Genomic DNA, 54,661 nt, shown 5'->3' on the forward strand with positions numbered 1-54,661 from the left:
CTGCCCCGACGGCCACCCAACGGTCGGGTGTTTCTCCGAAGAACACCATTCCGAATGTGGTGGCCCACAGGATCTGGGAATACTGGATGGGTGCGACCACAGCGGCGGGCGCGGCCCGATATGCCTGAATTATCAGGTGTTGCGCGCATACGGAAAGAAGCCCCACCAGTGCCATCATGGACAGGTGTGACAGCGACGGTGGGCGATAGACCAGCGGCTGCAAAGCCCCCATGATCAGGACGCCGACCAGCATCGGATAGAGGATCAGTACCGCGGAACGTTCGCTGTTACCGATCTTGCGCACAAGGATTGTGGCCAGGGCACTTGCCGTTGCTGCGGTGAGCGCCGCGAAATGCCCAAGCGACAAGGCGGTCATTCCCGGCCTCAATACGATCAGCACGCCCACCAGACCCACCGCAACAGCGGCCCAACGCTGCATGCGCACCTTCTCGCCCAACAGCGGCACCGACAGCGCCGTGACCAACAAGGGAAAGGTAAAGAGCAACGAGTAGACCTCGGTCAAAGGCAATGTCGCAAAGGCATAAAATGCGGTGGCCATCGAGGTCACCATCAGGGCAGAGCGAAACAGGACCAATCCGGGGTTATTGGGGCGGAATGTGTCGATCTTCCGATCCGTCAGGACCGTAACCGTCAGAGGTACAAAGGAAAACAGCGTCGCAAAGAAAATGATCTGGAAAACGGAGTAGCTCTCGCCGAGCGCCTTGATCAGGGCATCATGCGTGGCAAAGACTGCAAACCCGGCAAAAGCCAATCCCATGCCGGGTGTCGCAGAAGTGGGTCCGGTCACGATCTTTTTTCCCGATGCATCATGTGGTGTTGCATAGCGCCGGAGATGCTGGCTGAAAAGGCCAACGCCAGGATTGTTGGCGTCTGCATATCGGGTTTCGAATTCTGCATGGGATCGGGCCCGGCGCCGCTGCCTGTAAGTTCTCGATCAAGAACGGTCCATGATGAACCGATTCGGCATCAGGCCAAGCGCCCGCGTGGTCGCGGTCTGGATTGGCATCCTGCTTCTTCCTCTTGCGGAAAATATCCCGGGGGAGTCACCGAAGGTGACGGGGGCAGCGCCCCCTCTCGCCCTTACCCCAGCGCGGCAAATCCTGCGTCCATCGCCAACAGGATATCGGCGACATCCTGATCGCTCAATACCAGCGGCGGTGAGAGGATGATGTTCGGCCCTGAAACCCGCAGCATCACCCCGGCGTGATACGCGGTCTCATAGACGGTGTTCATCGTTGCCGCTCCGGCGGGGGCCTTGCTGGCGCGGTCGGCGACCACCTCGACCGCCGCCATCAGCCCGTGACCGCCGCGCACATCGCCGATCATCTCGTGCTTCGCCGCCAGCGTTTGGAGGCCGCTGAACAGTTCGGCGCCGCGTGCAGCCGCATTGCTGGCCACATTGGCCTTCACCGTTTCCTTGAGGCAGACCACTGCCGCCGCCGCCCCGACCGGGTGGCCGGAATAGGTATAGCCGTGGCTGATCGCGCCCTTGCCGCTGGCATCGCCTTCGAACACCTCGGTCATCCTCGCGCCGATCAGCACGGCGCCAAAAGGGAAATAGCCGTTGGTGATGGCCTTGGCGGTACACATCATGTCCGGCTGCACCCCCCACAACCGCGCGCCCGACCAGGCGCCGGTACGGCCAAAAGCAGTGATCACTTCGTCAGAGATCAGAAGGATACCGTTGCGATCACAGATCTCGCGCACCATCGGCATGAAGCTTTCATGCGGCGGGATCACCCCGCCCGCGCCCAGGATCGGCTCCATGATGAAGGCTGCGATGGTCTCGGCCCCCTGAAAGGCGATCTCGTCCTCCAGCGCCTGGGCGCAAAGCTGCGCCAACCGCGCAGGGTCGGTCTCGTTGAACGGGTTGCGATAGGTATAGGGCGCGGGAATGTGGAAGCAGCCGGGCAGCAGCGGTTCGTAATCGGTGCGGAATTTGTTGTTGCCATTGACCGAGGCGCCGCCGAAATGGGTGCCGTGATAGCCCTTCTTCAGCGACAGGAACTTGGTCCGCTGCGGCTGCCCGCGCAGCTTGTGATATTGTCGCGCCAGTCGCAGGGCAGTTTCCACGCTGTCCGATCCGCCCGACGTGTAGAAAACCCGCTGGATGCCTTCCTCGGCGAAAAATTCGCACAGGTCATAGGCCAGTTCGATGGCGGCGTCGTTGGTGGTGCCGCGGAAGGTCGAGTAATAGGGCAGGGTGTCGAGCTGCCCGGAAATGGCCTGCTTCACCGCGTCGTTGGAATAGCCTAGATTGACGTTCCACAGCCCGCCGACCGCGTCGATGGTCTCGTGCCCGTCGATATCGCGGATGCGGACACCGGATGCGCCGGTAATGATCTTGGGAGGATTCGCCTGGGCGTCGGCGGGATGTGTCATCGGCTGCCAGAACTGGCGGGCGTTCTGTTCCCTGATGAAGTTTGCGTTTTTCATCCACATCTCTCCTTCTTCGGCGAGCTACCCCTTGTCCCTCATGCTTGACACAGCGAACCTCCTGTGACAAGAATTTTTTGAAACGATGGTTTGAATAATGAACCGATAGGGGATGATCTTGGATCAATCAAGTATCAACATGCTGCGGAACCGGGCCATCCCTCGACGTGGTCACGTGATCGACGGTCGGATCGAGACCGGGGGTGAAACGCTCGACGTGATCTCACCCATCGACGGATGCGTACTGACCCAGATCGCCCGAGGTGGCGCCCGGGAAGTCGCGCAGGCAACTGCCGCTGCTCGGCGTGCCTTTGACACCCGCGTCTGGGCCGGACAGTCGCCCGCTGCCCGCAAGAAGGTTCTCACCCGTCTGGCCGCGTTGATCGAGGCGAAGGCGCTGGACCTTGCCGTGCAAGGGGTGCGCGACAATGGCACCGAGATTTCCATGGCCTTCAAGGCCGAAAGCGGCTCGGCCGCTAGCACCTTTCGCTATTACGCCGAGGCGCTGGACAAGGTCTATGGCGAGATCGCGCCGACCGCAGGCGATATCCTCGGCCTCGTGCACAAGGAACCGGTGGGCGTGGTGGGCGCCATCCTGCCCTGGAACTTCCCACTGATGATCGGCGCGTGGAAGATCGCACCGGCGCTAGCCATGGGCAATTCGATCGTGGTGAAACCCGCCGAGAGCGCCTCGCTCTCGATCCTGCGGTTGGCGGAACTGGCGCTGGAGGCGGGGCTGCCCGAGGGTGTGTTCAACGTGGTCACCGGCAAGGGATCCGAGGTTGGCGAGGCGATGGGCCTGTCGATGGAGATCGACATTCTGGTCTTTACCGGTTCCGGTCCAGTGGGGCGGAGATTGCTGGAATATTCCGCCCGGTCGAACCTGAAACGCTGTTACCTGGAACTCGGCGGCAAGTCGCCCAATGTGGTCTTTGGCGATGTGGCCGATCTGGACCACGCGGCCAAGGTTTCGGCGGCAGGCATCTTTCGGAACTCCGGGCAGGTCTGTGTCGCGGGCTCGCGGCTGATCGTCGAACGGTCGATCCACGATCAGTTCGTTGATGCGCTATGCCGCCATGCCAGCGCGCTGAAGGTGGGCGATCCGCTCGATCTGGGCTCGACCGTGGGGGCGGTGCATTCGGCGGCGCAGTTGGAGCAGAACCTGCGTTTTGTCGAAACCGCGCTGACCGAGGGCGCCGAATGTGCCTTGGGCGGCAAGCGCATTCTGGAGGAGACAGGCGGGTTTTACATGCAGCCCACGGTGATGACAGGTGTGGCGCGTGACGCGACCCTGAACCAGCAGGAGGTGTTCGGCCCGGTCCTGGCGGTCAGTACCTTTGATACCGAGGCTGAGGCTATCGATTTGGCAAATTCCACCGTCTATGGTCTGGCCTCGGGTCTGTGGACTTCGAACCTCAGCCGCGCCCATCGTATGGTGCGCGCCATCCGCGCTGGCGTGGTGCATGTGAACACCTATGGCGGCGCTGACGGCACTGTGCCTTTGGGCGGCGTCGGCCAGTCGGGCAACGGCCATGACAAGAGCCTTCATGCGCTCGACAAATATGTGGATCTGAAAACCGCCTGGATGCAGCTATGACGCCTGAGACCCAGGCCCTTCTCGACCGCCGTGCACGCCTGTTGGGGCCGAATGTGAGCCTGTTCTATGACGAGCCGGTGCATGTGGTTCGGGGACAGGGGGTCTGGCTGTGGGACAATGACGGCAACAGATATCTCGACTGTTACAACAACGTGCCGCATGTGGGGCACTGCCATCCCCGCGTGGTCGAGGCCATCGCCGCGCAGGCCGCGACGCTGAACACCCATACTCGCTATCTGCACGAGGGTATTCTCGATTATGTCGAGGCGCTGACGGCGACATTCGACGCGCCACTGGACACCGCGATCCTGACTTGCACCGGGTCCGAGGCGAACGATATAGCGCTGCGCATGGCGCAGGCGGTCACCGGCAACACCGGGGTGATTGCGACTGATCACACCTATCACGGCAACACAATGGCGGTGTCCCAACTCTCGCGCACCAACCCGCCGCCGGGCGGATACTGGGACAACATGGCCTTTGTGCCCGCGCCCGACAGCTACCGTCCTTTGGGTGGCGTTCCCGGTCAGGCGCATGCGCAGGCATTCGCCGCAGCGGTGCGGGCACAGATCGCGGCGCTGGCCGGACGCGGCCACCGGCTGGCTTGCCTTATCCTATGCCCCTATTTCGCGAACGAGGGCTTCCCATCGCTGGAAGCGGGTTGGCTTGCCCCCGTAGTCGAGGCTGTGCGTCGTGCAGGCGGCATCGTGATCGCGGACGAGGTGCAGCCCGGGTTCGGGCGCTTGGGCAGCCATTTCTGGGGGCATCAGAAGGTGGGTGTTCAACCCGATGTGGTGACCTTGGGCAAACCCATGGCCAATGGCCATCCTGTGGGCGGGGTCGTGACCAGCCCCGAGATCATGGCCGCGTTTCGCGAGCGCTTTCGCTATTTCAACACCTTTGGCGGCAACCCGGTTTCGGCGGCTGCCGCCTTGGCGACGCTAAAGGTGATGCGGGACGAAGGGTTGATGGAGAACGCGCGTGAAGTGGGCGATTATGCACGCCAAGGGTTGCGCGACCTGGCCACACGGCACGAATGTATCGGTGATGTGCGCGGATCGGGGCTGTTCTTCGGGGCCGAGATGGTGCTGGACCGGGCCGACAAGACCCCCGCCACCGCCTTTGCCAAGCGCGTCGCCAACGCGATGCGACAGCGGGGCGTGCTGCTGAACTTTCTGGGCATCCACTATAACACGCTGAAGATCCGACCGCCTATGCCGTTCAGCCGCGACAATGCCGATCAGTTGATCGAAACGCTGGACGGTGTCCTCTCTGAAACTCCGCTTCTCCCGTGAGCGCGACTGTCACCCGCGCCTTGCAGCTTTGGGGTCTGGAACAGGCCAGTTTCACGCTGGCTGCTCGGCGGGAAAACGAGGTTTGGAAGGTGTCGGATGGCGCGCGTCGTCTTGCGCTGAGGTTTCACCGGCGTGATTACCGGACTGTTACAGAGCTGCGCTCGGAACTGGTCTGGATGGAAATGCTGAGGCAGGCGGGACTGGTCGTGCCGCAACCGCTGCGTCTGCTGGACGGTTCTCTGCTGGGCCAGATCGAGGGGCGACATGTCAGCCTACTGACTTGGCTGGAAGGCCGCCCAATGGGCAAGATGGGGCGCCTATCCGCGGATCTGGACGCAGAGGATTTTGGCCGGAGGATTGGAGCGCAATTGGCACGGATGCACGAGCTGTCAGATGCCTGGACGCCGCCGGTGGGGTTTCATCGCCCCGATTGGCGTTGTGCAGGATTGCTGGGGCCCGATCCTCTATGGGGCCGGTTCTGGGAGCATCCGCACCTGGACGCAGAGCAACGGCAGCTGTTGATTGCTACCCGCGACCGGGCGCTGGACGGGTTCGAGTGTTTTGCACCCGATGCGGACGCAGGGTTGATCCATGCCGATCTGGTGGCTGAGAATGTATTGGTCGACCGGCACACGGTGGCGTTCATAGATTTCGACGATGGGGCATGGGGATACAGGGACTTCGATCTTGCCACGGTTCTGGTCAAGTTCATCGGGCAACCGCAGTACGGTCCGCTTCGCGCAGGTCTGTGCGATGGATATGCCCTACGGCGCAGGGTGGACCCAGGTACGCTTGATTTCATGCTGTTGTTGCGGGCGCTGACCTATCCGGGCTGGATCATGTCACGGCTTGACGAGCCGGGCGGGCGGGAAAGGTCGGTTCGAATGCTCGATACCGCCTTGCGGCTGGCTAGAGAATTCATGGAGGAGAAGCACTGATGAGCGACAAGACGATCCTGATTGCGGGCACCTATGACACCAAGGATGACGAGCTGAACTATCTGGCAGGTGTGATCAGGGGGCAGGGTGGCGGTGTTCTTTCGATGGATGTCAGCGTGCTGGGCGATCCGTCGCAGCCCACCGACATCTCCAAACATGAGGTGGCGGAGGCAGGCGGCAGTTCTATTCAGGCGGCAATCGACGGCGGTGACGAGAATGTCGCGATGCAGATCATGGCGCGCGGCGCTGCGGCCAAGGCGCTGGAGCTTTATCGCGGTGGCCGGATTCACGGGGTGATCGTGCTGGGTGGTTCGATGGGAACCGATCTTGCACTCGATCTTTGTTCGGCACTACCCCTAGGTGTTCCGAAATACATTGTCTCGACGGTCTCGTTTTCTCCGATGCTGCCACCCGACCGCATCCCGGCGGATGTGCAGATGATCCTCTGGGCCGGGGGGCTCTACGGCCTGAACTCGATTTGTCAGGCGTCGCTCAGCCAGGCGGCGGGTGCGGTGCTGGGGGCGGCCCGCGCTGTCGAGGCTCCGGTCCGCGACCGCCCGCTCATCGGCATGACCAGCTTTGGCAAAACCGTTCTGCGCTACATGGTCAGCCTGAAACCGGCGCTGGAAGCGCGCGGGTACGAAGTCGCCGTGTTCCATGCCACCGGCATGGGCGGTCGCGCGTTCGAGAGCCTGGCGGCGGAAGGGGCCTTTGCCGCCGTCTTCGATTTCGCACCGCAAGAGGTGGCCAACCACATCTTTGGCGGTTTGTCCGCTGGCGAAGACCGCATGACCAATGCCGGGCGACGTGGCATCCCGCAGCTGGTTGCGCCGGGATGCTATGACCTTGTCGATTTTGTCGGATGGCAACCGGCTCCGCCAGCGCTTGCCGACCGGCCCAGCCACGCGCATAACCGCCTGCTGACCTCGGCGGTTCTTGACGCGGGGGAGCGGCGGCAGGTTGCTCGGGCCATTTGTGCCAAGCTGGCTGGCGCCTCGGGTCCGGTGACGATCCTGCTGCCATCGGGCGGTTGCAACGAGTGGGACCGCCCGGGCGCACCGCTGCATGACGCCGACGGGCTAGCGGCATTCTGCGACGAAATGCGGTCTGCCTGTCCTGACAATGCAGAACTGATCGAGATGACGGCGCATATCAACGATGCCGAATTCTCTGACCGGGCGCTTGCTGTCTTCGACTCGTGGGTGGCGCAAGGTTTGGTTCCCAAAGGCGTGTCTAAACCTTCGTGATCCTCGGACGTGTATCGTGTACTTGATCGGACCCATTGCCCGCAGAACCGGCACCAAGGTGCAAACCATCTGTTGTTGCGCGCACATCAGGCTGATGCCTATGTTCTTAGCGGTTGTGCTGCAAATGCCGCGAATTGGGTAAATGGGCACAGTTCTGGCGTCAGCTAACCCTTGCGGATGTTGCACGACCATTTGGAATGCTTGACCGATCACAGTTCAGTCGTAGCGCCGCCGCGTCTTGGCCCCGTCGTCGGTGATCGAGCAGAGCGACAACGTGTGGTCCATGTTGCGCATCCGGTGGCGCAACATCTGCCGCGCCAGTCGTGCCAGATCCGGCGCATACTCGGGGTCGTCTGCCACATTGCGAAACTCGCCTTCGCCCTGATGATCGAACAGCATCGGCGGCAGATCGGCGGCAAACTCCACCAGGGTAAAGCGCTCGTCGCGCAGGATCGCCACGGCGCCCTCGCTGGGGCCAAAGCCGAATGCCTGCTGCCAGAGGGTCGGTTTCAACGGGTTCGAGATATCCAGTTCCGAGAAAGAATAGCGTCGCCAGTCGGTTGGGGCGCCGCCCGCCAGGAAAGGTCGCAGCGAGCGGCCATCGACCGAATTCGGAATCTCCTGCCCGACCCAGTCGAGAATGGTTGGCATCAGGTCGATCGACTCGGTCGGGGCATCGACCACATGGCCGGCCTTGCAGCCCGGTGCGCGGATGATCAGCGGCGTGTGATAGGCGGCGTCATAGACCGTCATCTTGCCCCAGCTGTGGCGGTCGCCCAGCATCTCGCCATGATCGGCGGTGACCACGATCAGGGTGTCGTCATACTGGCCTGTCTCTTTCAGATGCGCGATCACCCGACCGATATGAGTGTCGACCTCGGTCGCAAGGCCCAGATAGACCGCGCGCAGGGTCTGGATGGTCTCGTCGGTGGGTTCCAGATCGGGGAAGCCCAGCACGAAACTGGCCGGGCTGGAATAACGCGTGGCGGGACCGAAGAAGGGGTGTTCGCCGGTCTCGTCATCGCGCTCCGGCAGCCGCGCTGGCAGGGGCAGGCTGTCCGATGCGTACATCGTGTTATAGGGCGCGGGCGCCACCAGCGGCGGATGCGGCCGGATATAGGTGAGATGCGCGAACCAGCTCTGCCCGGCCCAGGCGGGCATGTTGGCCAGGAACTGATCGGTCAGAAAGGCGGTGTCACTATCCTCGGCCCAGTAGATTGCCGGACCGTTCAGGCGCGGGGTGCCGTCGGCATCCGGGCGGGGAACATAGACTTGCGCGTAGTCGTCAAAGGCGTAACCACGGTTCTTCAGATGCGATTGCCAGGGATAGGACATCTCCAGCCGCATCTCGGTTACCTCGTGAAACCCGATCATCGGGAATTCATAGGTCTTGAGCGCCGGGTCGTTGGCGTCATAGGCGCGCGGATCCTGCGAGGTATCGGTGTAGCCGAAGAGCAGCGGCATATAGCCCGCCTTGCGCATCTCGGTCGCGATATTGGGCGTGTCATGGCGCAGCGGAGTGCCGTTGCGGACCGAGCGGTGGTTCATCGCGTATTGCCCGGTCAGGATAGAGGCGCGCGAGGGGCCGCAGGGGTTGGTCACCGAATAGTGGCGGCGAAAGCTGACCGCATCTTCGGCCAGCGCCCGCAGATGCGGTAAATCGACATGACCCGCCAGCCCGCCCCATAGGCAATCGGCGCGCAACTGGTCGATGATGATAAAAAGAACGTTGCCTTGCCTGCTCATGTCCCGACCTGCCGCTTTTTCGAACGACCAATGGGTAGCCAGTTGGCTCCCCCCTGTCCAGCCGGGCCTTCCGGCGGCCCGGATCAGTCGATGACAGCGGTGGCCTCGATCTCGACCAGCGCATCGTCCTCGACAAGGCCCGCTACCACAACCATCGCCATGGCCGGGAAATGCCGCCCCATCACCTTGCGATAGCTGGCGCCGATCTCGGCCTGGCGGGCCAAGTATTCCTTCTTGTCGGTCACGTACCAGGTCAGCCGGGTGATATGCTCGGCCCGGCCGCCAGCGGCCTCGACCACATCCAGGATGTTGCGCAGCGCCTGTTCCATCTGGCCGATGAAATCGTGGCTTTCGAACTGCTGCTGCGCGTTCCAGCCGATCTGCCCGCCGACATAGAGATGCCCGTCGCGGGTCAGCATGCCGTTGGCATAGCCCTTGGCAGGGGCCCAGCCCTCGGGCTGGATGGTCTTGTGGGTCATTTCTGGCCTCCGTCTATTGGTCGTCCGTGCGCAAGCGGAAGCGCTGGATCTTGCCGGTCTGAGTTTTGGGCAGCGCGTCGATGAACCGGACGCTGCGCGGGTATTTATAGGGGGCGATGGTCGCCTTGACGTGGTCCTGCAAGGTCTTGACCATCAGCGCGTCGCCGGTATGGCCCGGCGCCAGCACCACATGGGCCTCGACGATATGGCCCCGCGCCTCGTCCGGGGCGCCGATGACGCCGCATTCGGCGACCGCCGGGTGTGACAGCAGCGCCGCCTCGACCTCGGGCCCGGCGATGTTGTAGCCCGAGCTGACGATCATGTCGTCGCTGCGCGCGGCGAAATGCAGATAGCCATCGACATCCATCACGAAACTGTCGCCGGTCACGTTCCAGCCGTTCTGGACATAGCCCGCCTGCCGGTCATCGGCCAGATAGCGGCAGCCGGTCGGGCCGCGCACCGCCAGCCGCCCGACTTCACCACGCGGCGCCTCATTGCCGTTCTCGTCGAGAATACGCACCTCATACCCCGTCACCGGCTTGCCGGTGCAGGCAGGGCGGTGGTCGTCGAACCGGTTCGAGATGAAGATATGTAGCATCTCGGTGGCGCCGATCCCGTCCAGCATCGGCTTGCCGGTCTTGGCGATCCACTCGTCATAGACAGGGGCGGGCAGGGTCTCGCCCGCCGAAACCGCCGCCCGAAGCGAGCTGAGATCGGCGCCTTCCTCCATCGCCTTGAGCATGAAGCGATAGGCGGTCGGCGCGGTGAAGCAGACGGTGGCGCCGTATTGCTGGATGATCTCGACCATGTTGGGCGGGCTTGCCTGTTCCAGCAGGGTCGCGGCGGCGCCAAAGCGCAGCGGGAACACCGCCAGACCGCCCAGCCCAAAGGTAAAGGCCAGCGGCGGCGAGCCGATGAACACGTCATCCGGCGTAACGCCCAGTACCTCGCGCGCGTAACCGTCGGCGATGATCAGCAGGTCGCGATGGAAGTGCATCGTCGCCTTGGGGTCGCCCGTGGTGCCAGAAGTGAACCCCAACAGCGCCACATCGTCCCGCCCGGTCGCGACTGCCTGAAACCGCACCGGTTTTTGCAGCGCCAGCCGGTCCAGCTCGGCATCGTGGTTCGAGGTGCCGTCAAAGCCCACCACCGTGCGCAGGTGTTTCGAGGTCTTGGCGCAGGTGACCAGCTCCTCCATCAGCCGCGTGTCGCACAGCGCATGGGTGATCTCGGCCTTGTCGATGATCTTGGCCAATTCACCCGCGCGTAGCATCGGCATGGTGTTGACCACCACCGCGCCCGCCTTGGTCGCGGCCAGCCAGCAGGCCACCATGGCCGGGTTGTTGGCCGAGCGGATCAGCACCCGGTTGCCCGGTTTCACGCCCAAATCCTCGACCAGCACATGGGCCAGCCGGTTGGTCCAGTCGCTGAGTTCCTTGTAGGTGCGCCGCCGGCCATTGCCGATCAGCGCGGTATGGTCGCCAAACCCCTTGTCGACCATGGCATCGGTCAGTTCGACCCCGACATTCAGGTGCTCGGGATAATCGAACCCGTCCAGCAGGAAATCGGGCCATTGATCCGGCGGCGGCAGGTTGTCCCGGGTGAACGTGTCGATATGTGCGCTTGGTCCCAGCATGGTTCAGTCGTTCGCCTCGGGCGGCAGGAAATCGACCTCGTGCTGGGCCGAGAGTTCGACCACCCGTTCGACATCCTCCAGATTGTCCAGCGCCTCGAACAGTTCTTTCAGCTTGCGCGCGGGAGAGACCCAGAAAAGTGCACGCGCCGGTTTGTCGGACTTGTTGAAATAGCCATGCGGGATGCCCTTGGGCATGCGCACCAGATCGCCGGCGCGCGCCTTGGTCCAGACACCGTCCAGTTTCAGGTCCAGTTCGCCCTCCTGCACCAGGATGAATTCATCCTGGGTGGGGTGGACATGTACCGGCACGAACTGCCCCGGTTCCGAGTTCGTCTCAAAGGCAAAGGTCGTCTCGCAAACCGCCTTGGGGTAATAGGTCTGGCCCAGAATGTTCCAGACCACACCGTCATAACCGGTGCCGTTTTCGGTAATGCCCTTTTCCAGATCCTGGGTCATGGTCTCTCCTCCCATTGACGTTTTGGTCTTATCCCTGCGCCAGCACCTGCCGGGCGATCACCACCCGCTGCACGTCGCTGGCGCCCTCATAGATGCGCAGGGCGCGGATATCGCGATACAGCTCCTCGACCTTTTCGCCGCGCCGCACCCCGTCGCCACCGAACAGTTGCACCGCGCGGTCGATCACCTGCTGGGCGTGGTCGGTGGAATAAAGCTTGGCCATCGCCGCCTCGCGGCTGACGCGCGGGGCGCCCATGTCCTTGGCCCAGGCGGCGCGATAGGTGAGCAGCGCGCTGGCATCCACATCCAGCGCCATGTCGGCGATATGACCCTGCACCATTTGCAGATCGAAGAGCGGCGCGCCCTGCACCTGCCGTGTGGTGACGCGCGCCAACGCCTCGTCCAGCGCGCGGCGGGCAAATCCAAGCGCCGCCGCCGCCACGGTCGAGCGGAACACATCCAGCACCGCCATCGCCACCTTGAACCCTTCTCCAGGTGCCCCCAGCAGCGCCGATTTCGGCACCCGCACGTCACTGAAGTGCAGCCGCGCCAGCGGATGCGGCGCCATCACCTCCAGCCGCTCGACCACCTCGAAACCGGGCAGGCCCGCGGGCAGGACAAAGGCGCTGAGCCCGCGGGCGCCGGGCGCCTCGCCGGTGCGGGCAAACAGCGTATAGACATCGGCGATGCCGCCGTTCGAAATCCAGGTCTTTTCGCCGTTCAGCACGTAATCGTCGCCATCGGCGGTGGCGGTCATGGTGGAATTGGCCACGTCCGAACCCGATTGCGGTTCGGTCAGCGCAAAGGCAGCGATCGCCTGACCGCTGCGGGTGAGCGGCAACCATTCGGCCTGCTGTGCGGCTGTGCCGAACAGCGAGATCGCCCCGGTGCCCAGCCCCTGCATGGCAAAGGCGAAATCGGCCAGCCCGTCATGGCGCGCCAGGATCTCGCGGCTGAGACACAGGGTCCGCACGTCCAGCCGCTCACCCTCGGCGGCACCGGTGGCCTGCAACCAACCGCCCGCGCCCAGATCACCCACCAGCTTGCGGCAGGCCGCGTCAATGTCGCCGTGATCCACATGCAGGCGCGCGCACCAGGCCTCCATCGCCTCGGCGCGGGCGCGGTGGGTCTCGTCGAAAAACGGCCAGGTCAGAAAGCTGCGGTCTGCCATCTCATTCCTCCTAGGGGCTTCATTTCGCCCCAAATACTCAATTGCGCTGGCCTCAATCGCCCATAAAGACGGGTTTTTCCTTGGCGACAAAGGCACGATAGGCGCGTTCGAAATCGCCGGTCTGCATGCAGATCGCCTGCGCCTGGGCCTCGGCCTCGATTGCCTGTTCGATGGACATCGACCATTCCTGCGCCAGCATGGTCTTGGTGATCATATGGCCAAAGTTCGGGCCTGCCGCGATCTGCTGGGCCAGTTTGCGGGCCTCGTCCTCCAGCGCGTCCGCTGCCACCAGCCGGTTGTGAAAGCCCCAGGCGGCGCCCTCGTCGGCGCTCATCGCGCGGCCGGTGTAAAGCAGTTCCGCCGCGCGGCCCTGGCCTATGATCCGGGGCAGGATGGCACAGGCGCCCATGTCGCAGCCAGCAAGCCCAACGCGGGTGAACAGAAAGGCCACCCTGGCCTCGGGCGTGGCGATGCGCAGGTCAGATGCCATGGCGATGATCGCGCCCGCGCCCACGCAGATGCCGTCGATGGCGGCGATCACTGGTTTGCCGCAATTGACCATCGCCTTGACCAGATCGCCGGTCATGCGGGTGAATTGCAGCAGCTCCTTCATGTTCATCCGGGTCAGCGGCCCGATGATGTCATGCACATCGCCGCCCGAGCTGAAATTGCCGCCGTTCGAGGCAAAGACCACCGCCTTGATGTCGTCATTGTAATGCAGGTCGCGGAACCAGTCGCGCAGCTCGGCATAGCTGTCAAAGGTCAGCGGGTTCTTGCGCTCGGGCCGGTCCAGCGCAATGCGCGCGATGCCGTCCTCGATGGTGCACAGGAAATGGGTGGTGTCGGCGGCGGTCATGATTTTCCCTCTGTCAGAATGCGGTCCAGCGTTGCGGTGATCGTACGCGCCTCGTCGGCGTCGAGCGCGCCCAGCAGATCGTCGACCCAGGCCTCGTGGCGCGCGGCTTGCCGGGTAAATTCCTCTTCGCCCTTGCGGGTCAGGCGGACCCGGTTGGCGCGGCGGTCGCCCGGCACCGGTTCGCGCAGTACATGGCCATCCTCGACCAGCCGTTCGATTATGCCGGTGACATTGCCGTTCGAGACCTTGAGCAGGCCCGACAGCTCGCTCATCTTCAGCCCGCCCGCGTTGCGGGCCAGCGCACTCATCACGTCAAAGCGCGGCAGGGTCGAGGCGAACTCGGTCCGCAGGTTCTCGCGCAGGCCGGATTCCACCGTGCGCGTCGCTTTCAGCAGTTTCAGCCAGAGGCGCAGCCGCGCCTTGCTGTCCGGCCCGGCATCGGGGCGGGGGTTGGGTGCGCTCATATCTCTCCTCCCGACAGGGCAAGGGCATGGCCGTTCACCGACCGGGCAGCCTCGGAGCAGAGCCAGAGGACGGCGCCCGCGACCTCGTCCACCTGGATGAACCGGTCCTGCGGATTGCCCTTGCGCAACGACTTTGCCGCAGCTTCCGCGCTCAGACCGGTCTTGCCCACGATATTGGCAATGGAACGTTCCAGCATCGGGGTTTCGATGAAGCCGGGGCAGATGGCGTTTGCGGTCACGCCGGTGCGGCCCAGTTCCACCGCCAGCGCCCGGATCAGGCCCACCACCCCGTGTTTGGCGGCGCAATAGCCCGCGACATAGGGATAGCCCTTGAGTCCGGCTGTCGAGGCGATGGCGATCAACCGGCCCTCGCCCGCGCTTTCCATATCCGCCAGTCCCGCCTGAAAGCTGTTGAACACGCCCTTGAGGTTCACATCCAGCATCTGCTGGAACCCCTCGGCGGTCATCTTCTTGAACGGTTTGCTGTCGGCGGCACCCGCATTAGCGACCACCACGCCCACCGGTCCGTTCAGGTCGCGCGCCTGCCGAAAGGCGGCGCGCACTGCCTCCGGTTCGGTCACGTCGCAGGTGACCCAGCCGATGAACTTGTGCTGTTTGGCCACCTCGCGCAGCGGTCCCTCGCGGCGGCCCAAGACGGTGACCTTGGCACCGGCATGGGCCAGCGCCTCGGCAATCGCCGCACCGGTTCCGGTGCCGCCGCCGGTGACCACCGCATGGGCGCCGTCGAGCCTCACGCCCGGATCTCCATTTCCGCCTCGCGGTCGGCCAGACGCCAGGCCTGATCCCGGCCCACCAGATAAGGCAGCGGCCAGTCGGCGTCGCGGTCGCCGATGCGCGCGGCCTCGTGCAGGGTCCAGTAGGGGTCGGCAAGATGCGGGCGACCGACGCAGATCAGATCAGCCCGACCCGCCATCAGGATCGAGTTGGCATGGTCGGCCTCGTAGATATTGCCCACCGCCATGGTGGCGATACCGGTCTCGTTGCGGATGCGGTCCGAAAACGGGGTCTGGAACATGCGGCCATAGACCGGCTTGGCCTCGATCGAGGTCTGGCCGGCGGAAACGTCGATGATATCGGCGCCCGCCGCGTGGAACATGGCCGCGATCTTTACCGCCTCCTCAGGCGTGACACCGGCCTCGTCCACCCAGTCATTGGCCGAGATCCGCACAGACATCGGTTTGTCCTTGGGCCAGGCCGCGCGCATCGCGGTGAACACCTCCAACGGATAGCGCATGCGGTTTTCCAGTACTCCGCCATAGTCGTCGCTGCGCGTGTTCGACATCGGCGAGATGAAGGACGAGATCAGATAGCCATGCGCGGCGTGCAGCTCGATCATGTCGAAGCCCGCGCGTTCGGCCATTTGCGCGGCGGCGACGAACTGGTCCCGCACCGCGTCCATATCGGCCCGCGTCATTTCACGCGGGGTGGCATTGTTGGCGGACCACGGGATGGGCGAGGCCGAGATCAGGTCCCAGTTCTCGGCCTTCAGCGGCGCATCCATCGTCTCCCACCCAAGTTGAGTCGAGCCCTTGCGCCCGGAATGGCCGATCTGACAGCAGATTTTCGCGCTCGTCTCGCCATGCACGAAATCGGTCAGCCGTTTCCACGCGGCCTCATGCTCGGGCGCATAAAGGCCGGGGCAACCGGGGGTAATGCGGCCCGTGGGGCTGACACAGGTCATCTCGGTATAGACCAGACCGGCGCCGCCCTTGGCACGTTCGCCGTAATGGATCAGGTGCCAGTCGGTCGGGCAGCCGTCGACCGCCTTGTATTGCGCCATGGGCGAGACCACGATGCGGTTCTTCAGCTCCATATCGCGCAGGCGAAAAGGCGCGAACATCGGCGCGCGCACCGGTTCGGCCACAGCACCCGCGCGGGTCTGGAACCATTGTTCGGCCGAGCGCAGCCAGTCGGCATCGCGCAGGCGCAGGTTCTCGTGGCTGATCCGCTGGCTGCGGGTCAGCAGCGAATAGTTGAACTGCACCGGGTCCATGTCCAGATACCGTTCGACCTGCTCGAACCACTCCAGCGAGTTGCGCGCCGCCGATTGCAGGCGCAGCACGTCAAGCCGGCGTTCCTCCTGATAGCGCTCGAACGCGCTTTCCATCGTTGGTTCGGAATGCAGATAGGTGGCCAGCGAGATGGCACTGTCGAAGGCCAGGCGCGAGCCCGAACCGATCGAGAAATGCGCGGTGGCCGCCGCATCGCCCATCAGCACCACATTTTCGTGGTGCCACTTCTCGCACAGAACGCGGGGGAAGTTGATCCAGACCGCCGATCCGCGCAGATGGCTGGCATTGGACATAAGCGGATGGCCACCCAGATGCGCGGCAAAGATCCGCTCGCAGGTGGCGACGCTCTCTTCCTTGCACATATGCTCGAATCCCCAGGCATCCCAGGTCTCCTGGCTGCATTCCACGATCACCGTCGCGGTGTCCTCGTCGAACTGATAGGCATGCACCCACATCCAGCCATGTTCGGTTTTTTCGAAGATGAAGGTGAAGGCGTCGTCGAACTTCTGATGGGTGCCGAGCCAGATGAACTTGCACTGGCGGGTGTCGATATCGGGTTTGAAATGCGCAGCCAGATCGCTGCGCACGCGCGAGTTCAGCCCGTCGCAGGCCACCACCAGATCATACTCCGCCTGATACTGGGCGATGGGGCGCGCCTCGGTCTGGAATTGCAGATCGACGCCCAACTCGCGCGCGCGGTCCTGAAGCAGGATAAGCATCGCCTTGCGCCCGATTCCGGCAAAACCGTGCCCGCCCGAGACGGTGCGCACCCCGTCATGGACCACTGCGATATCGTCCCAATAGGCAAAGTTCGAGCGGATCGTCTCGGCGCTCTTGGGGTCGTTGGCGGTCAGGTTTTCGAGCGCGTCATCGCTCAGTACCACGCCCCAGCCGAATGTATCGTCACCCTTGTTGCGCTCGATCACCGTGACCTCGTGCGAGGGGTCGCGCAGTTTCATCGAAATGGCGAAATAGAGCCCCGCCGGACCGCCACCCAGACATGCGACACGCATTGCATCCTCCCTCGCAAGATACGCTGATTGAGGATGAGGATACGGGGATTCGGATATATTTCAAGCCTAAACCTTTAAGCTTGAAATATACTGAGTCGACATCTACGCTATCCGTAAATCAGGAGGGTCTGCGATGATCGACTGGGACGATGCATTCGATAATTCCAGCTATGTGCCGGGGTCGGACGGGCTGGCCGCTGCCTGGGGCGCGGCGGCGGCGGCCTGGCGCGACAGTCGGGGCGGGACGCTTGACATCGCCTATGGAGTGGGCGCGCGCAACCGGCTTGACCTGTTCCGCCCCGAGGGCGTCGCAAAGGGCCTCGTGGTGTTCGTGCATGGCGGCTATTGGCACAAGCTCGACAAGAGCTTCTGGTCGCATTTCGCCGCCGGGCCGCTCAGCCGGGGCTGGGCGCTGGCGGTGCCCTCATACACGCTGGCGCCCGAGGCGCGTCTGGGCCAGATGGTAGAGGAAGTGCGTGCATCGATCGAAGAGGCGGCGCGCCATGTGGCGGGACCGGTGCGATTGGCGGGCCATTCCGCCGGCGGCCATCTGGTGGCCCGCATGGCTTGTGCCGACGGGCCGCAGCCTGACCGGCTGGACCGGGTGATCAGCATCAGTGGTATCCACGATCTGCGCCCGCTGCTGGGCACCCGGATGAACGAGGTGCTGCACCTGGACGCGGCCGAGGCCGAGGCCGAAAGCCCCGCGCTTCTGTCCCGGCGCGCGGGCCTCTCGGTCACCTGCTGGGTTGGCGCCGATGAGCGGCCCGAACTGGTGCGCCAGACCCGGCTTCTCTCCGAGGCGTGGGGTGTGCCCAACGTCTTTGCCGCCGGGCACGAACATTTCTCGGTTGTCGCAGAGCTGGGGCGCCCCGGCTCTGCCCTGCTTTCAGAACTTCTCAAGGATTGATCCGATGCCCCAAGCCTATGACCCCAGCCAGGAAGGCGCCAAGATGTCCTATGCCAAGGACATGAGCTATGGCGACTATCTGCATATGGACGACCTGCTCGCCACGCATCACCCGCAATCGGATGCGCATGACGAGTTGCTGTTCATCATCCAGCATCAGACCAGCGAATTGTGGATGCGGCTTGTTCTGCACGAATTGACCGCAGCGCGACGGCTGCTGATGTCTGGCGGCGATTTCCGCCCGGCGTTCAAGATGCTGACCCGGGTTGCCCGCATCTTTGACCAGCTCAACTCCGCCTGGGACGTGCTGCGCACGATGACCCCCAGCGATTACACGACCTTCCGCAATGCGCTTGGCAATTCCTCGGGCTTTCAATCGCACCAGTACCGGTTGATCGAATATGTTCTGGGCAACCGGAACACCGCCCTGATGAAGGTGCACGAACACCGGCCGGAACTGCATGCCATGTTGGCCGAGGAATTGCAGCGGCCTTCGCTGTATCATGTGGCTCTGGACGCCCTGTCGGCAAAGACGGGAATAGCGATCTCACCCGAGGCGCGCCGGATGGATAATCCGCATAGCGCGGATGCCGACGTGCAGCGCGCTTGGAAAATGGTTTACGAGAACCCGGCCAAGTTCTGGGATCTCTACGAGCTGGCCGAAAAACTGGTCGATCTCGAAGACTACTTCCGCCGCTGGCGCTTCAACCACGTGACCACGGTCGAACGTGTCATCGGGTTCAAGCGGGGAACCGGCGGAACCTCGGGCGTGCAGTATTTGCGACGGATGCTCGAAGTCGAACTCTTCCCCGAACTCTGGCATCTCCGCACCGAACTCTGAGTGAAGAGCTACAAGAAGATTCGACGAATTTTCCCGTCGCGCCGGGATCGGGCGCGGACGTTTGCCCAAAGGCGACATCCAAGGGGCCAATTTCTGGTCGATCCGGACATGGACGATGCCGGTTAGGTGGTCTATCGTCGCCGCGAACTCAATGGCTCAGGCCCTACAGGCAAGAGGTAGAACAATGAATTATCACAGCCCGGCGAGCTTTGCCGAGGCGTCGCGGATTGCCGCTGACGCTTCGGGCATCACCCGGTTTCTGGCGGGGGGCACCGATGTTCTGGTGCAATTGCGCGCGGATATCGTCACTCCGGATACTCTGATCGACATCAAGAAGATCCCGGGAACCGGTGAAATCACGCGTAACGCGGATGGCAGCTGGACCCTTGGCGTGGCCGTGCCGGGTGCCGAGCTTGGCGAACATACCGGGCTGGTGGCCGACTGGCCGGGCGTTGTCGAGGCGATGAACCTTGTGGGGTCGACCCAGGTGCAGGGCCGCGCCACACTGACCGGCAACCTCTGCAACGGCTCTCCCGCCGCGGATTCCGTGCCAGCCATGGTGGCCGCATCGATGACCGCAACCGTGACTGGGCCCGATGGCAATCGCATCGTTGCGGTTCAGTATATCCCGACCGGCCCGGGCAAAACCTCTCTGGCCAAGGGCGAGCTTGTCTCTGCTTTGCACATTCCGGCGCGGGGCGAAAACGCAGGCGACGCCTATCTGCGCTTCATTCCCCGCAGCGAAATGGACATCGCTGTGGTGGGTTGTGCCGTGAACTTGCGGCTTGACGGCGATACCGTTGTCGAGGCCCGCGTGTCCCTGGGCGCCGTTGCACCGACCGTTCTGTTGGTCGAAGACGCCGCTGCCGCGATCATCGGCAGCACTCTGGACGACGCCGCGCTTGACCGTCTGGCCTCGGCCGCCTCGGCTGCCTGCAAGCCGATCAATGACAAGCGCGGCACAATCGAATTCCGAACCGAGGTCGCGGGCGTGCTCGCCAAGCGTGTCGCGCGCATCGCCTATGCCCGGGCCAAGGGCGAAATCATCAAGGGGCATCACGGATGAGCAAGATCCACGTATCCACCACCGTCAACGGCGATGCGGTCGAATATCTGTGCGATCCGCGTGAAACCCTGCTTGACTGTCTGCGCGACAAGCTCAGCCTGACCGGCGCCAAGGAAGGCTGCGGCACCGGCGATTGCGGCGCCTGTTCGGTGACGCTCGACGGGCGGCTGGTCTGCTCCTGCCTGGTGTTGGGGGTCGAGGCCGAAGGCAAGGAAATCGGCACGGTCGAGGGCATCGCCGAGGGCGATGTGCTGCATCCGCTGCAACAGAAATTCATCGACTATGCCGCGCTGCAATGCGGCATCTGCACCCCGGGCATCCTGGTCGCGGCCAAGGCGCTGCTGGAACAGAACCCCGACCCGACCGAGGAAGAGGTGCGGTTCTGGCTGGCCGGCAACCTGTGCCGCTGCACCGGGTATGACAAGATCATCCGCGCCGTGATGGACACGGCCAAGGACATGAGGGAGGCGGTATAATGGCGCTCGACGATCTCAAGACCAAGGATTTTGCCTTTGTGGGCACTCGCCCGAACCGGCCCGACGGGCTGGACAAGGTAACCGGCCGTGCCAAATTCGGCGCCGACGCCTATGCGCCCGGCATGCTGCACGGCGCTATCCTGCGCAGCCCGCACGCCCATGCGCGCATTCTGCGGATCGACACGTCCAAGGCCGAGGCGCTGAAGGATGTGAAGGCTGTGGTCACCCGCGCCGATTTTTCGGACAAGGTGCCCTTTGAGCCGGGTCTGGAAGGCGAATTCTGGAACGTGCTGGAAAACGTCATGGCGGGCGACAAGGCCCTTTATGACGGGCATGCTGTTGCCGCTGTTGCCGCCACCTCGGCGCTGGCCGCGCGCGACGCCCTCAAGCTGATCGAGGTGGAGTACGAAATCCTGCCGCATGTCACCGATGTGGACAAGGCGATGCTGGCCGACGCTCCGGTGATCCGCGAAGGCGCGGCCGACTATTCGGTGCCCGAGGGGATGCACCCCAACGTGGTCCGCATGCACGAAAGCGGCCATGGCGATGTAGCAGCTGGCTTTGCCGAGGCCGACCTGGTGGTCGAAGATCACTTTACCACCGAAGCCACTCACCAGGGCTATATCGAGCCGCACGCCTGCCTGGCCACGCTGGGTATGGATGGCAAGGGCGAGCTGTGGTGCTGCACCCAGGGTCACTGGATTGTGCAGAAAACCTGTGCCGCACTTCTGGGGATCGAAACCGCGAACCTGCGGGTGACCGCTTCTGAGATCGGCGGCGGGTTCGGCGGCAAGACGACCGTGTTCATCGAACCGGTGGCGCTGGCGCTGTCGCGCAAGGCCAACAAGCCGGTGAAACTGGTGATGAGCCGGTCCGAGGTGTTCCGCGCCACCGGGCCAACTGCCTCGGCCTCGATGGATATCAAGATCGGGATGAAGAAGGACGGCACCATCACCGCGGCCGAGGGCATCTTCCGCCTCCAAGGCGGTGCGTTCCCGGGTGGACCGGCGGAGTTCACCGCCATGTGCGCCTTTGCCCCCTACAGCCTGTCCAATGTGCGGCAGGTCGGTTACGACGTGATGACCAACCGCCCGAAACAGGCGGCCTATCGTGCGCCCGGCTCGCCGATGGCGGCTTTCGCTGTGGAATCGGTGATTGACGAGCTGTGCAACCAGCTTGGGCTTGATCCGATCGAGGTGCGGCTCAAGAACGCCTCGCGCGAGGGTACCAAGGCAAGCTATGGCCCGCGCTTCCAGCAGATCGGTCTGGTGCAGACGCTGGAGGCCGCCAAGGCACATCCGCATCTCTCGGCTCCTCTCAAACCGGGGCAGGGGCGCGGCATCTCCTGTGGATTCTGGTTCAACCATGGCGGCGAAACCTCGGTTTCGCTGGCGCTGAGCGAGGATGGATCTGCCCAAGTCATGGTGGGGACCCCCGATATCGGCGGCAGCCGCGCCTCGATGGCGTTGATGGCGGCCGAGGTGCTGGGCATTCCCTATGACAATATCCGGGTGACCATCGCCGACACTGCGACGCTTGGTTATAACGATGTCAGCCACGGCAGCCGGGTGACCTATGCCAGCGGGCTGGCCACCATCAAGGCGGCGCGCCACGCGGTCGAAAAACTGTGTGAGCGGGCGGCAAAGAAATGGGGCATCCCGGTCGATGCGGTGAAATGGGAGAACGGCTGTGCGGTGCCTTCTGGCCCGAACGCAGGTGATTTCGACCCGCTGCCGCTGGCCGATATCACCGCGAACATGGGGCAGACCGGTGGACCGATCTCGGGCCACTTCGAGGCGACACCCGAAGGGGCCGGTGTCAGCTTTGCCACCCATATCGTTGATGCCGAGGTTGATCCGGAAACCGGCAAGACGCGGGTCGTGCGTTACACTGTGATCCAGGATGCCGGCAAGGCGATCCACCCGACCTATGTCGAGGGCCAGTTCCAGGGCGGCGCGGCGCAGGGCATCGGCTGGGCGCTGAACGAGGAATACATTTATGGCGAGGACGGGCGTTTGCAGAACAGCGTTTTCCTCGACTATCGCATTCCCGTCGCCTCCGACCTGCCGATGATCGATACAGTCATCGTCGAAGTGCCAAACCCCGGCCACCCGTTTGGTGTCCGCGGTGTCGGCGAAACCTCGATCTGCCCGCCGCTGGCAGCCATCGCCAACGCGGTTTCGGCCGCCGCCGGAGTGCGTATGCGCAACCTGCCGATGTCACCGCCGCGCATCTTGTCGGCGCTCAAGGCGGATGGTTGAGGTCCATCTCTGGTCCGGTCTGCGGGCACTGACTGGTGGGCTGGAGGTGGTCGAGGTCGAGGCCACCGACACAGGCGAGATGTTGCGCGCGCTGACGCGCGCGCATCCGCAATTGCAGGCGCCGATAGATGCGGGCGTATCCGTCACGATCAACGGTCGCGTGATCGCGTCGGGCCTGACGGAACCGATCCCCGGCGGTGCCGAAGTCTATCTGATGCAACGGATCAGGGGCGGGTGAACTCCCGCCCCCCCTTGGGCCGCCCCTGACGGGACGCCTGTAGGCGCCGCTGCGCGGCGGTACTTTGCTAGGCGCTGCCTCGCGCTCCGGAGTATTTTGAACCAGCAAGAAGCAAAGGGCCCCAGCTCTTTCCTCTTGCCGAAAATATCCCGGGGGAGTCACCAAAGGTGACGGGGGCAGCGCCCCCTTACTGCGCTTTCATCCGCGCGGATCGTCCAGGATCAGTTCGAACCGGCGCGGCATCAGGCCAGCCTGGAACCACGTAACCATTGAATAGATTGAATAAATTGGCAGGCCGGTGCGTTTGCGGAGGTCGGCGGCGTAGGGCACCATGTTGGTGCATTCCAGCACTATGGCGCCCGCGTCGGGTTCTTGCGCCATGATCTCGTCGGCTGCGTCCAGCATATCCTGGCTGCAAAGGTCGAAGTCTATTGTCGGCGCGTCGCCCAGGATGTCCCGGCTAAAGGCGCGGCCCGCATCGGTACCGTAGACCGGTGTGTCGAGCGGTACTCCAGCCGCCGCAAGATGCGCAGGGGTCAGCGTGGCCTTGGAAATGGTCAGGATCACGACCTTCTTTCCGGGCGGTAAAAGCGCTTGCACCATAGGGACTTGCATCAGCGACGAGGTCGCCACCGGAACTCCGAGCGCGGCCCGCAATTCGTCCTGCACCAGGGCGAGAAAGCCGCAATTGGTGGTGATCCCGTCCGCGCCTGTGGCCACCAGATCGCGACCTGCCTCGACAAAGGTGTCGAGCAGCGCGCGGGGGTCGCCGCGCACCACACGGTCGGGCGAGGCGCCGCGCACCACGCGGTAGTGAACGGGGAAGGGCCAGGTCATCGCATTGCCCATGTCGCCATGGATGCGCGGGAAGCGGGTTTCCAGCATCAGGATGCCGACTGCGGCCCCGAATACCGTCTTTCCACCATTTTGTACTGACATTTTGTCCTCAATGTTCCGGAACGTACAATTGTGCATAGGCATCGCGCACCGCCTTGGTTGCCCCTTCGCGGCGCCGTTCGATATGGGCGCGCATCTCGGCCATGGCCCCCTCAGCGTCCCGCCGGGCGACGGCATCCAGGATGCGCTGATGGGCCGAGACCATGGTCTGACCATGCGGGCCGATGGCCTGTAACCGCCGCAGATCGATCAGCCGCAAGTATCGGATGCGGTCGTTGAGATTGGCCAGCATGCGCGCCAATTCGGCATTGCCGGACAGTGCGCAGAGTTGGGTGTGAAACCGCTCGTCCATCGCCAGCAGTGCCTCTGTATCGGCCTCTGACGTATAATCGGGCGCGATGTCCTCCAACTCCTGCATCAGCACGGCGATGTCGCGTTCGTCGCCCCGCCGGGCGGCCAGGCGCACCGCTTCGACCTCGACCGCGACGCGGGCCTCGTAAAGATCCATCACCAGTTCCGGCGAGAGTGAGCGGCAAAAGAAACCCCGGCCGGACTGGAAGGTCAGGAAGCCTTCGGCCACCAGCCGGTTCAGCGCCTCGCGGATCGGGGTGCGAGAGGCGTCGAGTTGCGTCGCCAATGCGCTTTCGTTGATGCGCGCATCGGGTTTGAAGGAGAAGTCCGTCGCCATGCGTCGGAGCGCATCGTAAAGCCGGTCAACATTGCTTTCGGTCTTGGCCATCTCTGCCCCTGATTTTGCCGCAGGATATTGCCGGATTGACTTGTGCGCAAGATGTAATGCAAAACTGTATACAGAGATGAGCGCAGGGCTGTGTGAGGGAATCGGATGAGCAATCAAATGAACGGCGCCGAAGCAATGGTGCGGATGCTGGAGGCGCAGGGCGTTCGGCATATCTTTGGTCTCTGCGGCGATACGACGTTGCCATTTTATGACGCGATGCTGCGGCTGGAACACAAGATCACCCATGTGCTGACCCGCGACGAGCGCTGTGCCACCTATATGGCCGACGGCTATTCCCGCGTGACGGGGCGCGTCGGCGTAGCCGAGGGGCCGTCGGGCGGCGGCGCCACCTATATCCTGCCCGGATTGATCGAGGCGTCGGAAAGCTCTTATGCGGTGCTAGGGATCACCACCGATATCTCGGTCGCCTCTTACGGCAAATATCCTCTGACCGAGGTGGACCAAAAGGCGCTGATGGCGCCCCTGACCAAGTGGAACACGGTGATCAGCCGGGCTGACCACATCCCGCGCATGGTGCGGGCGGCGTTTCGCGCTATGACAACGGGGCGGTCTGGGGCGGCGCATATCGGCCTGCCCTATGACGTGCAATACGACCCGGTCGATGTCGCCGACATCTGGGCCGATCCGGCGACCGCCAGCTATCCCGCCTATCCTCAGCCCCCCGCGCCCGGCGCGGCCGAGGCAGCGGTGGAGGCGATCCTGTCGGCGAAGAAACCGCTCATCGTCTGCGGTGGTGGCGTGGTGATCGCGCAGGCGTGGGAGGAGCTGGACCGGCTTGCTACCCGGCTCGACATTCCGGTGGCCACCTCGATCTCGGGGCAGGGATCGCTGGCCGAGACCCATCCCAACTGCCTGGGCGTCGTGGGCTCGAACGGGGGCACCGACGAGACATGGGAGATGATGGAGGCTGCCGATCTGGTGGTGTTCATGGGCTGCCGGGCGGGGTCGACCACAACGGCGCGGTGGGAGGCACCGAAACCCGGCACCCGGATCGTGCATTTCGACAATGACCCGATGGTGATGAACGCCAATTACCGGACCGAGGTCGCGGTGGTGGGCGATCTGCGGCTGGCGCTGGCCGAGGTGAACGCGGTGCTGGATACGCGGGCACAGGGGGCCGAAACCTTTGGCGGCGCGGCGGCGATTGCAGACAGGAAACGGCGAAAATTCGAGGCGTTCGAGGTGCTGGCCCGCTCGGATCAGGCGCCGATCCGGCCCGAGCGGGTGATCCGCGCGCTGATGAACACGCTGCCCGAGGATGCGACCGTGGTGTCCGATCCCGGCACCAGTTGCCCCTATTTCTCGGCCTATTACCAGCTGCCGCGCCCAGGGCGGCATTTCATCACCAACCGCGCGCATGGGGCGCTGGGGTATTCGCTGTCGGCCGCCCTGGGCGCCTGGTACGGGCGGCCCGCATCCAAGACCGTGGCGCTGATGGGCGATGGATCGTTCGGGTTCACGGTGGGCGAGCTGGAGACAGTCTGCCGGTCGCGGGCGCCGATCACCTATGTGGTATTCTCTAACGCGACCTTTGGCTGGATCAAGGCCAGCCAATATGCCGACAAGGACGCGCGCTACTACAACGTCGACTTCAACCGCACCGACAACGCGGCCATCGCGGCGGCCTATGGGGTGAAATCTTGGCGGGTCGAGGACCCGACCGATCTGGAGCGTGTGCTGGCCGAGGCGATTGCCCATGACGGGCCCACTCTGGTCGACGTGATCACCCAGCCGCTGGAGGAAAGCAACGCTCCCGTCCGCCGCTGGATGGGTTAAGTGTTTTTTCCGAAAGGTGCTCCGGGCAGCTTTCGTGCCGCAAATGCAGAGCGTGGAAAGCTGTGATCCTTACTCTGGCTTTATCAGCTTGGCCAAATCTGCGCGATCCTCGTCGGTCCAAGAGGACGGATCCTCGCCATGAGCGATTACCGCGTGAAGCTCCATGAGTTTCCAGACCTCGTCTTCGGTTTGAGCAACCACCTTGCCGGGGCAGGATTCCATACCGGGATAGTCCTTGCAGGCGTAAGAAAATGACGTTGACATCGCGTGCTCCTTTCGCAGGTTTTGGGAAATGTCAGAATTCCTCGAAAGCCGGCGCGTCGGCGGGCAGGGTGATCCATGGTTGCTTGTGCGAGACAAACACATGGTTTTGCGGCGCTACTATTGATGGATCGTCCAGTGTCACCGCAGCAAACCAGGCGTCTTGCGACCAGTTCTGGCCCTCTACCTCGGTGTCGGCGGCATAGGTCAGGGTGGTGCCGCAATCGCCGCAGAAGCCACGCCTGACGCCCGGGGTTTTTTCGCATTGCTTGATCTGGCCTTTGGTGACCGAGAACTCGGTGATGGGAACCTTGGCCCATGTCGCAAAGGCGCCGCCTAGGGCCATTTGACACGACCGGCAGTGGCAATGTGCCGAATGCTCGGGGGTTCGGTCGATCCGGTATCTTATGGCGCCGCAGTAACATCCGCCTTCGTGACAGGTTGAACTGACGATCATCTGAAGCCTCCTTTGCCGGGCACGGTAGGCAAGTTTGTCTTTCACTATTTGTCGATGAAACCATCTTTGGATTTTATAGATCTTGAGTGAAATTATGGTTCGTGCAACATAATTAATTTGGCAGTATATTAGAAAAACTTACAAATGGATTGGATGAAGCTTCCCTCTCTGAACGGATTGCGTGCCTTTTCGGCAGTGGCTGCGGCGGGTAGTTTCACGCTTGCCGCCGAGCGGCTGAATGTCACTCATGCCGCTGTCAGCCAGCAGGTACGGCTGCTTGAGGACCGGTTGGGAACACCGCTGGTCAACAGGGTCGGTCGCGGGATCGAACTGACAGAGGAAGGCGCGGCGCTGGCCCGGGATCTGGAAATCGGGTTTGCCACCATCGGGCGTGGTGTCGAGCGTCTGACCGACGGATTGTCCAACCGGCCAGTCCAAATCACCATGTCTCCTGCTTTTGCGGTTGAATGGCTGTTGCCGCGCATGGCCGCGTTTCAACAGGCCAACCCCGACATCACGTTGATGCTGAACCCGACCGCTGATCTTGTCGAACTCAAGCCCGGTGGCGTTGATGTTGCGATCAGGTACCGGGACAAGCGTCGCCCCGTCGGCGATATCGAGCCGTTGTTGCTGTCTGACATGGTTCTGATAGGCGCACCCGAATTGGTTGCGGGAAGAAAACTGTCACACGCCGCCGACCTGATGGACCTGCCTTGGCTACAAGAACTGGGAACCAACGAGGCTGCCGAGTGGCTGACCTATCATGGTGTGGTTCCTGATCGTTCGCTTGTGGTCCACCAGATGCCGGGCAACCTAATCATGAGCGCGGTAAGGCGAGGGGATGGCATCACCTTTACCAGTCGAGCGTTCTTTCAAAAGGATATCGAGGCTGGACGTATAGTCGAGCTGTTTTCAGAGAAACTGTTCGGTGTCTACTACATCGAAACGCGGCCAGGCGTCCTGCGTCCAGCGGTCAAGACCTTCGTGAATTGGCTGAAATCGCAGGCCGAAGTGGTGACGGCCTGATCGATGTCAGATTCTGCGGGCGCTGCCCGAAACGCGGACGCCTTGGCCGGGGGTGTCGCCGATCTCAACCCTGAGCAGCGAGCGGGCGCCCATATCCTCGCCCTGCACGATGTCGATCATACCGCCATGCGGCCAGCCGAGTTCGCGCAAATACCCCGCCAGTGCGGCGGCGGCGGCACCGGTTGCCGGATCCTCCAACACACCGCCGATGGCAAAGGCGTTGCGGCTGTGAAACCGCTGCGGGGTCTCGACCCAGAGCAGATTGATGGTGGTGAACCCGTTCAGCCGCATATAGGCGGCGCCCCGGTTCAGATCGTAGTCCATCGCTGCCAGCCGGGACCGGTCGCGCAGCGTGAGTAAAAGGTGGTCGTTGCCCGCATTGGCGACGGCAGCGGGCAGGGTGGAGTCCAGATCGCTTTCGTCGAGACCAAAGAGAGCCAAAGCGGCCTCCAGCACCTCGGCATCCACCGCGCCGCTGCGGGTGGGGGGCGAGATCAGTGCCGCCAACACCCGGTCGCCATGGCGCAGCCCTTCGACCGAGATGCCCGCATCGTTGAGCTGCAGGGCATAGGTGCCGTCGCCGAACCGCCCGGCGAGCGTTGCCCCCAAGGCAATGGTGGCATGGCCGCAAAAGGCGACCTCGCCCACCGGCGCGAAGTAACGCACCCGCCAGCCATCGCCCTGTGGCGCGGCAAAGGCGGTTTCGGAATAGCCGACCTCGGCCGCGATGCGCTGCATCTCGTCTGCGGCGGGCATCTGATCGGCGATGACCACGCCGGCGGGGTTGCCGCCCTGGGCGCCATCGGAAAAGGCGGCGATCCGGTCCACATGTGCAGTCATGTCAAGTCCTCTTGTGGGAGTGTCGCCCCAACATGGGCTTGGTGCCGTCAAGGTGCCAGATCGTTTTTCACACTGACAGCAACCATTGGCGTATCGGTCAGGAGGGAACTGTTCGGCATGTGCGGCGCTTCGGCCCGAATGCTGCTGGGTACAATGTAAAAGGCGGCTGTCATCACTCCCGCAGAGAAAGTGGAACTTGCGGCGATGAAGGTGACGGTCTGGATCAGGACGCGGAACATGTCAGTTTACTCCATTGAATGAAGGGGGAAGGTCTTGCGGGTAATGTGACCGGTCTACAAAGACCGGGAGAGTTGTTCTTTTAGCCGGGCATTCTCGGCTCTGAGTTGCGCCAGTTCGGCGCCAAGAGCGTTCAAATGCGGGGCCAGTTCGGTCTCGGTATAGCGGGGTGTGATGTGCTGGGGACAGTTCCAGTCCAGCCCCTCGACCGCGATGATGGCGGCACGTTCGGCCGGGTGGTTCTGCCTCTCGGGCAGCAAACTGGCGGCGGCCTCGGCGCCTTCGGTGAATGTCATCCGGCCGAGGATCTTCAGCCGCCGCTGGTTGGCGTAGTCCATCAGGATCAGCGCTACCCGGTCATTGCCGTCCAGATTGCCGCGCGAGATATACTGGCGGTTGCCCGACAGATCGGCATAGCCGATGGTGCGTGGCCCCAGCACCCGCAGGAACCCGGCAGGCCCACCGCGATACTGAACGTAGGGCCAGCCGGTCTCGGACACGGTGGCCTGATAGAACCCGTCCCGCGCCTCGATGAATGCCTGTTCGGCAGGCCCGATCTCATGCCCCTGCTGCGGACCGCCCTCGATGAACTTGGCATAGCTGCGGGCGGAACCCATCCGCTGTTGATGGGCGAGGACGGTAGGGGTGAAGGTCAACTGGGAAAAAGCGCGGGGCATGGTGGTATCTCCGTTCAGAGGCCAAGCTCGGTCAGGCCGGGATGGCCTTTGGGGCGGGGCCCGAGGGGCCAGTGAAACAGGCGCTCATCCTCGGTGATGGGCAGGTCGTTCAGCGAAGTGTGGCGGGCAGACATGCGGCCATCATCGTCGAACTCCCAGTTCTCGTTTCCGTAGGAGCGGAACCAGTTGCCGCTGTCGTCGTGCCATTCGTAGGCATAGCGCACCGCGATGCGGTTGCCGGACCAGGCCCACAGCTCCTTGATCAGGCGATAATCCAGCTCCTTGTCCCATTTGCGGGTCAGAAAGGCATGGATGTCGTCGTGACCGGTGACGAATTCGGCGCGGTTGCGCCAGCGGCTGTCGCCGGAATAGGCGGGCGTCACCACATCGGCGCTGCGGCTGTTCCAGCCGTTTTCGGCCAGGCGCACTTTTTCAGCGGCGGTTTCGGCGGTGAAGGGGGGCAGTGGGGGGCGTGTCATTGGGGGTATCCCGTGTCAGGCGATGGAAGCGGCCAGAATTGCCAGCGTCAGAAGCAGGGGAACATGTCTTGGCGGGAAAAGGGCATAGCGGCGTCGCATGGCGAAGATCCTTGGGTGTACCGATCTGTTAACTGATCCTCAAAGTGTACTGGTCGGTAAACTTTTGCAAGTCCTTTTGTTCAGATTTCTTTGCGGCAGGGGACGTGGCGGAAAAACTTCATTTCGTGACAAATGGTTACCGGTGGTGATTTGCACATCGCGACCTTCGTGTTTATGTACCGATCAGTAACCCAAGGACGAATCATGCGGCCCAACAAGAAAGACGAACTGGTGCGAAAGGCCCTGACGGTGTTCTACCGTGATGGGTTTCATGCCACTGGTATGGACAAGCTGGTGGCCGAGACCGGGGTGTCGAAGACCTCGATGTACAAGCATTTTCGCACCAAGGAGGAGTTGATCGTCGCGGTGCTGAAACTGCGCGACGAGAGCTTTCGCGAGTGGTTCGAAAGGCGGGTGGACGAACTGGCCGATACGCCTGCCGACAAGATCCTGGCGAGTTTCGACGCGCTTGGTGAATGGTTCGAGGAAGACAGCTATCGGGGCTGCATGTTCATCAACGCGGGCGCCGAATTCAATTGCAAGGATGATCCGATCCGGCAGGAGGCCGCGCATCACAAACAGGTCCTGCTGGATTACTTCACCAATCTGGCCCGGCAGGCCGGCGCCCGCGACCCCGAGTTATTGGGATGCCGGATCCTGTTGCTGAAGGAGGGGGCGATCGTCACCTCCTCGCTCTTGGGCACAGCGCAGCCCGCTTGCGACGCCAAGGAGACGGCGCGCATCTTGCTGGATGAGGCGTTGAAAGGGTAGGGCGCGGGTGCCCCCGCGCCCAAGGGGTCAGGCCAGGGCGCGGCCCTCGGCCACGTGTTTCCTCAGGATCTCGGGCGGCGCGAACCGGTCTCCGTATTTGCCCGCCAGTTCCTCGCACCGGGCCAGGAACCGGGCCGGGCCATAGGTGTTGACGTACTGGATGTACCCGCCGGTATGAATCGGCGCGCCGATCCCCAGGATCGAGCCGATATTGCCATCCTCGACCGTGCGCAGCACGCCTTCCTCCAGACAGCGCAGGCTTTCCAGAACGGCGCGGAACAGGATGCGGTCCTTGATATCCGCATCAGGGATATCTGCCCCCTCCTTACGCCAGGCGGTCAGCCCCGGCCAGATCGTCTTGCCCTGATTGTCATAGTCGTAGAACCCCTTGCCCGTGGCGCGGCCATGGCGGCCGTGCTGGCTGATCATTTCGGCCAGCATGGCGCGGGCGGCGGGATTCTGTTCCTTGTCAGGGTCCAAAAGGCCCATTTCCACCTGGGTGTTGTAGATGTCGGTCACCAGCTTGATCTGCACCTCGTCGAGCAGCGACAGCATGCCGGTGGGCATGCCGGTGAGGCGCGACAGGTTGTCGACGCGCACCGGGTCATGCCCCTCGGCCACCAGTTCCACCGCCTCGATGATCTTGGTTCCGATGGTGCGCGAGGTGTAAAAGCCGGTGCTGTCACCCACGATGATCGGGGTCTTGCGGATCTGGCGGGCAAAGTCGAAGGCGCGCGCCAGCGTCTCGTCCGAGGTCTTCTCGCCCGCGATGATCTCCAATAGCGGCATCTTGTCGACGGGTGAAAAGAAATGCAGGCCGACGAAATTCTCGGGCCGCGCGGCGCCCGTGGCCAGCCGGGTGATCGGCAGGGTCGAGGTGTTGGACCCCCAGATGCCATTTTCGGCCAACAGCGTCTCATGCTCGGCCAGCACCGCATCCTTGATGTCGATCTTTTCGAACACAGCCTCGATGATCAGGTCGCAGCCTTTCAGGTCGTCGGCCTTGTTGGTCGGGGTGATCAAGGCCAGCACCGCCTCGCGCTCCCCGGCGCTCATCCGGCCCTGTTTCATCCGCTTGTCCAAGAGAGTGGCGGTATAGGCCTTGCCGCGCTCGGCAGCTTCCATCGTCTGGTCCTTGAGCACCACGGGCAGCCCTGCCGTGGCCGCGGAAAAGGCGATGCCCTGTCCCATCATGCCGGCGCCCAGGATGCCAAGGCGCTGCACCTTGGAGGGCGGAACGCCTTTCGGCCGGCTGGCGCCGCCATTGACCTTGTTCATGCCAAAAAACAGCGTCTCGATCATGTTCTTGGTGCTGGCAAGCGGGGTCAGCGACACGAAACGGCGGCTTTCATACCGGGTCGCAGTGTCGAAATCGACCTTGCCCGCTGCCTCGGTCATGATGTCGAGGATACGCGCGGGCGCAGGCATCAGCCCGCGCGTCTTTTTGTAGAGCATCGCGGCGGCACCCGCGATGCGGGTCATGTTATGCGGCGCGGACGATGGTCCGCCGGGGATCTTGTAGCCCTTGGTATCCCAGGGCTGGGTCACCGCCGCCGCATCCCCCTGCACCGACAGGATAAATTCCTTGGCGCGGGTCAGGAGTTGATCAGCAGGCACCACCTCGTGGATCAGCCCGGCCTTCAGCGCCTTGTCGGGCGACACCTGCCGCCCTTCGAGCAGGAATGGCATCGCGCCTTCCAGACCCAGCATCCAGGTCAGGCGCACGACGCCGCCGCCGCCGGGCAACAGGCCCAGCGTGACCTCGGGCAGGCCGATCTTGGTTTTCGGATTGTCGGCGGCGATACGATGATTGCAGGCCAGACAGATCTCGAACCCGCCACCCAGAGCCGCGCCGTTGATCGCGGCGACATGGGGCACCGGCTGCTTCTCCATCCGGCGCATCACGGCCTTGGTCGCCTCGACCGATTGAAACAGCGCCTCGACCCCGTCGGGCTCGATGCTTTTCAGCATCTTCAAATCGCCCCCGGCAAAGAAAGTGTCCTTGGCCGAGGTCCAGATCACGCCTTTCAGCTCCGGTTCCGCCTCAAGCCGGTCCATGGTCGCGGCAAAGAGCGGCCAGAACTCGGCATTCATCGCGTTGACCGGCCCGTCCATGTCCATGGTCACGGTGACGATGCCATCGGCATCCTTTGTGTAGTGAAAGTCACCCATTCTGCCGCTCCCTTACAGACGTTCGATCAGGGTCGAGATGCCCATGCCGCCACCGACACAGAGCGAGATCATCGCCCGTTTGGCGCCCCGGCGCTCCAACTCATCCAGCACGGTCGAAACCAGCATGCCCCCGGTGGCGCCCAGCGGGTGGCCCATGGCGATGGCGCCGCCGTTCACATTGGTGATCTCGTGGTCGATATCCAGATCCTTCATGTAGCGCAGCGCGACCGAGGCAAAGGCCTCGTTGATTTCCCAGATGTCGATGTCCGAGACCTTCAACCCCGCTTTGGCGAGGCATTTCTTGGCCGCAGGGCCGGGACCTGCCAGCATGATCACCGGATCGGTGGCGATGACGGTGGCCGAGACGATGCGCGCGCGCGGTTCCAGCCCCAGATCTCGGCCTGCCCTTTCCGAGCCGATCAGCACGGCGGAGGACCCGTCGACAATGCCCGAGCTGTTGCCGGGCGTATGCACATGGTTGATGCGGGCCACCTGGGGATACTTGGCCAGCGCCATGTCATCATAGCCAAAGGCGCCCATCCCGGCGAAAGAGGGGTTTAGCGCGCCCAGTTTTTGCATGTCTGTATCGGGCTTGATGAAATCGTCCCGCTCCAGGATGGTCAGGCCGTTCTCATCCTTCACCGGCACCACAGAGCGGTCGAACCAGCCGCTGTCGCGCGCATGCGCGGCGCGGCGCTGGCTTTCCATCGCGAACGCGTCCACATCCTCGCGGCTGTAACCGTCGATGGTTGCGATCAGGTCTGCGCCGATGCCTTGCGGGGCCGAGTTCTGATCGATCACGAAATCGGGGTCGGTGAACATCGCGCCGCCCTGGCTGAGCATGGGGATGCGGCTCATCGATTCGATGCCGCCCGCAACCACCAGCTCCTCCTGATCGGATCCGACCTTGGCGGCGGCCATGTTCACCGCCTCAAGCCCCGAGGCGCAGAAGCGGTCAAGCTGGACCCCCGGCACCGCCTCGTCCCAATGGGCGGCCTGTACGGCGGCCTTGGCGACGCAGGCGCCTTGATCGCCCACCGGCGCGGTGCAGCCCAGGATCACGTCGCCCACGCGCGCGGTGTCCATGTCGTGACGGGCCTGCATTTCGCGCAAGAGACCGGCGGCCAGCTGGATCGGCTTCACTTCGTAAAGCGCGCCGCTGGACTTGCCGCGCGAGCGGGGCGTGCGCAGGGCGTCATAGATATAGGCGGATGTTGCCATGACCATTCCTCCTGAAGGTTTGGCGACAGCCTAGGGGTGGGGGTGGGCGGAACACAATGATCTGGCCGTGCAGAAAAATAGACATTAAGTGACAGGTATGGCGGTCACGATCCCGGCGGCGATTGTCGCCAACATCCTCGAAGGCGCGGTGGCGCGCGGTGCCGATCCGGCGGGTATTCTGGCGCGTGCGGGGCTGCCGGGTGTTGTCGGTGCGCTGGAGGCGCCCGATTTCGTGCGTCTGGTGCGCGCGGTGACACTGACACTGGATGACGAACTGGCCGGATTGCAGCAGCGCCCGCAGCGGGTGGGGACACATGCGATCATGGCCGCCCATGTCAGCCATGCCGACACGCTGGGTGAGGCCTATGCCCGTGCGGCTACTTTCATGGACCTGATGGATAACTCCTTTCGCTATTCGCTGCGGGAGAACGGTGCCAACCTGCTGTTCGAGATGACGCGCATTCCGGGGCGCGAGGTACTCAATAACGCGGCGGTCGAGATGGTGCTGGTCTTGGTCAGCCGGATGCTGGCCTGGATGGTGGGCAATCGTGGCGCGATCAATGGCGCGTGGTTCGACTATCCCGCACCGGGTCATGCGTCGGCATATCGCGCCATGTTCCATCGGGCGCCGATGCAGTTTGGGCAGACAGGCAGCGGCATCGCGATCCCGCTTTCGCTGTGCCGTCTGCCGGTCCTGCGGACCGAGGAGCAGGCCGCCGCCTATGCCCGGCGCACGCCGCTTGATGCGTTCCTGCCGCAAGATGGCACCGCTGGTCTGCCGCTGGAGGTCGCTGTTGCAGTCGAGACCCTGCTGAGCGCCGATGGGACCTTGCCGGATATGGCGCTGATCGCGGCCACGCTGGGTATCGCGCCGCATACACTGCGCCGCCGTCTGAAACGCGACGGGGTCGATTACTCCGACATCCGCAAGCAGGTCCGGCGCGACATGGCCGTCAGGCTGCTGACAACAACCGACGCCGCGGTCGAAGAGATCGCCGAACGCACCGGGTTCAGCGAGGCCAGCGCCTTTATCCGCGCCTTTCGCAGCTGGACCGGGCTGACACCTCGCGCCTACCGGGTTTCTGAGTTCTGATCCGGCGGTTGCCCGGCCTTACTCGGTGCCGCAGAACAGCGAATAGAGCAGGCCGATCAGCTGTTCGGTATTGGTGTCCGACAACGAGTAGAAAACGGTCTTGCCTTCGCGGCGGGTAGAAACCAGCCCCTCTTCGCGCAGCCGGGCCAGCATCTGGCTGACGGCCGCCTGCCGGATGTCCAGCAGGTTTTCCAGTTGGCCCACGGATTTTTCGCCCGCCCCAAGGTGACACAAGATCATTAATCGCCCTTCGTGGGCGAGTGTCTTGAGAAAGGCGGCGGCATGTGCCGCGCGGCTTTCCATGTCTTGTGGTATCGCGGGTTTGATGAGTTGCGGGGTACTGAGCGTCACGCCAATGGTCCTGTTGTATAACGGCGATAATATGCATCAAGGACCGGCAGGCTGTCACCCCTCCATTGCGGGGGCACCCCCCTGGAACGCGTTTCCGTTCAGATAGTCGCAGGGGGCTTCCTGCATGTTCAGATGCAGGTCACGGCCGGTAAACGGGTGTGCACGCGCAAGTTCCTCGTCGACCTCGATCCCCAGGCCGGGGGCATCTGACGGAATCACAAATCCGTTATCGACCCGGATCGAGCCCTTGATCAGCGCATCGTGGAACGGGGTTTCGATGCTTTCAAGCAGCAGGATGTTCGGGATTGACGCCGCAAGCTGGATGTTGGCCGCCCATTCGATCGGCCCCGCATAGAGGTGCGGCGCCATCTGCGCGTTGAACAGCTCGGCGATGGCAGCGACCTTCTTCATCTCCCAGATACCGCCCGCGCGCCCCAGCGCCGGTTGCAGAATCTCGGCCGCGCCCGCGCGCAGCACAGCGCCAAACTCGGCCTTGGTGGTCATGCGCTCGCCGGTGGCCACCGGGATGCGCACGTTGCGGGCGACGCGGGCCATATCCTCGATATTGTCGGGCGGGGTCGGTTCCTCGAACCAGAGCGGCGAGTAGGGCTCCAGCGCCTGTCCCAGCCGGATTGCGCCCGCAGTGTTGAACTGGCCGTGCGTGCCAAAGAGCAAGTCCGCCTTGTCGCCCACCGCTTCGCGGATTGCCTTGCAAAAGGCCACCGACAGGGCAATGTCGGTCATCGCGGGCATATGCCCGCCCCGGATGGTATAGGGTCCGGCCGGGTCGAATTTGACCGCCGTATAGCCCCGGCGTACCATTTCGGCGGCGCATTCGGCGGCCTGATCGGGCGAGGTCCAGAACGGGCCCTGCTCGTGATGCGGCAACGGGTAGAGATAGGTATAGGCGCGGATGCGCTCGTTCATCCGCCCGCCGATGAGGGCATGAACCGGCCGGTCGCGATCCTTGCCCAGGATGTCCCAACAGGCAATTTCCAGCCCCGAGAAGGCGCCCATCACGGTCAGGTCGGGCCGCTGGGTAAAGCCGCTGGAATAGGCGCGGCGGAACATCAGTTCGATATTCTCGGGGTTCTCGCCCGCCATGTGCCGGTCGAACACGTCGCGGATGACATGGGTCATCGCCTGCGGCCCAACGGACGAGGCATAACACTCGCCCCAGCCGGTGATGCCGGTATCGGTGGTCACCTTGACGAGGATCCAATAGCGCCCGCCCCAACCCGGTGCCGGGGGCGCTGTGACAATGATGTCGAGGTCTTGCAGACGCATATGTGTCTCCCTTTTGCGGGCGAGGGTGCAGGTGGCTTGGCCGTTTCGCAATACCGAATGCGGCAAGCGGTGTCGCCAATGCACTTTTGGTGCAAATCGCTAACGCCACGTCTGGGGTGACTTGCCGTAAGGCTTTGGGCAGTCTGGCGCGGCGCCCATCAACCAACGGCGACACGGGGAGACGCATGTCATGATCAAACGCATTCTGGCCGGGCTGGCGCTGCTGCTGGTGATCCTTGTAGCGGTGATCGCCGTCAAGACGGTTCAATACCGGCCCGCGCAGGTTGCAGCGTCCGAGCCGTTCTCCGTTGGTGCCGATGTCGGTCAGGCGGCGCAGGATCTGGCCGAGGCCGTCCGGTTCCGCACCGTGTCCACGGATATGTCGCATCCGGATTTCCCGGGCTTCCTGGCGTTTCTCCAGGAAAGGTTCCCCGCCGTGCACCGGGTGATGGAGCGCACCCTGCTTGAGCCTGTGACACCGCTGTACAAGTGGCAGGGCACGAACCCGGACCTGCCGCCGGTGATGCTCGCGGCGCACTATGACGTGGTGCCGGTAACCGAAGACACATTGGGCGAATGGGACCATCCCCCCTTTGCCGGTGTGGTGGCCGATGGTTTCGTCTGGGGGCGCGGGACACTGGATAACAAGGGGGCGTTGATCGCCGCGTTGACTGCCGCCGAGAAGCTGATCAACGACGGGTTCACGCCGGAACGCACGATCTATTTCAGCTTTGGCGGGGATGAGGAAACCGGCGGTCTGGGGGCCATCGCGGTGGCCGATCACCTGCGCGGGCAGGGGGTGCAACTGGCTTGGGTGCTGGACGAGGGGTCGTTCGTGCTGGACAAGATCATCCCCGGCCTCGACGTGCCGGTGGCTAGTATCAATCTGGCGGAAAAGGGATATTTGACCATCCAGCTTGTCGCCCATGCAGAAGGCGGTCATTCCTCGATGCCGCCACGTCAGACCGCTGTCGGGCAGTTGGCCCGCGCCGTGGCGCGCTTGCAAGAGGCCCCGATGCCCGGCGGGCTGAGCGGGGTTTCGGCCGAGTTCTTCGATGCGCTTGGGCGCCATTTTACCCTCGACAAACGCGCCATCTTTGCCAATCGCTGGCTGTTCGGTCCGGTGCTCGAAGGCATCCTGTCAGGTTCGCCCTCGACCGATGCCATGCTGCGCACCACCACCGCGCCGACGATGCTCGAAGGCTCGCCCAAGGAAAACGTGCTGCCGACGCGGGCGGTGGCGACGATCAATTTCCGCCTGCATCCGCGTGACAGTATCGACGATGTATTGGCGCATGTTAAAGCCGCGATAGACGACGAAGGGATCGAGATTGTTGCCGATCGTGACCTGGCCTCGCCCGCCTCGCCGGTGTCGGATTCGCAAGGCCCCGGGTTCAAGGATGTCGAAGCATCGATTCGAGAGGTGTTCGGCCCGATTGCATCGGTGCCGGGTCTGACCATCGCGGCAACCGATGCGCGCCACTATGCCAAGGCCGCAGATGCCGCCTATCGCATCAACCCGTTCCAGATCGAAGGCGATGACCTGGCCCGGTTCCACGGGATCGATGAGCGCCTGTCGATTGCCAACATCGAACGCGGCATCAATTTCTATGCCGCGCTGATCGGCAGGCAATAACGCCCCTCAGCGGTTGAACAGGATCACGTTGCGCTTTGCCGAGCCGGTCTTGGTGTCGGCAATCGCCTCGTTGATCTGCTCCAGCGTCCAGCGGCCCGAGATCAGCTCGTCCAGTTTCAGGCGGCCTTGCTGGTAGAGGTCGATCATCCACGGGATATCGCGCTGGATCACCACATCGCCCATCTTGGACCCGATGAAGCCATGGCCCTGGAAAGAGGCCCCCATCGGCTCGTATTGCGCCATGCCGCCCGAATGGGGCATGCCGATCATCACCACCCGGCCGCCCCAGCCCAGGTACTTGGGCGCCTCGTCATAGGCACGCACGGCGCCGACCGTGACCAGCACCGCGTCCGCACCGCGCCCGCCAAGCGCCTTGTAGGCCGCGCGCCAGGGTTTCTGACCGGTCGCCAGAACGCCATGGGTGGCGCCGAACGCGCGGGCGATCTCCAGCTTTTCCTCGGTCATGTCTACAGCGACGATGCGGCGTGCACCCGCGATGCGGGCACCTTGAATCGCGTTTAGGCCGACTCCCCCGGCGCCGATCACCACCACATCCTGCCCGGCGCGCAGCTGCGCGGCATTGACCGCCGCACCAACCCCGGTGATCACTCCGCAGGAGAGCAGACAGGCCACGTCCCGGCCCATGTCGGCGGGGATCCTGACGATCTGGCGTTGGCTGACCACCACCTTTTCGGCAAAGGCCCCGCAAGCCATCGCCTGGAGCAGCGGCTTGTCGTCGGTGGTTCTGAGTGGCCCCTTGACCCCGTCATAGGGGCTTTCGCAGATCGTGGGCTTGCCACCGGCACAGTTGGGGCAGGTGCCGCAGGACCGGATCAGGGTCACCACCACCGGATCGCCGATCTCGAACCCCTGCACGCCGGTGCCGACCGCGCTGATGGTTCCGGCTGCCTCGTGCCCATAGACCGCGGGCAGATGCCCGCCCCACGCGCCCTCGGCATAGGAAATATCGGAATGGCAGATCGCGACCGCGTCCAGCGTCACCTCGACCTCGCCGGTGCCGGGCGGGGCCAGCAGGATGTCCTCGATCACCAAAGGTTCCTTGAACGCGTGGCATACGGCGGCACGGATGGTCTGCATACCTGTCTTCTCCCCGAATTGTCTTGCCGACAGGGTGAACGCTTGGGGTCCATGCCGCAAGGCGGAAACCGGCAGATACGTTTGTGTTACGCGGCGGCAGTTCTGGTGCGCAGAAAGATCACCAGCCCGCCCGCCATCAGGAGAAGCGCAACCAGAAACGGCGCGCCGGGCAGATAGATCGGTGCATCCGGCCCGGTAAACCGGGCGAATACGCTGGCCATCAACAAGGGCGAGACGATCATCGACAGGGCATGTACCGCCGTCATCACGCCCTGCAACGCGCCCTGCTGGTCATCGGCCACGCTGCGCGACATGATCGCCTGCAAGGCGGGCGGCACGATTGCACCCATCGCGGTAATCGGGATCAGGATCAGCGCCAGCGTGCCGCTGGTGATGAAGGCCAGCGCGCCGAACCCGGCAAAGTCGAACACCTGGCCCCATATCACCGTGCGCCGCTCGCCGATGCGGCGGGTGACGCGCGGCAACAGAACGCCTTGCACGACGGCCATCAGGAACCCAAAGATCGCCAGCGACAGGCCGATCATGCGTGGCGACCAGCCGAACCGTTCCTGCGAGAAATAGGACCAGATCGCAGGATAGACGTAGATCGCCACGGAATAGAGGAAATAGGCCCACAAAAGCCCCTTGAGACCGGGCACCTTGCCCAGCATCCGGAACGCACCCAGCGGATTGGCGTTGGACCAGTTGAAAGGCCGCCGGTTGGCGTCAGTCACCGTCTCGTTCATCACAAACAGGCCAAGGATGAAGTTCAGCCCGGCCAGCACTGCCGCCGCCCAGAACGGGGCACGCGTGCCGAACTCACCCAGCAACCCGCCGACCAGCGGCCCGAGAACAAAGCCCAGGCCAAAGGCCGCGCCCAGCAGACCGAACCGGGCGGCCTTCTGCTCCGCAGAGGATACGTCGGCCATGTAAGCTGCGGCAGTGGAATGTGTGGCGGCAGTGATGCCCCCCGCCAGCCGCCCCAGCAGCAAGAGCCAGATCGTCCCGGCCAGCGCCATCACCACATAGTCGAGCGCCATGACGAAGAGTGAAACCAGCAGCACCGGTCGCCGTCCCACCGCATCGCTGAGACTACCGACCGCCGGCGCAAAGAGGAACTGCATTGCCGCGAAAGCCGTGCTGAGGATACCGCCCCAGAACGCGGCATCGGCCAGCGTACCGCCCTGCACCTCGACGATCAGGTCGGGCATGATCGGCATGATCAGGCCAATACCCATCGCGTCGATCATCACCGTGATCAGGATGAAGAGGAAAGGCAGCCGCATTCTGAACCGTCTGGTTTAGTTTCCCGGACACTAGCCGGGCGCCCGGCGGTTGCAAACCCTCTATTCCAGGGTCAGATCCCGGACACGCGCGGCAAAGGCGCGGGCCTCGTCCGCCGCGCGGCCCATCTGCTGTGCGGGGTCGGTCAGGGCGGCGGCATCCAGCTGCGGCCAGTCCCGGGCAATCATCTGCTTCAGCGGTGTGCCCGTGTCGGCGGCCTCCTTGCACAGGGCCTTGGTTCTCGCCTGCGCCTCGGGGCGTGGCATCAGCCCGGCCAGCGCAAAGCTCAGCGCCTCGGCATGGATCAGGTCGAGGCCCCCGGTCAGGGCATCGGCCATCGCCTTTGCGTCAGGCTTCAGCCCTTCGCTCAGCCCCACAGCCGTCTGTGCCGCCGCCGCAGCGCCCAGTACGATCTGCGGCAGACACATCCATTCGGTGAACCAGGCCGCCCCGTCGCGCTGGTGTCTGTGCATTGCCGCCCCGTGCAGAACCGCCAGCAGCCCGGCACCCTGCCGGGCCAGAGCCACCATCACGGCGGGGCCGACGGGGTTCTGTTTCTGCGGCATGGTGGACGACGACCCGCCCAAGCCAAGCGAAATCTCTCCGATCCCGGTCTGGGTCAGTTCGGTCAGATCCTCGCCCATCTTGCCAAGCGCCAGCCCGACGCGGGTGAACCAGTCTGCCAGTCGCAGGACCGGGGTACGGTCGGTGTGCCAACTGCGGCCGGGATCGCCGAGATTGAGCAGCCTGGCCAGCGCCGCCCTTGCTTTGGCGGCCTTGGGGCCAAGTGCCGAAGAGGTGCCCGCCGCCCCGGACAAAGAGACCACAAGGCAGGCCCGACGCAACTCGGGCAGTTCACCCAACAGGTTGATCAACGGCTCGCCCCAGGCGGCGACCAACGCGCCGAAACTGGTCGGCGTCGCATGCTGACCATAGGTGCGCGCGGCCATGGGCAAATCAGCATGTGTCTCCGCCAGTCCGGCCAGTGCGGTCAGGATCTGGACCAGATCACGTTCGACAACTGACACCGCCTGACGCAGCCTCAGCATCAGGCCGGTGTCGAGGATATCCTGCGAGGTCGCGCCCCAATGCACATATTGCGCATGTTCGGGGGCTTGCATCTCGGTTCGAAAGGCCGCCACCAGCGCCGGGACCGAAACGCCGTTGGCACCCGTCGCCTGGGCCAGCGCGCCGGGGTCGAGGTGGATTTCCATCGCCGCGCGCTGAATCGCGCCTGCGCTGTCCTTGGGGATCACGCCTAACTCGCCCTGCGCTTTGGCCAGCATCCCTTCGGTCAGCAGCATGGCGCGCAGTTCCGCCCCGTCGGTGAACAGGCGCCCGACCTCGGCGGTCGGAAATAGGCGTGCTAGATGCGCGCTGTCAAAGACCGATGCGGCCATCAGAACTGTCCTTCGATCCGGGTCAGCAGACGCGCCAGACCTTGCGGGTCGGCAAAGAACGGCGAGTGAGAGCTGTTCATGACATGAACCCTGTCCAATGGCCAGTCCGTGGTCATCTCCTCTTGGTATTCGGGGGGAATGGTCCGGTCGTCGGCGCAGCGGATATAGGCCTTGGGCACCCCGTAATAACGATCGGTCACGGTGAGCGGTGTGCTTTGCGGTTTGATCGCCTGCGGGCAGAGGCGTGGTTGCGCGTAGAGCACCCGCTCGGGCGGGCAGTCGTGGTAGAACAACGCCGGTACCTGCTCGGGGTCGATGGTAAAGGACTGGCCATCGTCGGATTTCATCACCGCCTGCAACAACGGCTGCCGCTTGGCCCGCTTGCGCATCTCGACCATCGACAGGCCCGAGATCGGGACATAGGCACACAAGTAAACCAGCCCGCGCATCGCCTGCGGGTCATGTTCCGCCGCCGCGCTGATCGGGTAGCCGCCCCAGCTGTGCCCCACGATCAAGGTATCGGGGGTGCTGGCGTCCAGCACCGCGTCGCGGCAGCTCTCCAACGTGACCTCGGCGATTGGTGTTACGTCGGACCCGTGGCTGGGCATGTTGATCGCGCGTGCGGTATGGCCGCGTTCTTGCAAGGCGGGGATCAGGTCGCGCCAGCACCACGCTCCGTGGCAGGATCCATGCACCAACAGGAAATCGGCCATGTATGCTTCTCCTACTCAGATATGACCCGTGTCGCGCAGGAACTGCACCAGCCGCGCGGCATAGTTTTCGGGCTGTTCCACACAGGGCAGGTGGCCCGCCTTGCGGATCAGGTGGAACTTCGACCCCGGGATCAGGTCCACGGTTTCGCGCACCAGATCTGGCGGTGTCGCGCCATCCTCATCCCCGGCGATACCCAGGCAGGGCAGGCGCAACCCGCTGGTGGGCGTATAGAAATCGGTACCGGAAATCGCCGCGCTGCACCCGGCATAGCCCTGCGCCGGTTGCCGCACCAGCATGTTGCGCCACAGGCCCAGTTCGGGCGTGGCGCGGAACGCGCGCGAGAACCAGCGCTCCATCACCGCGTCGGCCAGCGATTCGATGCCACCCGACTGCACCGCAGCGATCCGCTGGTCCCACATCTCCTTGGTGCCGATCTTGGCGCCGGTATTCGACAGGACCAGGGCGCGGACCTGATCGAGCCGCTTGACCGCCAGCCCCTGACCGATCATGCCGCCGATGGACAGGCCCACGAACAGGGCATCGCGCACTTCGAGCATGTCAAGCAGCCGCTCGACGTCGCGCACCAGCGCCCCCATCGTATAGGGCGCGGCGGGCGCGTCGCTCAGCCCGTGACCGCGCTTGTCGTAGCGGATCAGTTTCAGACCGGGGGGCAGATAGGGCAGGATCGGGTCCCAGAGCCGCAAATCGGTGCCAAGTGAATTGGCAAACACCACCGGCGCGCCGTCTGGATCGCCGTCGATTCTGTAATGCAGCCGTATGTCACCCAGATCGGCAAATCGCATGGCTCGTCTCCCCGTTTCTTGGTACTTAGCCTACAAATTGCCCTTGGGTCAGGTAAAGTTGAATTGACGCCGCATGGCGTCAATTCGCCGAAAGCCTATGGATCATGCGTAGCGGTCCAGGGCCTGCCGGAACACGCCGGCATCGACATTGCCGCCGGATGCGACCGCGATAACCGTATCTCCCTGCAATGCGCTGCCGCGGAACAGGGCCGAGGCCAGCGCAACCGCGCCGCCGGGTTCCAGAACGATCTTCAGCCGCAGGAATGCCAGTGCCATCGCATGCAGCGCCTCGTCCTCGCTCACCGCCAGTCCCGGTCCGCAGAGACGTTGCAGGATCGGAAAGGTGATCTGCCCCGGTTGCGGGGTCAGGATGGCGTCGCAGATATTGCCGGTCTCGCTGGCGTTGCGGCTGATCGTTCCGCTGGCCAGCGAACGCCGGGTGTCGTCAAACCCTTCGGGCTCGGCCGGTCTGACGCGCATATCGGGGGCATGATGATGCAATGCCAGAGCAACCCCCGAAGTCAGACCACCGCCGCCACAGCAGACCAGAACCTCGACGCGTTTGATGCCTATTTCGGCCGCCTGCTGCGCAATTTCCAGGCCGACGGTTCCTTGACCCGCGATGACCTGCGGCTCGTCATAGGGTTTGATCAGGGTCAGGCCGCGTTCGCTTGCCAGGTTCGCCCCGATCTCTTCGCGGCTTTCGCGGCCCCGGTCGTACAGCACGACCTCGGCCCCCAATGCGCGGGTGTTCTCGATCTTCAGCTTTGGCGCGTCCGATGGCATCACGATGACCGAGGATATGCCATGCAGCGTGGCGGCATGGGCCACACCCTGCGCGTGATTGCCCGAGGAAAAGGCGATGACTCCCCGGGCGCGGATCTCGGGGTCGAGTGCCGAAATCGCCGACCAGGCACCGCGAAACTTGAAGCTGCCGGTATGTTGCAGGCACTCGGGCTTGACCAGCAGGCGCCGCCCGGCGATCTCGTCCAGAAAGGGCGAACTGAGCAGCGGTGTGCGGCGGGCATGGCCGGCAAGCCGCCTGGCGGCGGCCTCGATCATCTCAATGGAACTCATGCGGCCTCCAGAATGCGGCGGATGATGTCAAGCGATTGCGGTTCGTTCAGAAAGGGTACGTGTCCCCGGTCGGGCACCTCTGCCGAGATCAGCCCCGGGTGACGGCGGTGCATCTCGGCCAGTGTCCCGGCGCCCAGAATGTCGGAATTGGCCCCGCGCACCACGCCGGTCGGAATCCCGCGCAGCGCCTCGAAGAACATCCACAGATCCGGGATCGCCCCTGCCGCCGCCTGTTCCAGCAGCGCCTTGTGCAGGCGGTCGTCATAGCGCAGCGCCAGGCCGCCTTCGGTCGCCTCGTACTGGATTTCGGCCTGCTTGCGCCAGATCTCCAGCGGAACGCCGGGAAACTGTGCCTCCATCGCGTCCTTCAGGACCTGCGCCGCCTGTTCATGGGTTTTCGAGACCGGCTTGCGGCCCACATACTCCATGATCCGGGCAATTCCGGCCGGTTCGATCACCGGACCCACATCGTTGAGGATGACGCCGGACAGACGTTCGGGGTGGCTGGCTGCCAGGGTCATGGCAATCATCCCGCCGCGCGAGGTGCCTAGTACCGTGACCTTTTCCAGCCCCAGATGATCCAGTAGTTCAAGCGCGTCGTGCCCTTCGCGCAGGATATTGTAGTTCATGTAGTCGGGGTCATGATCCGAGCGACCCCGCCCCCGGTAATCCAGCCGGATCAGGCGCAGGTCGCGCACATGCGGGCGCAGGAATTCGAAATCGCGGCTGCACCGGGTCAGACCGGCCAGGCACAAGAGGGGCGCGCCGCTGCCTTCGTCCTCGAAGTGGAGCCGCAACCCGTCGCTGGTCTTGAACTCCGGCATCACACCTCCGCCAGGGCAGGTATGCCGGTCAGGTCCGACAGGATCGTGTCCGGGAACCAGGGCAGGCGGTCCACCGGTTCGCCCGCGCGGTTCACCCAGGCGGTGCGAAAGCCGTAGCCAGCGGCGGCGGCGGCATCCCAGCCGTTGGACGAGACAAAGAGCACCTCGTCCGGGGCGCAGCCGAAGCGTTGTCCAACGAGGTCATAGACCCGCCTGTCGGGCTTGAAGATGCCCACGCTTTCCACCGACAGGACATCATCCAGCACCGCGCCCAACCCCGCCGATTGCACGGCGCCGTCCAGCATGTCGGGCGATCCGTTCGACAGGATCGCGGTCTGCTTGCCCGCCGCCTTCAGCGCCTTGAGCATATCCGGCACCTCGGGATAGGCCTGAAGCTCCCAGTAAAGATCCAAGAGCCGCTGGCGAAGGGCCGGGTCACCGGCCAGGTCGACCGCATCCAGTGCCCAGTCGAGCCCGTTCTGGGTCACCTCCCAGAAACTCGTATGCGCCCCGGTGATCGCGCGCAGCCAGCTGTATTGCAGCTGTTTCAGCCGCCAATGCGACGCCAGTTGCGGCCAGCAATCCTTCATCGCGGCATAGGCGGGTTCAGACGCGGCCTGACGGGCGGCAGCCGCCACGTCGAACAGCGTGCCATAGGCGTCGAAGACGCAGGTTGTGATCGGCATGTGGCTCCTCCTGATTGCGGCGAAGATTTGCACAGGTTGAAACCGGGTAAAAGGGGCCGGGGTTTACATTGGTGTGACAAACCTTAGGCTGGCCGTTCTTTCAGCGAATACAAGGCAAGGACGGCATGACCCAGATCAAACAAGGCGACACGGTACGCATCCACTACACCGGAACCCTGCTCGACGGGAACACCTTCGACAGTTCCGAAGGGCGCGACCCGTTGCAGTTCGAGGTGGGGTCTGGCCAGATCATTCCCGGTCTCGATCAGGCGTTGCCCGGTATGGCGGTGGGCGAAAAGAAGCGGGTGGAAATCGCCTGTGTCGACGCCTATGGCCCACTCAATCCCGAAGCGCGCCAGGCGATCCCGCGCGAAGGTATCCCAGACGACATCCCGGTGGATCTGGGAACCCAGTTGCAGATGCAGGCCCCCGATGGCCGGATCATCCCGGTCACCGTGGTCGAGGTGACCGAGGCCACCGTGACGCTTGATGCCAACCATCCGCTGGCCGGTCAGGACCTGATCTTCGACATCGAGATCGTGTCGATCAACTAAGCAAAAGGCCCTGCTCGGATAGAGCAGGGCCTTGTTCATCTCTGGCTGTTACGCGGCTCTGTGGCGCTACATGGATTCGGGCTGCGGCATGCCCAGAACATGGAACCCGCCATCGACCCGGATGATCTCGCCCGTGGTGCAGGCGCCCGCGTCGGATGCCAGGTAGACCGCGGTTCCGCCCACTGCCTCCAGCGTTGCGTTCGACCGGAGCGGTGCGTTCTGGTCGCAGAACTTGAAGGTCTTGCGCGCCCCGCCGATGGCGGCGCCGGCAAGCGTCTTCATCGGGCCGGGCGAGATCGCGTTCACGCGGATGCCGTCCGGACCCAGGTCGTTGGCCAGATAGCGTGTCGCCGATTCCAGCGCCGCCTTGGCCACGCCCATTACGTTGTAGTTCGGCACAACCCGGTTCGACCCCTGATAGGTCAGGGTCAGCAGCGAGCCGCCGTTTTCCTGCATCAAGGGATAGGCGCGGCGCGCCACCTCGATGAAACTGTAGGCCGACACGTCCATCGAATGTTTGAAATTCGCCCGGGTGGTGTTCAGGAACCGCCCCGTCAGTTCCGACTTGTCCGAATAGGCGATCGCATGCACGACAAAGTCGATCGTCGGCCAGCGCGCCGACAGTTCGGCAAAGGCGCGGTCAAGCGACTCGTCGTTGGTAACATCGGCATCGACCATGAAATCGCTGCCGATGCTTGCCGCCAGCGGCTCCAGCCGTTTGCCGAATGCCTCACCCTGATAGGTAAAGGCCAGTTCGGCCCCCGCATGGTGCATTGCCCGCGCAATGCCCCAGGCAATCGAATGATCGTTGGCCACGCCCATGATAAGGCCGCGTTTGCCCTTTAGTATGTCCGACATGCGTCCTTACCCCCTGAACTTGCTCAGCACCATCGAACCGTTGGTGCCGCCAAAGCCGAAACTGTTGGTCATGACCGAATCCAATCCGGCATTTTCCACGTATTTGGTCGCAACCTCGCCGGGGCGAATGCCCTCGGCCAGCGTTTCGACATTGATCGAGGGCGTGATGAAATCGTGTTCCAGCATCAAGAGACAGAAAATCGCCTCGAGCGCGCCCGCCGCCCCCTGTGCGTGACCCGTCATCGACTTGGTCGAACTGATCGGCGGCACGCGGCCCTCGCCAAAGACACGGCGCACCGCCTCGACCTCACCCAGGTCACCGACCGGGGTCGAGGTGCCATGCGCGTTGATATAGCTGATTTTGCGATCCTCGGGCAGGGTGGACACCGCCAGCCGCATCGCCCGTTCGCCGCCTTCACCCGAAGGCGCCACCATGTCGTGCCCGTCCGAGGTCGCGGCATAGCCGGTCACTTCGGCATAGATCTTGGCGCCACGCGCCAGGGCGTGTTCCAGCTCTTCCAGCACCACGATGCCGCCGCCGCCCGAGATCACGAACCCGTCGCGATCCTGGTCGAACGCGCGCGAGGCTTTCTCGGGCGTGTCGTTGTATTTCGACGACATCGCGCCCATCGCGTCGAACAGGCAGGAAAGCGTCCAGTCCAGCTCCTCGCCGCCCCCGGCGAACATCACATCCTGCTTGCCCATCATGATCTGTTCGGCGGCATTGCCGATGCAATGCAGCGAGGTCGAGCAGGCCGAGGTGATGGAATAGTTCAGGCCCTTGATCCGGAACGCGGTGGCGAGGTTGGCCGAAATCGTCGAGCACATGCACTTGGGCACCGCAAAGGGCCCGATCCGCTTGGTCGCACCGCTGCTCAACACCGCCTGATGCGCCGCCAGCATGGCGCTGGTCGACGGCCCGCCCGAACCTGCGACCAGGCCCGTGCGCGGGTTCACGATATCATCCTCGGTCAGGCCGGAATCGGCAATCGCCTGGCTCATGGCGATATGGGCATAGGCCGCGCCCGGCCCCATGAACCGCAAGGTGCGCTTGTCCACATGTTCCTTGACGTCGATCTTCAGAGTTCCGGCGATCTGGCTGCGAAACCCGTGTTCCGCCATTTCGGGGCAAGCCTCGATACCCGAGCGCCCAGCCCTGAGAGAGGCGGTGACTTCCTCGGCATTTACACCGATCGAAGAGACTATCCCCAAACCGGTCACAACCACACGGCGCATGAACGAACTCCTTTGTTGCGTTGTGCCTGTGTAGGGTAGCGGGGTGGGCTGGGCAAGCCAATAGGCGGACACGCCCGGGCACGGGTGCGTGCCATGGATTCGGGTTTCCCGAACATTGAGATTGCCGCCGGGCTGTGGCAGCCTGAACCTGCCCGGCTTCATAGGGTACCCGGGCGACGAAACCGAAAGGACGCGCTGCGCCGCTGGCCGATGACATGACCGTCGAGATCCCAGATCTTCGGGCCTATCCGAACTTGAGCGGAAAGACGCTGCTGATCTGTGTCGGCGCGGCAAAATGCGCGACCAGTTGGCTGCACGATTATCTCGGGTCACGCGCCGAAGTGGCGGTTTCACCACTGAAAGAACTGCATTTCTTTGACAGCAAGTTTCCGGAACTTGCCTTGGGTGACCCCGATGGCCTGGCTCTGGCGCGGTTGTCCTTTCAGTTGGGGCAGGCGGGCGATCCGGCGGAAAATCTCAGGCGGCGGGCCATTTTCCAGGCCAGCGTCGACAACGTCCAGATGATTTACGACGACAACGCGTATTTCGGGCATTTCGCCCGGATATGCGGGCCAGAGACGCGCTGTTTCTGCGACCTCACACCTTCTTATTCGGTCATCGGAGTCGAAGGCTTCGCCTACATGAAGCGGTTCTGTGCCAGTCAGGATATCGAGGTGAAGATCCTCTTTCTCATGCGTGATCCGGTTCAGCGGTTCTGGTCGCAACTGCGCCACCTGCAACAGATGAACCCGGTCAACGATGTCGCCACGAAATGGCAAAACGCGCTGAGCGCGCCGGCAATTCTGGCCCGCGCCGACTATCGCGGGATCATACTGGCGCTGGAGCAGGTCTTTCCTTCGTCGAGCCTGCTGTATCTTTTTTATGAATCCTTGTTCGAGGGAGAAGACACGATCGGCCGCCTGTGCGATTTCCTCGGGATTCCGTTTTCGCCTGCTGTCTTTACCCCGCGGCAGAACGAGACGACCGTTAGGGTTCCGCTCCGCGATGAGGCCCGAGATACCCTTCGTCAACATCTTTCCCGGCAATACGACTTTTGCCGGGACCGGTTCGGGAGTTCCTTACCGGGCTCTTGGCTGACTTGACAGCGCTGGGTTGTGACGCTCGACTCTTCGGGTCGTTTTTGCTATCATACCGCCACTTTTCTGAACTGCGTGACCTGTTTCGGTAACCCCGAAAAGAAGCCGGGTGTTTCGCCCCGGCGACATCGTCTTTTTGCAGAAGGAATTTTACAATGCCAGAAGACGCCATCGGTTTCGAATTCTTCAACGACAATCAGAACCCGCGCCTGACCATCGTCAACGACGCGGCGGTGCAACATGCCAGCGGCCGCCTGTCAAACGAAATTGCCCATCTCAGAGCGTTTGATCACCTCGAAATGCTGTCGAAGCGGTCCAGAGTGCGGCGCAACGCAAGGCGTTGCTGAACCCTCCGGGCTGGGATGACAATGTGCCACCGGACGCCACGGATGGAAGTGATTTCTTCCTTCTGGGATAGCGAGCAGAAAAGACGTCTGGAGGCCGGAGGGACTTCCAGATCGCGCAATGATGCGTGGAAAACCTCAGCTCTCGCTGAGCGCCACTTTCATGTCCTTGACCTGATAGATCACTTCGCCATCGGCCTCGACAATGCCGTCGGCCACGCCCATGGTCAGGCGGCGGGTCTGGATCGCCTTGGTGAAATCCACCTTGTAGGTCAGCATCTTGCGGTCGGGCCGCACCATGCCGGTCAGCTTCACCTCGCCCACACCCAGCGCATAGCCGCGCCCTTTCCAGCCTCGCCAGCCGAGGTTGAAGCCGGTCAGTTGCCACAGGCCGTCCAGGCCCAGGCAGCCGGGCATGATCGGGTTGCCGGGGAAATGGCAGTCAAAGAACCACAGGTCGGGAGTGATGTCGAATTCGGCGCGAATGTGACCCTTGCCATGGGCGCCGCCATCGGCGGAAACCTCGGTGATCCGGTCCATCATCAGCATCGGCGGCGCCGGAAGCTGTGCATTGCCCGGGCCAAACAACTCGCCACGCGCACATTTCAGCAGATCGTCCTTGTCAAAACTGCTTGGGAATTGCGCCATGTGCCCTGGTCTCCTGCATGGGTATTCTTGCGGTAACTTGCCCCCTCTAGCATCGCCCAACCTTGTCCCGCAAGGGTGGCAGCGGCAGATGTGACCGGACGCCCCGGGGCAAGATGCGAATGAAATTCATTTGAATTCTATGCCCCGGGGGCCTTATATATGCATTCAGCCGTAGACAGGACAGCATGATGACGCCCAAATCACAGGAAATCGCCACCGATTGGCTGGTTGCCGCGGGATTGCGTCCTACCCGTCAGCGGGTTGCCCTGGCCGAGTTGCTGGTCGGCGATGGCAAGCATCGTCACGTGACGGCCGAAAGCCTGTTCGATTCGGCCAAGTCCCGCGGCGCGGCCGTATCGCTGGCCACGGTCTACAATACCCTGCGCGCTTTCTGTGAGGCCGGCGTTTTGCAAGAGATCACCGTGGACGGCTCGAAAAGCTATTTCGACACCAACACCCACGACCATCCGCATTTCTTCTGGGAAGACGAGGGGCGTCTTTCCGACGCGCCATCGGATCAACTGGTGATCCATCGCTTGCCCGACGCGCCCGACGGGGTCGAGATCGCCTCGGTCGATGTGGTGATCCGGCTGCGGCGTAAATCCTGATCAACGCCCGCGAAACAACTCTGCCAGAACCCGCCATGCCCGCCCGGTGGTGGTATCCGCCGGTCCGGTGCCATGGCGCACAAGGATCACGTCTTCGCCCAGGTCGGGGTTCGCGACCCGGCGGCTGATCAATGGCATGCCGTCATAGCTGAACGCATGGGGCGGGTTGGCATAGCTGATCCCCACCCCCTCGCCATGCGCGGCCAAGCTGCGCAGCAGTTCCAGCGTTGGGGCGCGGTGCGCGATCGTGGGGTTCAGACCCCGGACGCGGAACAGTCCCAGCATGTGCTGCGCCGACAAACCCTCGTCCGACAGGATCAGGGGAAAACCGGTCAGCGCCGCCAGATCGGGCGCTGTCCCCTGGCACAGCGGGTGATCCGGCGCCATCACCGCATGCGGATGGCTGTCAAAGAGTGCCTCGCGGTGAAATCCCGCATCCAGTCCCAGATCATAGGTCAGGGCCAGATCGACCTGCCCCTTCAGCAGGCCGGATATCAGCGCTTCGAACCCCTCGGCGTGATAGCTGACGGTCACATCCGGCATGGCCTGGCGCAAGGCGCGCAGCGCGGGTGCCAGCAGGAACGGCGCCAGATCGGCAAAACATCCCAGATGCAGGCGCTGCTGCGCAGGGCGCGGATGCGCCGGGTCCTCGATTCGGGCCGCATCGGCCAGCAACGCCTCGGCCGAGGCGATGAAACGTCGCCCTTCGGGCGTGACGGCCATGGCCGACCCGCGCCTGCGGATGAACAGCGGATGGCCCAGATGTTCCTCGATCCGGGCCAGCGCCGCCGAAAGCGCGGGCTGCGAGACATGCAGCGCAGCGGCCGCCGCCGACAGGCTGCCATGGCGGCCCACGGCACAGACATATTCGTATTGCCGAAGCGTAAGGTATAACATGAGCTTATTTATTAGTTTTTAAGATATGATTTGAACAGGGGGGTGTTTCGGATGAAAACCACAGACAAACCTCAGCCACCGGAGAGCCCGAGATGCCGCACCCGCTTGTTACGCCCGAGATGATCGAAACCTTCCAGCGCGACGGCGTGGTCCTTGTCAAAGGCCTGTTCGCCGATCACGTCGACACCCTGCGAGCCGGGATCGAGTCGAACATGGCGGCACCAGGCCCCTATGCTTCGGAGAATCGCAAAGAGGGGCATACGGGTCTCTTCTTTGACGACTATTGCAACTGGGACCGCATCCCGGAGTTTCGCGAGGTGATCGAAACCTCGCCCGCCGCCGAGGTCGCCGCCGACCTGATGCAATCGCAGACCGCACAGATGTTCCATGACCATGTTCTGGTCAAGGAGCCGGGCACCTCGATGGCGACCCCCTGGCACCAGGACGGGCCCTACTACTTTGTCGACGGGCGCCAGACCATCAGCTTCTGGTCGCCGCTCGATCCGGTGAAAGAGGCGACGTTGCGCTGTGTCGCCGGGTCCCACCTGTGGGAAAAAGAGGTTTTGCCAACCCGCTGGGTCAGCGAAGAGGGGTTTTTCCCCGACGAAGGCCAGTACATGCCCATCCCAGACCCCGAGGCCGAGGGCATGCGCATTGTCGAGTTCGAGATGCAGCCGGGCGATGCAGTTGCTTTCAACTACAAGACCCTGCATGGCGCGCGCGGCAATACCAGCACTTCGCGCCGTCGCGCCTTCTCCCTGCGCCTCGTCGGTGACGATGCGCGCTATGTCGAACGTCCGGGCCGCACCTCGCCGCCCTATCCTGGTCACGACATGGTTCCGGGTCAGCGCCTGCGCGAGGATTGGTTCCCGGTCCTGTACCAGCGCCGCGACCAAGATTGACGCCCGGACGGTGAGCACGCATCATCGGTTCCTGTCTGAACTGCGGATTTGATTGGAACATTGTGATGCGTGCAATTCTGTGTGTTGCCCTGGCGGGCATGGTCGTCGCCGGGTGTGAGAAATGCAATTCCCCGGCGGATGTGAATGTCGGCGTCGGGGTCGGATCCGGCGGTGCCACCGGCGGCGTCTCGGTTGGGCGCAGTTGCGGGCCGGGTTACATTTCCATCGGCACCGGCAACAGCTGGCACGTGTCGTTCTAGACCGGATCCGTCAGAACCACTGCCCCGGTTCCATCAGCCCCAGATCGAGCAACTGGCGCGAATGCCATTCGAAGGGCGTGGAATTGTGCCAGCGGAAACTGTGGATCTCGAAGGTCGAGCCCGGGTTCTTCTTCAGCGCCTTGGCCGTGCG

The 54,661-nt window shown here is 63.5% G+C and carries 57 protein-coding genes (2 of these 57 cut by a window edge); 21 read left to right on the forward strand and 36 right to left on the reverse strand.

Annotation, left to right across the window (positions count from 1 at the left end):
- On the reverse strand, positions 1-778 hold the 5' portion of the coding sequence (locus G0P99_RS19305) for a DMT family transporter (protein WP_164132268.1). The gene continues 134 nt to the left of window position 1, outside the view; 778 of the gene's 912 nt are visible here — the first part of the coding sequence; the start codon lies at positions 776-778; the stop codon falls past the left edge of the window.
- A gap of 323 nt (positions 779-1,101) precedes the next feature.
- The gene (locus G0P99_RS19310) at positions 1,102-2,457 is read right to left on the reverse strand and encodes an aspartate aminotransferase family protein (protein WP_164132111.1); all 1,356 of its coding nucleotides are present in this window, start codon (positions 2,455-2,457) and stop codon (positions 1,102-1,104) included.
- A 112-nt stretch (positions 2,458-2,569) separates the two neighbouring features.
- Here G0P99_RS19310 and G0P99_RS19315 point away from each other — a divergent pair, with 112 nt between their 5' ends.
- The 4 genes from G0P99_RS19315 to G0P99_RS19330 are packed head-to-tail and all read left to right on the forward strand — an operon-like array spanning position 2,570 to position 7,534.
- Complete coding sequence (locus tag G0P99_RS19315; RefSeq protein WP_370462850.1) at positions 2,570-4,054, forward strand: aldehyde dehydrogenase; 1,485 nt, start codon at positions 2,570-2,572, stop codon at positions 4,052-4,054.
- Positions 4,051-5,349 carry an aspartate aminotransferase family protein gene (locus G0P99_RS19320; RefSeq protein ID WP_164132113.1) on the forward strand — a complete coding sequence of 433 codons (1,299 nt, stop codon included), beginning with the start codon at positions 4,051-4,053 and terminating at the stop codon, positions 5,347-5,349. Before G0P99_RS19315 ends, G0P99_RS19320 begins: the two co-directional genes overlap by 4 nt.
- A complete protein-coding gene (locus G0P99_RS19325) occupies positions 5,346-6,287 on the forward strand; it encodes a phosphotransferase (RefSeq protein ID WP_164132114.1) in 942 nt (313 codons plus the stop codon). Before G0P99_RS19320 ends, G0P99_RS19325 begins: the two co-directional genes overlap by 4 nt.
- A complete protein-coding gene (locus G0P99_RS19330; RefSeq protein ID WP_203583173.1) occupies positions 6,287-7,534 on the forward strand; it encodes a Tm-1-like ATP-binding domain-containing protein in 1,248 nt (415 codons plus the stop codon). The genes G0P99_RS19325 and G0P99_RS19330 overlap by 1 nt, the downstream gene beginning before the upstream one ends.
- 216 nt (positions 7,535-7,750) lie before the next feature.
- Here G0P99_RS19330 and G0P99_RS19335 read toward each other — a convergent pair whose 3' ends face one another.
- From G0P99_RS19335 to G0P99_RS19375, 9 genes are all read right to left on the reverse strand, one after another.
- The gene (locus G0P99_RS19335; protein WP_164132115.1) at positions 7,751-9,280 is read right to left on the reverse strand and encodes a sulfatase-like hydrolase/transferase; all 1,530 of its coding nucleotides are present in this window, start codon (positions 9,278-9,280) and stop codon (positions 7,751-7,753) included.
- Positions 9,281-9,363: 83 nt separating this feature from the next.
- A complete protein-coding gene (locus G0P99_RS19340) occupies positions 9,364-9,759 on the reverse strand; it encodes a RidA family protein (RefSeq protein ID WP_164132116.1) in 396 nt (131 codons plus the stop codon).
- Positions 9,760-9,772: 13 nt separating this feature from the next.
- The gene (locus tag G0P99_RS19345; protein ID WP_164132117.1) at positions 9,773-11,395 is read right to left on the reverse strand and encodes an AMP-binding protein; all 1,623 of its coding nucleotides are present in this window, start codon (positions 11,393-11,395) and stop codon (positions 9,773-9,775) included.
- 3 nt (positions 11,396-11,398) lie between these two features.
- Positions 11,399-11,851 (reverse strand): cupin domain-containing protein, encoded by a 453-nt coding sequence (locus G0P99_RS19350; RefSeq protein WP_164132118.1) that lies wholly within the window; start codon positions 11,849-11,851, stop codon positions 11,399-11,401.
- A 28-nt stretch (positions 11,852-11,879) separates the two neighbouring features.
- A complete protein-coding gene (locus G0P99_RS19355) occupies positions 11,880-13,022 on the reverse strand; it encodes an acyl-CoA dehydrogenase family protein (RefSeq protein ID WP_164132119.1) in 1,143 nt (380 codons plus the stop codon).
- A 52-nt stretch (positions 13,023-13,074) separates the two neighbouring features.
- Positions 13,075-13,878 carry an enoyl-CoA hydratase family protein gene (locus G0P99_RS19360; RefSeq protein ID WP_164132120.1) on the reverse strand — a complete coding sequence of 268 codons (804 nt, stop codon included), beginning with the start codon at positions 13,876-13,878 and terminating at the stop codon, positions 13,075-13,077.
- Positions 13,875-14,342 (reverse strand): MarR family winged helix-turn-helix transcriptional regulator, encoded by a 468-nt coding sequence (locus G0P99_RS19365; protein WP_164132121.1) that lies wholly within the window; start codon positions 14,340-14,342, stop codon positions 13,875-13,877. Before G0P99_RS19365 ends, G0P99_RS19360 begins: the two co-directional genes overlap by 4 nt.
- The gene (locus G0P99_RS19370) at positions 14,339-15,097 is read right to left on the reverse strand and encodes an SDR family NAD(P)-dependent oxidoreductase (RefSeq protein ID WP_164132122.1); all 759 of its coding nucleotides are present in this window, start codon (positions 15,095-15,097) and stop codon (positions 14,339-14,341) included. Before G0P99_RS19370 ends, G0P99_RS19365 begins: the two co-directional genes overlap by 4 nt.
- Entirely contained in the window at positions 15,094-17,388 is a 2,295-nt protein-coding gene (locus tag G0P99_RS19375) for a bifunctional salicylyl-CoA 5-hydroxylase/oxidoreductase (protein ID WP_164132123.1), read from the reverse strand. Before G0P99_RS19375 ends, G0P99_RS19370 begins: the two co-directional genes overlap by 4 nt.
- Positions 17,389-17,521: 133 nt before the next feature.
- On the opposite strand from G0P99_RS19375, the gene G0P99_RS19380 reads away from it, so the two are divergent.
- The 6 genes from G0P99_RS19380 to G0P99_RS19405 all read left to right on the forward strand — a co-directional run bounded on the left by G0P99_RS19380 (position 17,522) and on the right by G0P99_RS19405 (position 23,180).
- Positions 17,522-18,298: an alpha/beta hydrolase gene (locus tag G0P99_RS19380; protein ID WP_164132124.1), complete on the forward strand. Its 777-nt coding sequence runs from the start codon at positions 17,522-17,524 to the stop codon at positions 18,296-18,298.
- A 4-nt stretch (positions 18,299-18,302) separates the two neighbouring features.
- Positions 18,303-19,139, forward strand: a complete 837-nt coding sequence (locus G0P99_RS19385; protein ID WP_164132125.1) for a tryptophan 2,3-dioxygenase — start codon at positions 18,303-18,305, stop codon at positions 19,137-19,139.
- A gap of 184 nt (positions 19,140-19,323) precedes the next feature.
- Positions 19,324-20,205, forward strand: coding sequence for a xanthine dehydrogenase family protein subunit M (locus G0P99_RS19390; RefSeq protein ID WP_164132126.1), 882 nt, complete (start codon positions 19,324-19,326; stop codon positions 20,203-20,205).
- On the forward strand, positions 20,202-20,681 hold the full coding sequence (locus G0P99_RS19395; protein WP_164132127.1) for a (2Fe-2S)-binding protein: 480 nt from the start codon (positions 20,202-20,204) through the stop codon (positions 20,679-20,681). The genes G0P99_RS19390 and G0P99_RS19395 overlap by 4 nt, the downstream gene beginning before the upstream one ends.
- Positions 20,681-22,942: a xanthine dehydrogenase family protein molybdopterin-binding subunit gene (locus G0P99_RS19400; RefSeq protein ID WP_164132128.1), complete on the forward strand. Its 2,262-nt coding sequence runs from the start codon at positions 20,681-20,683 to the stop codon at positions 22,940-22,942. The genes G0P99_RS19395 and G0P99_RS19400 overlap by 1 nt, the downstream gene beginning before the upstream one ends.
- Positions 22,935-23,180: a MoaD/ThiS family protein gene (locus tag G0P99_RS19405; RefSeq protein WP_164132129.1), complete on the forward strand. Its 246-nt coding sequence runs from the start codon at positions 22,935-22,937 to the stop codon at positions 23,178-23,180. Before G0P99_RS19400 ends, G0P99_RS19405 begins: the two co-directional genes overlap by 8 nt.
- Before the next feature lie 198 nt (positions 23,181-23,378).
- Here the strand turns inward: G0P99_RS19405 and G0P99_RS19410 are convergent, their stop codons facing one another.
- Entirely contained in the window at positions 23,379-24,119 is a 741-nt protein-coding gene (locus G0P99_RS19410) for an aspartate/glutamate racemase family protein (protein ID WP_164132130.1), read from the reverse strand.
- Between the two features lie 7 nt (positions 24,120-24,126).
- Positions 24,127-24,816: a GntR family transcriptional regulator gene (locus tag G0P99_RS19415; protein ID WP_164132131.1), complete on the reverse strand. Its 690-nt coding sequence runs from the start codon at positions 24,814-24,816 to the stop codon at positions 24,127-24,129.
- 105 nt (positions 24,817-24,921) lie between these two features.
- On the opposite strand from G0P99_RS19415, the gene G0P99_RS19420 reads away from it, so the two are divergent.
- A complete protein-coding gene (locus tag G0P99_RS19420; RefSeq protein ID WP_164132132.1) occupies positions 24,922-26,613 on the forward strand; it encodes a thiamine pyrophosphate-binding protein in 1,692 nt (563 codons plus the stop codon).
- 69 nt (positions 26,614-26,682) lie between these two features.
- On the opposite strand, the gene G0P99_RS19425 is transcribed toward G0P99_RS19420, so the two are convergent.
- Both G0P99_RS19425 and G0P99_RS19430 read right to left on the reverse strand, forming a co-directional pair.
- Complete coding sequence (locus tag G0P99_RS19425; RefSeq protein WP_164132133.1) at positions 26,683-26,877, reverse strand: DUF1059 domain-containing protein; 195 nt, start codon at positions 26,875-26,877, stop codon at positions 26,683-26,685.
- 31 nt (positions 26,878-26,908) lie between these two features.
- The gene (locus G0P99_RS19430; RefSeq protein WP_164132134.1) at positions 26,909-27,331 is read right to left on the reverse strand and encodes a GFA family protein; all 423 of its coding nucleotides are present in this window, start codon (positions 27,329-27,331) and stop codon (positions 26,909-26,911) included.
- Between the two features lie 153 nt (positions 27,332-27,484).
- Between G0P99_RS19430 and G0P99_RS19435 the strand changes: the two genes are divergently transcribed.
- Positions 27,485-28,357, forward strand: a complete 873-nt coding sequence (locus tag G0P99_RS19435) for a LysR family transcriptional regulator (protein ID WP_164132135.1) — start codon at positions 27,485-27,487, stop codon at positions 28,355-28,357.
- A 6-nt stretch (positions 28,358-28,363) separates the two neighbouring features.
- Here G0P99_RS19435 and G0P99_RS19440 read toward each other — a convergent pair whose 3' ends face one another.
- From G0P99_RS19440 to G0P99_RS19455, 4 genes are read right to left on the reverse strand one after another with little or no spacing between them, the layout of a single operon-like run.
- A complete protein-coding gene (locus G0P99_RS19440; protein WP_164132136.1) occupies positions 28,364-29,197 on the reverse strand; it encodes a PhzF family phenazine biosynthesis protein in 834 nt (277 codons plus the stop codon).
- 47 nt (positions 29,198-29,244) lie between these two features.
- Entirely contained in the window at positions 29,245-29,436 is a 192-nt protein-coding gene (locus G0P99_RS19445) for a hypothetical protein (protein ID WP_164132137.1), read from the reverse strand.
- 54 nt (positions 29,437-29,490) lie between these two features.
- On the reverse strand, positions 29,491-30,111 hold the full coding sequence (locus G0P99_RS19450) for a pyridoxamine 5'-phosphate oxidase family protein (protein WP_164132138.1): 621 nt from the start codon (positions 30,109-30,111) through the stop codon (positions 29,491-29,493).
- Positions 30,112-30,125: 14 nt separating this feature from the next.
- A complete protein-coding gene (locus tag G0P99_RS19455) occupies positions 30,126-30,590 on the reverse strand; it encodes a nuclear transport factor 2 family protein (protein ID WP_164132139.1) in 465 nt (154 codons plus the stop codon).
- A 303-nt stretch (positions 30,591-30,893) separates the two neighbouring features.
- Here G0P99_RS19455 and G0P99_RS19460 point away from each other — a divergent pair, with 303 nt between their 5' ends.
- Positions 30,894-31,460, forward strand: a complete 567-nt coding sequence (locus tag G0P99_RS19460) for a TetR/AcrR family transcriptional regulator (RefSeq protein ID WP_164132140.1) — start codon at positions 30,894-30,896, stop codon at positions 31,458-31,460.
- Between the two features lie 27 nt (positions 31,461-31,487).
- Here G0P99_RS19460 and G0P99_RS19465 read toward each other — a convergent pair whose 3' ends face one another.
- A complete protein-coding gene (locus G0P99_RS19465) occupies positions 31,488-33,632 on the reverse strand; it encodes a 3-hydroxyacyl-CoA dehydrogenase NAD-binding domain-containing protein (RefSeq protein ID WP_164132141.1) in 2,145 nt (714 codons plus the stop codon).
- 12 nt (positions 33,633-33,644) lie between these two features.
- Complete coding sequence (locus tag G0P99_RS19470) at positions 33,645-34,853, reverse strand: acetyl-CoA C-acetyltransferase (RefSeq protein ID WP_164132142.1); 1,209 nt, start codon at positions 34,851-34,853, stop codon at positions 33,645-33,647.
- Positions 34,854-34,950: 97 nt separating this feature from the next.
- Here G0P99_RS19470 and G0P99_RS19475 point away from each other — a divergent pair, with 97 nt between their 5' ends.
- Positions 34,951-35,946: an AraC family transcriptional regulator gene (locus G0P99_RS19475; protein ID WP_164132143.1), complete on the forward strand. Its 996-nt coding sequence runs from the start codon at positions 34,951-34,953 to the stop codon at positions 35,944-35,946.
- Between the two features lie 18 nt (positions 35,947-35,964).
- Here G0P99_RS19475 and G0P99_RS19480 read toward each other — a convergent pair whose 3' ends face one another.
- Complete coding sequence (locus G0P99_RS19480; protein ID WP_164132270.1) at positions 35,965-36,249, reverse strand: helix-turn-helix transcriptional regulator; 285 nt, start codon at positions 36,247-36,249, stop codon at positions 35,965-35,967.
- A 102-nt stretch (positions 36,250-36,351) separates the two neighbouring features.
- Positions 36,352-37,584 (reverse strand): mandelate racemase/muconate lactonizing enzyme family protein, encoded by a 1,233-nt coding sequence (locus tag G0P99_RS19485; RefSeq protein WP_164132144.1) that lies wholly within the window; start codon positions 37,582-37,584, stop codon positions 36,352-36,354.
- A 190-nt stretch (positions 37,585-37,774) separates the two neighbouring features.
- Here G0P99_RS19485 and G0P99_RS19490 point away from each other — a divergent pair, with 190 nt between their 5' ends.
- Positions 37,775-39,220: a M20 family peptidase gene (locus G0P99_RS19490; protein WP_164132145.1), complete on the forward strand. Its 1,446-nt coding sequence runs from the start codon at positions 37,775-37,777 to the stop codon at positions 39,218-39,220.
- Positions 39,221-39,226: 6 nt separating this feature from the next.
- On the opposite strand, the gene G0P99_RS19495 is transcribed toward G0P99_RS19490, so the two are convergent.
- From G0P99_RS19495 to G0P99_RS19530, 8 genes are all read right to left on the reverse strand, one after another.
- Positions 39,227-40,318 (reverse strand): Zn-dependent alcohol dehydrogenase, encoded by a 1,092-nt coding sequence (locus G0P99_RS19495; protein WP_164132146.1) that lies wholly within the window; start codon positions 40,316-40,318, stop codon positions 39,227-39,229.
- Positions 40,319-40,404: 86 nt separating this feature from the next.
- Positions 40,405-41,604, reverse strand: coding sequence for a TCR/Tet family MFS transporter (locus tag G0P99_RS19500; RefSeq protein WP_164132147.1), 1,200 nt, complete (start codon positions 41,602-41,604; stop codon positions 40,405-40,407).
- Positions 41,605-41,664: 60 nt separating this feature from the next.
- The gene (locus tag G0P99_RS19505; RefSeq protein WP_164132148.1) at positions 41,665-43,002 is read right to left on the reverse strand and encodes an adenylosuccinate lyase family protein; all 1,338 of its coding nucleotides are present in this window, start codon (positions 43,000-43,002) and stop codon (positions 41,665-41,667) included.
- A complete protein-coding gene (locus G0P99_RS19510; protein ID WP_164132149.1) occupies positions 43,002-43,715 on the reverse strand; it encodes an alpha/beta fold hydrolase in 714 nt (237 codons plus the stop codon). The genes G0P99_RS19505 and G0P99_RS19510 overlap by 1 nt, the downstream gene beginning before the upstream one ends.
- A gap of 15 nt (positions 43,716-43,730) precedes the next feature.
- Positions 43,731-44,519 carry a 3-oxoadipate enol-lactonase gene (pcaD, locus tag G0P99_RS19515; RefSeq protein ID WP_164132150.1) on the reverse strand — a complete coding sequence of 263 codons (789 nt, stop codon included), beginning with the start codon at positions 44,517-44,519 and terminating at the stop codon, positions 43,731-43,733.
- Positions 44,520-44,621: 102 nt separating this feature from the next.
- Positions 44,622-45,596 carry a threonine/serine dehydratase gene (locus G0P99_RS19520; protein ID WP_164132151.1) on the reverse strand — a complete coding sequence of 325 codons (975 nt, stop codon included), beginning with the start codon at positions 45,594-45,596 and terminating at the stop codon, positions 44,622-44,624.
- Positions 45,593-46,420, reverse strand: coding sequence for an alpha/beta fold hydrolase (locus G0P99_RS19525; RefSeq protein ID WP_164132152.1), 828 nt, complete (start codon positions 46,418-46,420; stop codon positions 45,593-45,595). Before G0P99_RS19525 ends, G0P99_RS19520 begins: the two co-directional genes overlap by 4 nt.
- Entirely contained in the window at positions 46,420-47,106 is a 687-nt protein-coding gene (locus G0P99_RS19530) for a haloacid dehalogenase type II (RefSeq protein ID WP_164132153.1), read from the reverse strand. Before G0P99_RS19530 ends, G0P99_RS19525 begins: the two co-directional genes overlap by 1 nt.
- Before the next feature lie 125 nt (positions 47,107-47,231).
- Here G0P99_RS19530 and G0P99_RS19535 point away from each other — a divergent pair, with 125 nt between their 5' ends.
- Positions 47,232-47,660, forward strand: a complete 429-nt coding sequence (locus tag G0P99_RS19535) for a peptidylprolyl isomerase (protein WP_164132154.1) — start codon at positions 47,232-47,234, stop codon at positions 47,658-47,660.
- Positions 47,661-47,726: 66 nt separating this feature from the next.
- Here the strand turns inward: G0P99_RS19535 and G0P99_RS19540 are convergent, their stop codons facing one another.
- The gene (locus tag G0P99_RS19540; RefSeq protein ID WP_164132155.1) at positions 47,727-48,518 is read right to left on the reverse strand and encodes an enoyl-ACP reductase; all 792 of its coding nucleotides are present in this window, start codon (positions 48,516-48,518) and stop codon (positions 47,727-47,729) included.
- A 6-nt stretch (positions 48,519-48,524) separates the two neighbouring features.
- Positions 48,525-49,754: a beta-ketoacyl-ACP synthase I gene (gene fabB / locus G0P99_RS19545; protein ID WP_164132156.1), complete on the reverse strand. Its 1,230-nt coding sequence runs from the start codon at positions 49,752-49,754 to the stop codon at positions 48,525-48,527.
- Between the two features lie 215 nt (positions 49,755-49,969).
- Between fabB and G0P99_RS19550 the strand changes: the two genes are divergently transcribed.
- Together G0P99_RS19550 and G0P99_RS19555 are read left to right on the forward strand one after the other, a co-directional pair.
- Complete coding sequence (locus G0P99_RS19550; protein ID WP_164132157.1) at positions 49,970-50,857, forward strand: sulfotransferase; 888 nt, start codon at positions 49,970-49,972, stop codon at positions 50,855-50,857.
- A 149-nt stretch (positions 50,858-51,006) separates the two neighbouring features.
- Positions 51,007-51,198: a hypothetical protein gene (locus G0P99_RS19555; RefSeq protein ID WP_164132158.1), complete on the forward strand. Its 192-nt coding sequence runs from the start codon at positions 51,007-51,009 to the stop codon at positions 51,196-51,198.
- A 135-nt stretch (positions 51,199-51,333) separates the two neighbouring features.
- Here the strand turns inward: G0P99_RS19555 and fabA are convergent, their stop codons facing one another.
- Positions 51,334-51,843: a bifunctional 3-hydroxydecanoyl-ACP dehydratase/trans-2-decenoyl-ACP isomerase gene (gene fabA / locus G0P99_RS19560; RefSeq protein ID WP_164132159.1), complete on the reverse strand. Its 510-nt coding sequence runs from the start codon at positions 51,841-51,843 to the stop codon at positions 51,334-51,336.
- Positions 51,844-52,031: 188 nt separating this feature from the next.
- Between fabA and irrA the strand changes: the two genes are divergently transcribed.
- Entirely contained in the window at positions 52,032-52,451 is a 420-nt protein-coding gene (gene irrA / locus G0P99_RS19565) for an iron response transcriptional regulator IrrA (protein ID WP_164132160.1), read from the forward strand.
- On the opposite strand, the gene G0P99_RS19570 is transcribed toward irrA, so the two are convergent.
- Positions 52,452-53,348 (reverse strand): LysR family transcriptional regulator, encoded by an 897-nt coding sequence (locus G0P99_RS19570; RefSeq protein ID WP_164132161.1) that lies wholly within the window; start codon positions 53,346-53,348, stop codon positions 52,452-52,454. It lies immediately after the preceding gene.
- Between the two features lie 92 nt (positions 53,349-53,440).
- On the opposite strand from G0P99_RS19570, the gene G0P99_RS19575 reads away from it, so the two are divergent.
- Together G0P99_RS19575 and G0P99_RS19580 are read left to right on the forward strand one after the other, a co-directional pair.
- Positions 53,441-54,250 carry a phytanoyl-CoA dioxygenase family protein gene (locus tag G0P99_RS19575; RefSeq protein ID WP_164132162.1) on the forward strand — a complete coding sequence of 270 codons (810 nt, stop codon included), beginning with the start codon at positions 53,441-53,443 and terminating at the stop codon, positions 54,248-54,250.
- A gap of 65 nt (positions 54,251-54,315) precedes the next feature.
- On the forward strand, positions 54,316-54,510 hold the full coding sequence (locus G0P99_RS19580) for a hypothetical protein (RefSeq protein WP_164132163.1): 195 nt from the start codon (positions 54,316-54,318) through the stop codon (positions 54,508-54,510).
- Positions 54,511-54,520: 10 nt separating this feature from the next.
- On the opposite strand, the gene G0P99_RS19585 is transcribed toward G0P99_RS19580, so the two are convergent.
- On the reverse strand, positions 54,521-54,661 hold the end of the coding sequence (locus tag G0P99_RS19585) for a hypothetical protein (protein WP_164132164.1). 726 nt of this gene lie beyond the right edge of the window; 141 of the gene's 867 nt are visible here — the last part of the coding sequence; its start codon lies off the right edge, out of view — the gene reads right to left on this strand; it ends in the stop codon at positions 54,521-54,523.

The sequence above is a fragment of the Ruegeria sp. PrR005 genome, from assembly GCF_010500245.1.
GTDB classification, from domain to species: Bacteria; Pseudomonadota; Alphaproteobacteria; order Rhodobacterales; family Rhodobacteraceae; genus Ruegeria_B; species Ruegeria_B marisflavi.

Excerpts from the sequence above, each read along its gene's own strand:
- G0P99_RS19310 (WP_164132111.1), bottom strand. The coding sequence starts at position 2,457 with ATGAAAAACGCAAACTTCATCAGGGAACAGAACGCCCGCCAGTTCTGG.
- G0P99_RS19315 (WP_370462850.1), top strand. The coding sequence starts at position 2,570 with ATGATCTTGGATCAATCAAGTATCAACATGCTGCGGAACCGGGCCATC.
- G0P99_RS19320 (WP_164132113.1), top strand. The coding sequence starts at position 4,051 with ATGACGCCTGAGACCCAGGCCCTTCTCGACCGCCGTGCACGCCTGTTG.
- G0P99_RS19330 (WP_203583173.1), top strand. The coding sequence starts at position 6,287 with ATGAGCGACAAGACGATCCTGATTGCGGGCACCTATGACACCAAGGAT.
- G0P99_RS19335 (WP_164132115.1), bottom strand. The coding sequence starts at position 9,280 with ATGAGCAGGCAAGGCAACGTTCTTTTTATCATCATCGACCAGTTGCGC.
- G0P99_RS19340 (WP_164132116.1), bottom strand. The coding sequence starts at position 9,759 with ATGACCCACAAGACCATCCAGCCCGAGGGCTGGGCCCCTGCCAAGGGC.
- G0P99_RS19345 (WP_164132117.1), bottom strand. The coding sequence starts at position 11,395 with ATGCTGGGACCAAGCGCACATATCGACACGTTCACCCGGGACAACCTG.
- G0P99_RS19350 (WP_164132118.1), bottom strand. The coding sequence starts at position 11,851 with ATGACCCAGGATCTGGAAAAGGGCATTACCGAAAACGGCACCGGTTAT.
- G0P99_RS19355 (WP_164132119.1), bottom strand. The coding sequence starts at position 13,022 with ATGGCAGACCGCAGCTTTCTGACCTGGCCGTTTTTCGACGAGACCCAC.
- G0P99_RS19360 (WP_164132120.1), bottom strand. The coding sequence starts at position 13,878 with ATGACCGCCGCCGACACCACCCATTTCCTGTGCACCATCGAGGACGGC.
- G0P99_RS19365 (WP_164132121.1), bottom strand. The coding sequence starts at position 14,342 with ATGAGCGCACCCAACCCCCGCCCCGATGCCGGGCCGGACAGCAAGGCG.
- G0P99_RS19375 (WP_164132123.1), bottom strand. The coding sequence starts at position 17,388 with ATGCGTGTCGCATGTCTGGGTGGCGGTCCGGCGGGGCTCTATTTCGCC.
- G0P99_RS19380 (WP_164132124.1), top strand. The coding sequence starts at position 17,522 with ATGATCGACTGGGACGATGCATTCGATAATTCCAGCTATGTGCCGGGG.
- G0P99_RS19385 (WP_164132125.1), top strand. The coding sequence starts at position 18,303 with ATGCCCCAAGCCTATGACCCCAGCCAGGAAGGCGCCAAGATGTCCTAT.
- G0P99_RS19390 (WP_164132126.1), top strand. The coding sequence starts at position 19,324 with ATGAATTATCACAGCCCGGCGAGCTTTGCCGAGGCGTCGCGGATTGCC.
- G0P99_RS19395 (WP_164132127.1), top strand. The coding sequence starts at position 20,202 with ATGAGCAAGATCCACGTATCCACCACCGTCAACGGCGATGCGGTCGAA.
- G0P99_RS19400 (WP_164132128.1), top strand. The coding sequence starts at position 20,681 with ATGGCGCTCGACGATCTCAAGACCAAGGATTTTGCCTTTGTGGGCACT.
- G0P99_RS19405 (WP_164132129.1), top strand. The coding sequence starts at position 22,935 with ATGGTTGAGGTCCATCTCTGGTCCGGTCTGCGGGCACTGACTGGTGGG.
- G0P99_RS19410 (WP_164132130.1), bottom strand. The coding sequence starts at position 24,119 with ATGTCAGTACAAAATGGTGGAAAGACGGTATTCGGGGCCGCAGTCGGC.
- G0P99_RS19415 (WP_164132131.1), bottom strand. The coding sequence starts at position 24,816 with ATGGCCAAGACCGAAAGCAATGTTGACCGGCTTTACGATGCGCTCCGA.
- G0P99_RS19420 (WP_164132132.1), top strand. The coding sequence starts at position 24,922 with ATGAGCAATCAAATGAACGGCGCCGAAGCAATGGTGCGGATGCTGGAG.
- G0P99_RS19425 (WP_164132133.1), bottom strand. The coding sequence starts at position 26,877 with ATGTCAACGTCATTTTCTTACGCCTGCAAGGACTATCCCGGTATGGAA.
- G0P99_RS19430 (WP_164132134.1), bottom strand. The coding sequence starts at position 27,331 with ATGATCGTCAGTTCAACCTGTCACGAAGGCGGATGTTACTGCGGCGCC.
- G0P99_RS19435 (WP_164132135.1), top strand. The coding sequence starts at position 27,485 with ATGAAGCTTCCCTCTCTGAACGGATTGCGTGCCTTTTCGGCAGTGGCT.
- G0P99_RS19440 (WP_164132136.1), bottom strand. The coding sequence starts at position 29,197 with ATGACTGCACATGTGGACCGGATCGCCGCCTTTTCCGATGGCGCCCAG.
- G0P99_RS19445 (WP_164132137.1), bottom strand. The coding sequence starts at position 29,436 with ATGTTCCGCGTCCTGATCCAGACCGTCACCTTCATCGCCGCAAGTTCC.
- G0P99_RS19450 (WP_164132138.1), bottom strand. The coding sequence starts at position 30,111 with ATGCCCCGCGCTTTTTCCCAGTTGACCTTCACCCCTACCGTCCTCGCC.
- G0P99_RS19455 (WP_164132139.1), bottom strand. The coding sequence starts at position 30,590 with ATGACACGCCCCCCACTGCCCCCCTTCACCGCCGAAACCGCCGCTGAA.
- G0P99_RS19460 (WP_164132140.1), top strand. The coding sequence starts at position 30,894 with ATGCGGCCCAACAAGAAAGACGAACTGGTGCGAAAGGCCCTGACGGTG.
- G0P99_RS19465 (WP_164132141.1), bottom strand. The coding sequence starts at position 33,632 with ATGGGTGACTTTCACTACACAAAGGATGCCGATGGCATCGTCACCGTG.
- G0P99_RS19470 (WP_164132142.1), bottom strand. The coding sequence starts at position 34,853 with ATGGCAACATCCGCCTATATCTATGACGCCCTGCGCACGCCCCGCTCG.
- G0P99_RS19475 (WP_164132143.1), top strand. The coding sequence starts at position 34,951 with ATGGCGGTCACGATCCCGGCGGCGATTGTCGCCAACATCCTCGAAGGC.
- G0P99_RS19480 (WP_164132270.1), bottom strand. The coding sequence starts at position 36,249 with ATGGAAAGCCGCGCGGCACATGCCGCCGCCTTTCTCAAGACACTCGCC.
- G0P99_RS19485 (WP_164132144.1), bottom strand. The coding sequence starts at position 37,584 with ATGCGTCTGCAAGACCTCGACATCATTGTCACAGCGCCCCCGGCACCG.
- G0P99_RS19490 (WP_164132145.1), top strand. The coding sequence starts at position 37,775 with ATGATCAAACGCATTCTGGCCGGGCTGGCGCTGCTGCTGGTGATCCTT.
- G0P99_RS19495 (WP_164132146.1), bottom strand. The coding sequence starts at position 40,318 with ATGCAGACCATCCGTGCCGCCGTATGCCACGCGTTCAAGGAACCTTTG.
- G0P99_RS19500 (WP_164132147.1), bottom strand. The coding sequence starts at position 41,604 with ATGCGGCTGCCTTTCCTCTTCATCCTGATCACGGTGATGATCGACGCG.
- G0P99_RS19505 (WP_164132148.1), bottom strand. The coding sequence starts at position 43,002 with ATGGCCGCATCGGTCTTTGACAGCGCGCATCTAGCACGCCTATTTCCG.
- G0P99_RS19510 (WP_164132149.1), bottom strand. The coding sequence starts at position 43,715 with ATGGCCGATTTCCTGTTGGTGCATGGATCCTGCCACGGAGCGTGGTGC.
- pcaD (WP_164132150.1), bottom strand. The coding sequence starts at position 44,519 with ATGCGATTTGCCGATCTGGGTGACATACGGCTGCATTACAGAATCGAC.
- G0P99_RS19520 (WP_164132151.1), bottom strand. The coding sequence starts at position 45,596 with ATGAGTTCCATTGAGATGATCGAGGCCGCCGCCAGGCGGCTTGCCGGC.
- G0P99_RS19525 (WP_164132152.1), bottom strand. The coding sequence starts at position 46,420 with ATGCCGGAGTTCAAGACCAGCGACGGGTTGCGGCTCCACTTCGAGGAC.
- G0P99_RS19530 (WP_164132153.1), bottom strand. The coding sequence starts at position 47,106 with ATGCCGATCACAACCTGCGTCTTCGACGCCTATGGCACGCTGTTCGAC.
- G0P99_RS19535 (WP_164132154.1), top strand. The coding sequence starts at position 47,232 with ATGACCCAGATCAAACAAGGCGACACGGTACGCATCCACTACACCGGA.
- G0P99_RS19540 (WP_164132155.1), bottom strand. The coding sequence starts at position 48,518 with ATGTCGGACATACTAAAGGGCAAACGCGGCCTTATCATGGGCGTGGCC.
- fabB (WP_164132156.1), bottom strand. The coding sequence starts at position 49,754 with ATGCGCCGTGTGGTTGTGACCGGTTTGGGGATAGTCTCTTCGATCGGT.
- G0P99_RS19550 (WP_164132157.1), top strand. The coding sequence starts at position 49,970 with ATGACCGTCGAGATCCCAGATCTTCGGGCCTATCCGAACTTGAGCGGA.
- G0P99_RS19555 (WP_164132158.1), top strand. The coding sequence starts at position 51,007 with ATGCCAGAAGACGCCATCGGTTTCGAATTCTTCAACGACAATCAGAAC.
- fabA (WP_164132159.1), bottom strand. The coding sequence starts at position 51,843 with ATGGCGCAATTCCCAAGCAGTTTTGACAAGGACGATCTGCTGAAATGT.
- irrA (WP_164132160.1), top strand. The coding sequence starts at position 52,032 with ATGACGCCCAAATCACAGGAAATCGCCACCGATTGGCTGGTTGCCGCG.
- G0P99_RS19570 (WP_164132161.1), bottom strand. The coding sequence starts at position 53,348 with ATGTTATACCTTACGCTTCGGCAATACGAATATGTCTGTGCCGTGGGC.
- G0P99_RS19575 (WP_164132162.1), top strand. The coding sequence starts at position 53,441 with ATGCCGCACCCGCTTGTTACGCCCGAGATGATCGAAACCTTCCAGCGC.
- G0P99_RS19580 (WP_164132163.1), top strand. The coding sequence starts at position 54,316 with ATGCGTGCAATTCTGTGTGTTGCCCTGGCGGGCATGGTCGTCGCCGGG.